36 protein-coding genes, 17 tRNA genes, 3 rRNA genes and 3 riboswitches (1 of these 59 cut by a window edge) are annotated in these 57,671 nt (G+C 39.0%); of the genes, 49 read left to right on the top strand and 7 right to left on the bottom strand.

Going from position 1 to position 57,671, the window contains the following annotated elements:
• Positions 1 to 376, top strand: partial view of a hypothetical protein gene (locus ABC382_RS14315; RefSeq protein ID WP_312507211.1) — the final stretch only. 1,100 nt of this gene lie to the left of the window's left edge; 376 of the gene's 1,476 nt are visible here — the last part of the coding sequence; its start codon lies off the left edge, out of view; its stop codon occupies positions 374 to 376.
• A gap of 94 nt (positions 377 to 470) precedes the next feature.
• Here ABC382_RS14315 and ABC382_RS14310 read toward each other — a convergent pair whose 3' ends face one another.
• A complete protein-coding gene (locus tag ABC382_RS14310) occupies positions 471 to 1,655 on the bottom strand; it encodes a CaiB/BaiF CoA transferase family protein (protein ID WP_412926950.1) in 1,185 nt (394 codons plus the stop codon).
• A gap of 457 nt (positions 1,656 to 2,112) precedes the next feature.
• Here ABC382_RS14310 and ABC382_RS14305 point away from each other — a divergent pair, with 457 nt between their 5' ends.
• The 3 genes from ABC382_RS14305 (at position 2,113) to ABC382_RS14295 (ending at position 8,816) form a co-directional block, all read left to right on the top strand.
• Positions 2,113 to 3,675: a sensor domain-containing diguanylate cyclase gene (locus ABC382_RS14305; RefSeq protein ID WP_412926949.1), complete on the top strand. Its 1,563-nt coding sequence runs from the start codon at positions 2,113 to 2,115 to the stop codon at positions 3,673 to 3,675.
• 344 nt (positions 3,676 to 4,019) lie between these two features.
• On the top strand, positions 4,020 to 4,301 hold the full coding sequence (locus tag ABC382_RS14300) for a hypothetical protein (protein WP_412926948.1): 282 nt from the start codon (positions 4,020 to 4,022) through the stop codon (positions 4,299 to 4,301).
• A 339-nt stretch (positions 4,302 to 4,640) separates the two neighbouring features.
• Entirely contained in the window at positions 4,641 to 8,816 is a 4,176-nt protein-coding gene (locus ABC382_RS14295; protein ID WP_412926947.1) for an S-layer homology domain-containing protein, read from the top strand.
• 289 nt (positions 8,817 to 9,105) lie between these two features.
• Here ABC382_RS14295 and ABC382_RS14290 read toward each other — a convergent pair whose 3' ends face one another.
• The gene (locus ABC382_RS14290; protein ID WP_312507214.1) at positions 9,106 to 10,389 is read right to left on the bottom strand and encodes a hypothetical protein; all 1,284 of its coding nucleotides are present in this window, start codon (positions 10,387 to 10,389) and stop codon (positions 9,106 to 9,108) included.
• A gap of 731 nt (positions 10,390 to 11,120) precedes the next feature.
• On the opposite strand from ABC382_RS14290, the gene ABC382_RS14285 reads away from it, so the two are divergent.
• Positions 11,121 to 11,876, top strand: a complete 756-nt coding sequence (locus tag ABC382_RS14285) for an N-acetylmuramoyl-L-alanine amidase (RefSeq protein ID WP_322612094.1) — start codon at positions 11,121 to 11,123, stop codon at positions 11,874 to 11,876.
• A gap of 509 nt (positions 11,877 to 12,385) precedes the next feature.
• Here ABC382_RS14285 and ABC382_RS14280 read toward each other — a convergent pair.
• Entirely contained in the window at positions 12,386 to 14,011 is a 1,626-nt protein-coding gene (locus ABC382_RS14280; protein WP_322612095.1) for an S-layer protein, read from the bottom strand.
• A 253-nt stretch (positions 14,012 to 14,264) separates the two neighbouring features.
• On the opposite strand from ABC382_RS14280, the gene ABC382_RS14275 reads away from it, so the two are divergent.
• From ABC382_RS14275 to thiC, 3 genes are all read left to right on the top strand, one after another.
• A complete protein-coding gene (locus ABC382_RS14275) occupies positions 14,265 to 16,367 on the top strand; it encodes a methyl-accepting chemotaxis protein (RefSeq protein WP_274795260.1) in 2,103 nt (700 codons plus the stop codon).
• Between the two features lie 105 nt (positions 16,368 to 16,472).
• On the top strand, positions 16,473 to 17,402 hold the full coding sequence (locus ABC382_RS14270; RefSeq protein ID WP_274795261.1) for an AEC family transporter: 930 nt from the start codon (positions 16,473 to 16,475) through the stop codon (positions 17,400 to 17,402).
• Between the two features lie 78 nt (positions 17,403 to 17,480).
• A riboswitch (TPP riboswitch) is annotated at positions 17,481 to 17,595 on the top strand.
• Positions 17,596 to 17,735: 140 nt separating this feature from the next.
• Positions 17,736 to 19,514, top strand: a complete 1,779-nt coding sequence (gene thiC / locus ABC382_RS14265) for a phosphomethylpyrimidine synthase ThiC (RefSeq protein WP_274795262.1) — start codon at positions 17,736 to 17,738, stop codon at positions 19,512 to 19,514.
• 118 nt (positions 19,515 to 19,632) lie between these two features.
• Here the strand turns inward: thiC and ABC382_RS14260 are convergent, their stop codons facing one another.
• Both ABC382_RS14260 and ABC382_RS14255 read right to left on the bottom strand, forming a co-directional pair.
• Positions 19,633 to 21,138 (bottom strand): catalase, encoded by a 1,506-nt coding sequence (locus ABC382_RS14260; protein WP_274795263.1) that lies wholly within the window; start codon positions 21,136 to 21,138, stop codon positions 19,633 to 19,635.
• A gap of 284 nt (positions 21,139 to 21,422) precedes the next feature.
• Positions 21,423 to 22,877: a helix-turn-helix domain-containing protein gene (locus tag ABC382_RS14255; protein WP_274795264.1), complete on the bottom strand. Its 1,455-nt coding sequence runs from the start codon at positions 22,875 to 22,877 to the stop codon at positions 21,423 to 21,425.
• Between the two features lie 398 nt (positions 22,878 to 23,275).
• Here ABC382_RS14255 and hutH point away from each other — a divergent pair, with 398 nt between their 5' ends.
• From hutH to ABC382_RS14100, 31 genes are all read left to right on the top strand, one after another.
• Positions 23,276 to 24,790 (top strand): histidine ammonia-lyase, encoded by a 1,515-nt coding sequence (gene hutH / locus ABC382_RS14250; protein WP_274795265.1) that lies wholly within the window; start codon positions 23,276 to 23,278, stop codon positions 24,788 to 24,790.
• A 70-nt stretch (positions 24,791 to 24,860) separates the two neighbouring features.
• Positions 24,861 to 26,189, top strand: coding sequence for a YjiH family protein (locus tag ABC382_RS14245; protein ID WP_274795266.1), 1,329 nt, complete (start codon positions 24,861 to 24,863; stop codon positions 26,187 to 26,189).
• A gap of 15 nt (positions 26,190 to 26,204) precedes the next feature.
• The gene (gene hutU, locus ABC382_RS14240) at positions 26,205 to 27,875 is read left to right on the top strand and encodes a urocanate hydratase (protein WP_274795267.1); all 1,671 of its coding nucleotides are present in this window, start codon (positions 26,205 to 26,207) and stop codon (positions 27,873 to 27,875) included.
• Positions 27,872 to 29,149: an imidazolonepropionase gene (gene hutI / locus ABC382_RS14235; RefSeq protein ID WP_274795268.1), complete on the top strand. Its 1,278-nt coding sequence runs from the start codon at positions 27,872 to 27,874 to the stop codon at positions 29,147 to 29,149. The genes hutU and hutI overlap by 4 nt, the downstream gene beginning before the upstream one ends.
• Positions 29,150 to 29,301: 152 nt before the next feature.
• A complete protein-coding gene (locus tag ABC382_RS14230; protein ID WP_322612096.1) occupies positions 29,302 to 30,102 on the top strand; it encodes an NUDIX domain-containing protein in 801 nt (266 codons plus the stop codon).
• An 84-nt stretch (positions 30,103 to 30,186) separates the two neighbouring features.
• On the top strand, positions 30,187 to 30,741 hold the full coding sequence (locus tag ABC382_RS14225) for a cysteine hydrolase family protein (protein WP_412926946.1): 555 nt from the start codon (positions 30,187 to 30,189) through the stop codon (positions 30,739 to 30,741).
• 23 nt (positions 30,742 to 30,764) lie between these two features.
• Positions 30,765 to 32,231, top strand: a complete 1,467-nt coding sequence (locus ABC382_RS14220) for a nicotinate phosphoribosyltransferase (protein WP_412926945.1) — start codon at positions 30,765 to 30,767, stop codon at positions 32,229 to 32,231.
• Positions 32,232 to 32,236: 5 nt separating this feature from the next.
• A complete protein-coding gene (nadD, locus tag ABC382_RS14215; protein WP_274795272.1) occupies positions 32,237 to 32,851 on the top strand; it encodes a nicotinate-nucleotide adenylyltransferase in 615 nt (204 codons plus the stop codon).
• Positions 32,852 to 33,013: 162 nt separating this feature from the next.
• The gene (locus ABC382_RS14210; protein WP_412926944.1) at positions 33,014 to 34,867 is read left to right on the top strand and encodes an SLC13 family permease; all 1,854 of its coding nucleotides are present in this window, start codon (positions 33,014 to 33,016) and stop codon (positions 34,865 to 34,867) included.
• A 549-nt stretch (positions 34,868 to 35,416) separates the two neighbouring features.
• A 16S ribosomal RNA gene (locus ABC382_RS14205) occupies positions 35,417 to 36,968 on the top strand.
• A 305-nt stretch (positions 36,969 to 37,273) separates the two neighbouring features.
• Positions 37,274 to 40,201: ribosomal RNA gene (locus ABC382_RS14200) — 23S ribosomal RNA — on the top strand.
• 64 nt (positions 40,202 to 40,265) lie between these two features.
• Positions 40,266 to 40,381: ribosomal RNA gene (gene rrf / locus ABC382_RS14195) — 5S ribosomal RNA — on the top strand.
• The 16S, 23S and 5S rRNA genes sit together here with 17 tRNA genes alongside, the layout of an rRNA operon.
• 11 nt (positions 40,382 to 40,392) lie before the next feature.
• Positions 40,393 to 40,468 (top strand) — tRNA-Val (locus tag ABC382_RS14190).
• 3 nt (positions 40,469 to 40,471) lie between these two features.
• Positions 40,472 to 40,547 (top strand) — tRNA-Asp (locus tag ABC382_RS14185).
• 8 nt (positions 40,548 to 40,555) lie between these two features.
• Positions 40,556 to 40,631 (top strand) — tRNA-Thr (locus ABC382_RS14180).
• A gap of 7 nt (positions 40,632 to 40,638) precedes the next feature.
• Positions 40,639 to 40,722: transfer RNA gene (locus ABC382_RS14175), tRNA-Tyr, on the top strand.
• A gap of 4 nt (positions 40,723 to 40,726) precedes the next feature.
• Positions 40,727 to 40,800, top strand: a tRNA-Trp gene (locus tag ABC382_RS14170).
• 47 nt (positions 40,801 to 40,847) lie between these two features.
• Positions 40,848 to 40,923 (top strand) — tRNA-His (locus ABC382_RS14165).
• A 9-nt stretch (positions 40,924 to 40,932) separates the two neighbouring features.
• Positions 40,933 to 41,007 (top strand) — tRNA-Gln (locus tag ABC382_RS14160).
• Between the two features lie 14 nt (positions 41,008 to 41,021).
• Positions 41,022 to 41,094 (top strand) — tRNA-Lys (locus ABC382_RS14155).
• Positions 41,095 to 41,111: 17 nt separating this feature from the next.
• Positions 41,112 to 41,188 (top strand) — tRNA-Arg (locus tag ABC382_RS14150).
• Positions 41,189 to 41,202: 14 nt separating this feature from the next.
• Positions 41,203 to 41,279: transfer RNA gene (locus ABC382_RS14145), tRNA-Pro, on the top strand.
• A 14-nt stretch (positions 41,280 to 41,293) separates the two neighbouring features.
• A tRNA-Ala gene (locus ABC382_RS14140) sits at positions 41,294 to 41,369 on the top strand.
• A 13-nt stretch (positions 41,370 to 41,382) separates the two neighbouring features.
• A tRNA-Ser gene (locus tag ABC382_RS14135) sits at positions 41,383 to 41,475 on the top strand.
• A gap of 4 nt (positions 41,476 to 41,479) precedes the next feature.
• Positions 41,480 to 41,555: transfer RNA gene (locus ABC382_RS14130), tRNA-Phe, on the top strand.
• A 6-nt stretch (positions 41,556 to 41,561) separates the two neighbouring features.
• Positions 41,562 to 41,635, top strand: a tRNA-Gly gene (locus tag ABC382_RS14125).
• A gap of 4 nt (positions 41,636 to 41,639) precedes the next feature.
• A tRNA-Ile gene (locus ABC382_RS14120) sits at positions 41,640 to 41,713 on the top strand.
• Positions 41,714 to 41,720: 7 nt separating this feature from the next.
• Positions 41,721 to 41,797, top strand: a tRNA-Asn gene (locus ABC382_RS14115).
• A 1-nt stretch (position 41,798) separates the two neighbouring features.
• A tRNA-Glu gene (locus tag ABC382_RS14110) sits at positions 41,799 to 41,870 on the top strand.
• A 289-nt stretch (positions 41,871 to 42,159) separates the two neighbouring features.
• Positions 42,160 to 43,206 (top strand): nitric oxide synthase oxygenase, encoded by a 1,047-nt coding sequence (locus tag ABC382_RS14105; protein ID WP_341385399.1) that lies wholly within the window; start codon positions 42,160 to 42,162, stop codon positions 43,204 to 43,206.
• Between the two features lie 73 nt (positions 43,207 to 43,279).
• Entirely contained in the window at positions 43,280 to 43,810 is a 531-nt protein-coding gene (locus tag ABC382_RS14100; protein WP_312507499.1) for a TraB/GumN family protein, read from the top strand.
• Between the two features lie 51 nt (positions 43,811 to 43,861).
• Here the strand turns inward: ABC382_RS14100 and ABC382_RS14095 are convergent, their stop codons facing one another.
• Positions 43,862 to 45,070 (bottom strand): CynX/NimT family MFS transporter, encoded by a 1,209-nt coding sequence (locus ABC382_RS14095; RefSeq protein WP_274795276.1) that lies wholly within the window; start codon positions 45,068 to 45,070, stop codon positions 43,862 to 43,864.
• Between the two features lie 177 nt (positions 45,071 to 45,247).
• Positions 45,248 to 45,424: riboswitch (Lysine riboswitch) on the top strand.
• An 82-nt stretch (positions 45,425 to 45,506) separates the two neighbouring features.
• Here ABC382_RS14095 and ABC382_RS14090 point away from each other — a divergent pair.
• From ABC382_RS14090 to ABC382_RS14070, 5 genes are all read left to right on the top strand, one after another.
• Entirely contained in the window at positions 45,507 to 46,970 is a 1,464-nt protein-coding gene (locus ABC382_RS14090) for an amino acid permease (RefSeq protein WP_274795277.1), read from the top strand.
• Between the two features lie 163 nt (positions 46,971 to 47,133).
• The gene (locus tag ABC382_RS14085) at positions 47,134 to 47,826 is read left to right on the top strand and encodes a response regulator transcription factor (RefSeq protein ID WP_274795278.1); all 693 of its coding nucleotides are present in this window, start codon (positions 47,134 to 47,136) and stop codon (positions 47,824 to 47,826) included.
• Between the two features lie 3 nt (positions 47,827 to 47,829).
• Positions 47,830 to 48,765, top strand: a complete 936-nt coding sequence (locus tag ABC382_RS14080; RefSeq protein ID WP_312507497.1) for a sensor histidine kinase — start codon at positions 47,830 to 47,832, stop codon at positions 48,763 to 48,765.
• A 136-nt stretch (positions 48,766 to 48,901) separates the two neighbouring features.
• Positions 48,902 to 49,825 carry an ABC transporter ATP-binding protein gene (locus ABC382_RS14075; protein WP_274795280.1) on the top strand — a complete coding sequence of 308 codons (924 nt, stop codon included), beginning with the start codon at positions 48,902 to 48,904 and terminating at the stop codon, positions 49,823 to 49,825.
• The gene (locus ABC382_RS14070) at positions 49,818 to 50,507 is read left to right on the top strand and encodes an ABC transporter permease (protein WP_412926943.1); all 690 of its coding nucleotides are present in this window, start codon (positions 49,818 to 49,820) and stop codon (positions 50,505 to 50,507) included. The genes ABC382_RS14075 and ABC382_RS14070 overlap by 8 nt, the downstream gene beginning before the upstream one ends.
• A 50-nt stretch (positions 50,508 to 50,557) precedes the next feature.
• Here ABC382_RS14070 and ABC382_RS14065 read toward each other — a convergent pair whose 3' ends face one another.
• Positions 50,558 to 51,823 (bottom strand): Nramp family divalent metal transporter, encoded by a 1,266-nt coding sequence (locus tag ABC382_RS14065; protein ID WP_274795282.1) that lies wholly within the window; start codon positions 51,821 to 51,823, stop codon positions 50,558 to 50,560.
• 212 nt (positions 51,824 to 52,035) lie between these two features.
• Here ABC382_RS14065 and ABC382_RS14060 point away from each other — a divergent pair, with 212 nt between their 5' ends.
• From ABC382_RS14060 to ABC382_RS14040, 5 genes are all read left to right on the top strand, one after another.
• On the top strand, positions 52,036 to 52,731 hold the full coding sequence (locus ABC382_RS14060; RefSeq protein WP_341385400.1) for a response regulator transcription factor: 696 nt from the start codon (positions 52,036 to 52,038) through the stop codon (positions 52,729 to 52,731).
• The gene (locus ABC382_RS14055) at positions 52,721 to 54,016 is read left to right on the top strand and encodes a sensor histidine kinase (RefSeq protein ID WP_341385401.1); all 1,296 of its coding nucleotides are present in this window, start codon (positions 52,721 to 52,723) and stop codon (positions 54,014 to 54,016) included. Before ABC382_RS14060 ends, ABC382_RS14055 begins: the two co-directional genes overlap by 11 nt.
• Positions 54,013 to 54,684, top strand: coding sequence for a PepSY domain-containing protein (locus ABC382_RS14050; protein WP_341385402.1), 672 nt, complete (start codon positions 54,013 to 54,015; stop codon positions 54,682 to 54,684). Before ABC382_RS14055 ends, ABC382_RS14050 begins: the two co-directional genes overlap by 4 nt.
• A gap of 90 nt (positions 54,685 to 54,774) precedes the next feature.
• Positions 54,775 to 55,296, top strand: coding sequence for a PepSY domain-containing protein (locus ABC382_RS14045; RefSeq protein ID WP_341385403.1), 522 nt, complete (start codon positions 54,775 to 54,777; stop codon positions 55,294 to 55,296).
• A gap of 198 nt (positions 55,297 to 55,494) precedes the next feature.
• Positions 55,495 to 55,643, top strand: a riboswitch (cyclic di-AMP (ydaO/yuaA leader).
• Positions 55,644 to 55,762: 119 nt separating this feature from the next.
• Positions 55,763 to 57,586: an APC family permease gene (locus ABC382_RS14040; RefSeq protein ID WP_274795288.1), complete on the top strand. Its 1,824-nt coding sequence runs from the start codon at positions 55,763 to 55,765 to the stop codon at positions 57,584 to 57,586.
• The last annotated feature ends 85 nt before the right edge of the window (positions 57,587 to 57,671 follow it).

Raw genomic sequence — 57,671 nt, 5'->3', positions numbered from 1 at the left:
ATTACTTTTATTAAAGGAGCACGTACTAGCGTCTAATAAAAAAATTAATGCTTCATTAGTACAAAAAAACTTTAGTAGTGAACAACTGATCGCTATTGAGGCATACGTTCAACAGGACATTGCACTACATGTGAATAACTCATTACAGCATATTGGCTTATCCGTGGAAGAATGGCGACGTAATTATCGACAACCTGAAGTGCCATACCATGTTGTAGCGCAAAGTGCCTCCTTGCATATGTTAAATATTTTAAGAGTATTATTTGTAACCGAGCAATTTGAGCTTTTTGAAAAGTTGATGGAAATTTATAAAAAATATTTGCTAATTGATGATCATTTTGAAAACATGCGCATGTTTATTAGTGCATATGTATAAATAATTGATAAAAAACCCGAGCTATAGTAGGAAACACTCATTTAGTTTTTCCTACTAGTTCGGGTTTGCTGTAGCTAATCTGCAAAGCAATTTTTTAGTCTAAAACGCCTTTTTCCTTTAAGGCTTTGATTTGTTCAGCACTATAACCTAAAGAAAGTAAGACCTCTTCATTATGTTCGCCTAGTTTGGCACCAACATGCTTATATTCTGGCTGTGCACCGTCAAATTTAAAGGGTGATGCTATTTGATTTTGCATCGTCCCATCACTTTTTGGAATAGCTACAATCATTTCTCTTGCCCTTAGCTGTGGATGCTCACATGCTTCTGGAAAGGTTAGAACGGGTTCTACACAGCCTTCAAAATCCTCGTTAAATACCTCAAGCCATTCCTCATATGTCTTTGATAGAAATGCATCATGAACTGCCTCTTTAAAACGAATCTGCGTATAGTAGGAATCATTGAAGGTATTATCAATCAACTCTGGAATATCAAGTGCCTCACAGAGCAATTTACGGAATTGAGGTTCTAAACTACCAACAGAGAAAAAGCGTCCATCCTTTGTTTTGTAAAAATCATAGTAACTTCCGCCATTTAATATTTCTTGCTCTGGCTGCGGCACACGACCACCTCCAATAAAGGCAGAGCCGTACATAGCATTAAGTGAAAATACAGCATCTGTCATACTAATATCAATGAATTGTCCTTCTCCTGTTTTTTCACGATGCAAGGCTGCAGCTAGTACACCAATAGCGGCATGCATAGTCCCACCGGCTATATCCGCGAGTTGAACACCCATTGAAACAGGTTTTTTATCCTTATGGCGTGAATAGTCAAGTAATCCTGTTAATGATAGATAGTTATTATCGTGTCCAGGCCGGTTGCTATAAGGTCCTGTTTGACCATAGCCTGTAATTGCACAATAAATAACTTGAGGATTTATTTCTTTAAGTGCCTCATAGCCAATGCCAAGCCTTTGCATGACACCAGGTCGAAACCCCTCGATAATAACGTCGTATTCTTGAACAAGTGTTCTAACAATGTCTATAGCCTCTGGTGATTTTAGGTTTAATGTAAGTGACTTTTTAGATCGATTTAAATGTTGGTGAATATATGCCTCGTGATCATCATCATAGGGTGGCATAATCCTAGTTAAATCAACGCGCTTTGAAGATTCAACATGGATCACATCTGCCCCTAAATCAGCGAATATCATTGTTGCCATTGGTCCTGGTAGTAATGCAGAAAAATCGAGAATTTTTAACCCCTTTAAAATGCCCAAATCTTCCAACCCCTTTTTGTGTAGGCTACACGACCATCCCTATGATGGCAGCGCAGCGCTTTTCTCATAATCTCCATTGTGTGAAAAGCGACATAACATTCTGTATTAATACAGTTTATTTTATTTTAATGAGTATTATAACAGAATATATATTAAATTGCCTATGCTATTTTTAATTATAAAATAAACCTTACGAATTTTATGTGTCAGAATAACAATAAAAATAGGAAAATTTAGAATTTAGATCCTTTAGCAATTTTCAGTTATTGAATGTTGAATTTCAGATAATTCAGTTAACTTTAGTTTGAATAAAATGAAAGTTTTCTAGATGTCCATATGATTCGGACCTCTTTATTGATACAATCTATGTTCTAGTGTACAAAGGACAGAATTAAACCGATATAATAGGCTCAAATATTGTTATAAATAAAAAACTAATATACATAGGTGGAAGGTAATGAAAACATATCAGTTAAAATTAAAGCATTTAATTATGGGTGTAGCGATGGCAGCATTCTTCTTTACAAGCATTGGCAGTGTTTGGAGCGGATACAGAATGAATGTTGATTCGATAAAGGAAAATACACTTGAGACAAATCGAGTGTATGCGCAAAAACTGGCATCAACGGCAGATGGCTATCTTGATGAAGCCTTTCAACTTTTGGGTTATAGTGCAAATCAAGTAAGTACAAATATGAATGATGAGCATGCGCTAAACCAGGAAACAGAGCGTCTAAGATTGCAAAATCAAATGTTCAATTCTGTAGTCATAACAAATGCAAAAGGTCTTGTCTTATCTGTATCTCCGCCATCAGTTGAAATTAAAGGGGAGGTTTTAACATCTATTGGGGCAAAAGAGGCGTTATCCAAAAAGAAACCATTCATCTCTAAACCATATGAGGCGATGACAGGACGTCTTATTATTTTTATATCTCATCCTATTTTCTCAGAGTCCAACGAGTATTTAGGGATGGTGGCGGGGACTATTTACTTAAAGGAACCTAATGTCTTTCAAACGTTACTTGGAGAACATTATAGTAAGGATGGCTCCTACGTCTATGTAGTAGATTCTGATGGACGCGTAATCTATCATCAGGACCCAAGCCGTATTAATGATGTCGTAACAAAAAACAAAGTGGTTCAAGCTGTGATGTCAGGCAAAAGTGGGGTTCAATTAGTCGAGAATACAAAAGGAGTAAAAATGCTAGCTGGCTATAGTGCAGTCCCTTCAACAGGTTGGGGAGTTGTTGCTCAAAAACCTTTAGAAGTAGCATTAGCCCCTTCATTTGATCGTGTACAGGAGGTCATTATAAAATCTGTACCGCTTATGGCTGTTTCAATTATTATCGTCCTTTGGGCTGCAGCACGGATAGCCAATCCGTTACAGCAATTAGCTATTTTAACAGAGGAAAGTCTCGATAAGAAGGATGTAGAGGGGTTAAAGTCGGTTAGTGGCTGGTATTTTGAAGCTTATTCTTTGAAGAATGTGTTGATTCGGAGTTTATCATTTTTACATGGACAAGTCACATTTTTCAAGGACCAATCAACCGTCGATCCACTAACGGGTGTTACGAATCGACGTACAATGGACTCCGTACTTGCAGAATGGTCTGCAAGTAATGTACCTCATGCGTTTATTCTGTTAGATTTAGATCACTTTAAAAGTGTCAATGATACATATGGTCATGCCGTTGGGGATAAAGTATTACAATTTTTAGCGAGGCACATGGAGTCTGTAGCACGTGAAGGCGATATTTGTTGTCGCTATGGTGGCGAGGAATTTGTTATGCTACTGCCGAAAACTACGGCAGATGAAGCGGCACAGGTAGCAGAGCAATTACGTGAAATTTTATCCACTACAGAAAGCCCCTGTGGTAAACCAGTAACGTTATCAGCAGGAATTGCTGTGTATCCAGAGATGGCCGATTCTACAGAGGCATTAATTGAAGCGGCAGATAGTGCATTATATCGAGCAAAACAAGCAGGGCGCAATCAAGTAAAAATTGCTGTTAAAATTTGAATAAAAAACTTATAACAAATGGGCTTACATCTCTAATTTTTGGGGTAATTGATTAATGCAAACATCATTTGGGCAAGCTACTCTTAAGTCATCCGCCAAATGACTTCTCAACCATGTTCAAATGATATGTAACTCGGGTCACATCTCTCGATCGACTTGACAAGACGTAAGGTTATCCCCCTTTCCCTTATGACACCCAAGTACGACTAGATGTATGCCTATATATCGTGAAAGCCAAGAGAGCACCGATGCTCCTTGGCTTTTTTATGTTTTCGTGAATGTTGCTTGCCGGAATGGGTGCATTGATCACAAATGGTGTTAATCTGCTCTGAGAGTGTGTGGAGGTGATCCAAACGAGTCAGGAACCACTCAAAGGAAACAAGGAAGTGATCCAAATAAAGCAGCTCCCGCTCATAAGTCGTTTGAAGGTGATCATAAAATGGATGTCTCCGCTCCAAAAAGGTGAGAAAGTGATCATAAAAGGTATGTCCCCGCTCCAAAGCGGAGAGAAAGTGATCATAAAAGTGATGCCTCCGCTCCAAAAGGACGTGAAGGTGATCATAAAAGGGAAGCCCCCGCTCCAAAGCGGAGAGAAGGTGATCATAAAAGGTATGCCCCCGCTCTAAAGCGGAGAGAAAGTGATCATAAAAGGGATGTCTCCGCTCCAAAGTAGAGAGAAGGTGATCCTATAAAGGGAGAATCCGCTCAAAGGAAACGAGAAAATGATCCAAACAAACCTCCCCTCCTTTGAAAAGGTGAGAAGCTTAACAGAAGCGTAAGACTCCCCCGAAAAGTAACATGAAATCGAAAAGAGAACCCCTTCAAAAACTCATATGATTATGAAGAAATTTACCTAACTATTTTCGATTTATCTATGAAGGTTCACTAGCTTTTGGTCGATATAAAGAGTATGAGGAAAATGATAGTTGTACGTATCAAAATACATAAGTGAAAGGAAGAGTGGAATGGATAAATCTAAAATCCAAAAAGTAAATAAAGCCTTGATTGCAACAGTATTTGCTTCAAGTGGGATTGCTGTTGTAGTGCCTTCACCACAAAAAGCGGCAGCGGCTACTTCTCCCTTTACGGATATTAACCAATACTCGGATAATTATAATGAAATATTAAAAGCTTATTCTCAAGGTATAATGAGCGGTTTTTCGGATAACACTTTCCGCCCAAATGTAAGTGTAACTCGTGGAGAGGCAGCGAAAATGCTGGCTACAGCGTTAAAATTGGATACGAAAAATATCCAAGATCCTTACTATAAGGATGTACCGAAGGGCAATCAGTATTATAAATATGTAGCGGCATTACAAAATGCTGGCATTATGTCTGGTTATTCAAATGGCACATTTATGCCAAATGAAGTGCTTACTAGAGGCGAATTAGCCAAAATGGTTGTAGTTGGATTCCATCTAGAGGTTTCTCCTACATACAATAATATTTTCAAAGATGTGAATAGCCAAACAAGCAATGCTATCTATATTCAAACTTTAATCGATTTGAATATTACGAAAGGCACAACGCCTGTTACATTTTCTCCATTTGATCCTGTAACGCGCGGACAGTTTGCTTCATTTGTTGTAGGTTCACAAGAGAAGAAGAATAATGAAACATCGTACAAAATTACAAATGTTGATGATGACGCTGTTTACATAAATGGGAAATCTTATTCGATTCCGGAAAGTTTATCCCATATCTTTAATGACTATAATGCACCTGTATTAAAAGGTGCCTTTATTGAGGGGGATCTTTCGGGGAAAAGTATTCGCTCCATCTCAAAATTAACGATTAATGCAAGTGGTACAAGTTCAAGCTTCCTTGATTTCGATGGTGATTATGGATCATTAGGCGCGACGATTGTTGTAAATGGTAATTATATTGAGTTCTCAAATATGACGATGACAGGAACAATGTTTGTCAACGAAACCGTTCGTCCACCGTTGCATTTAGGGGCTACACACAATCAGCCATTAGCTCTTGGACGCGTGGCAAGCAACAATATCTCATTTATTAATTGGTCAAATCCAGATAATAACAAAGGTGAAGATTCGCCAAATAACAATTCAAATGATCTTCAAAATTGGACAAACCCAAAACCTGATAAAGATAAGCCATTCGTCAACTGGTCTAAAGAAAAGCAGGAAATGAAAAACGTTGAAAAGCATCTTGAATTCTATAACAGTAGCGTTTCTCGATTAGTTGTATCGCAAACAGGTACAAAGATTGAAACGAATACAAAACTCCCTCGTGTAGACATCATTGGAAATGTACGAGAGTTTGAAATTCAAGGTGATATCGGCACGTTAAATCTGAATACAGAAACGAAGCTTACAATCTACGGTTCAGGAAATATAGATTGGATTAATTACAATAGCTACACAGATCTTGAGCTATATATTGATGGTCGTATCGGCACATTATTTGTAGATAACTCATATGGAAAAATTGATATTGGCGACTATACGTATATCGATAAAGTCATCTTACCTAAAGATGGATCACCAAATAATATCTTCGATGATTTCCTGGATGATAAAGATAATATCGGCAATATTACTGATCCAGATGGTAAACCAATTGATAAAGACGAAAACGAGAATCAGGTTCCAGGTGATAAAACAAAACCGATTGTTAGTATAACGAATGTCAAAGTACTAAGTGGTAGCGAGATTCAAGCAGACTTCACATCAGATGAGGTTGGTACGTACTACTATATTGTGCGTGAAAAAGGTGAAGAGGCACCAAATAAAAGTGAAATGGTCAACCGACTCTCCAATAAGAACGTGGCACATGGTACGGGGGCAGCTATCAAAGGAACAAACTCAATTAAGGTTTCTAATTTAGGTGAGAAAAAAGAATATGTCATTTATATTATGGTAGTGGATGGCTCGAAAAATGCTTCGGATACTGTGTCACAATCGTTCCAAATGAAAGATGGAACTCCGCCAGTAGTCAAATCTCTACAAGTTACTCCTTTACATGGAGGCACACGTGCTGAATTTACTTTTACAGCTAGTGAGCCTGGAGACTATTATTACTATGTACGTAAGAAAACAACAGCAGCAGATCCAACTACAGCAGATATCGTTGCTAACCCAACTGGAAAAGGAGTAGCAAAAGCTGGTGAACTTGGCATAAAAGAAATGTTAACAGACTTAGAGGCTGAGACTGAGTATCAGCTTTACGTTGTTATGAAGGATAATTCAGGTAACTACTCCGTAGATCCTGCTGTAGCTAAGGAATTTAAGACAGGTGAGCTTGATAATATTCCACCATATGTTGTTGGTGGAGAATTAGTCTTACTTGATGAAATCAAAAATGAATTTTATATAACAGTAAGTGAAGAACTGGATCCTATTTCTGCAGAAAAAGTAGAGAATTATGATCTTTCTGGCACAGGTATAGTAAACCAAGGAGCACAACAACCGATACATCCCACAAAGGTTGTCTATAATAAAGCTCAGAAAAGACTTATTTTCACTATTCCATCACTTACAGGCTTTGTTAATGGGGATAACCTAGTTGTTACTATTTCACCGAATGTCAAAGATTTAGCTGATATTGAATTTGAAAATATAAAAAATATCCCAAATAATACCGTTCCACGAAATACAGCGGAGTACATTCATAATGATATGGAATTACCGGTTCTCACAATTATAGGGGAGCCAGTAATAAATAATACAAAGGATCAAACACTTCTAGAGTTTAATGCTTCAAAAGCGGGGACGTATCATTATTTAATTATGGAGTCAGATTTAACTCTAACGCGTGATGATCGTTTACGTTTAATTGAGGCAGTTCAATTAAATGAGACAACATTTAAAGTTGGAACACAGGATGTGGCAATCATAGGTAGTGGTGGAAATAAACCAGCACAATTAGGGAAGCAGAAAGTAACAATCCCTTTACCAAATACAATACCACCATTAGATCCATTTAAGAGCTACTCCATCTATATGGTATTGCGTGATCGTTCAGGAAATGTTTCTGATATACAAACAAAACATGTTATTGATGATAGAACGGCACCTAAGATTGAAAATACCTCTATTAAAATAGCTGAGGGTGATACAAAAGCATCCTTTAAATTTATGTCTGATGAAGCTGGAACGTATCACTATATTCTTAGAAGAGCTGATGATTCAACAGTTTCCGTACCAACTAGCGCTGAGGAAGTTATTGCAAGAGGAAGAGCAAGTACTATGCGAAAAGATACAAATGAAATTAACCTTTCTCCTCTAGAACCACATCAGAATTACGAGCTATATGTTGCAGTTCAGGATAGATATAAGAATGCAACAATGGTCCAAGTTGGTACAGAGTCAACAATCTATACACATGATGAAAAACAAAATAAACCAATTAGTCTAACGCCTGGCGAAAGTGGAACAGGTGTAATGGCATATAAATTCTTCTCTGACGGTACACCACCAAAAGTAGAAGATCCAATCGTTAAACAGCTTGATGGTAAAACGTTAGAAGTGACTTTCTCGGAGGCTGTTGATTTAAAAGACTCGGACTTCCAATTAGTGGATCCTGAAACAGGTAACGCGATTACTCCTACTTATGCTTCATGGAAGTGGCAGGATAAAGTAGAGGATATTAATGAATGGAAGCCACGTAAAATGATACTTACATTTGCTAATGAAGTAACACAAAGTTTTGATATGACAATTAATGCAACTGCAAAGGATAAAGGCGGATGGACGTTTAGTAAGCTATCTTCATCATTTATCTATAGAACGCTTACTACAAACATTGAGAGTGCTAAATTACAGCCTCCAATTGCAACAGATAGAAGCAAAACTATTATTACTACATTTGACTTTACATTCGCAGATCCATCTGTGGTACCTGGAGAAGAGGCTAAATTCTACTATAAAGCCTACAGTAATACTTATACCCAAGCCCAAATTGATGCCGTTAAACCAGTAGAGGTAATCATACCAGAGACGCCTGGAGCCCTAGTAAGTTTAAGTAGTGGAAATGGTAAAACAAAGCTTTCTGATGGACGTACTGAACAATCTATTACTCATCCATCTGTTTCGTTTATTGAAGGGGATTATATTGTCATTGTTATTGTGGATAAATACGGGAATATGTATAAAGTACAAGGTAAAATAACAAAATAAATAAGGCTAAGGTAAGTAAGATTTAAGTATATTTTTAATGTAAAAATAAAAAGGAAATTTAAAAATATAAACGCAAGAAATCTCTCCTAGGGTTGATTTCTTGCGTTTTTTTAAGTTTGGGGAAAGTATGCAGAGGGAGAAGCCTGTACTAAACTAATTGCCCGTTATGAAACATATGAGTAAAGAGTTGTAAAGGAAAATCTCAAACTAAATGCAAATGAGAGTTACGTTATATGATTCGAATTGTTCTTTGTCCCGGCTCTCGGATTGTTATAAATGATAATAAGATTTAATTTCTTACAATCTGAAACGTTCCAGAAGTAGTTGTTTGGATAATATGGCGATTACCACTGACAGTAAAGTCGGCTGGGACTTGCTTACCAAAATCATTGGAGCGATAGAAGGATGAATTAGCTGGTAATCCCTCCATAATGATTTCCATATTGGCATCGAATGTCACAGGCTCCTTATTTAATTCAGCTTTGAGTGTAATACGATTGCCCTTTTTCGTTACTTCTATATTCATCACGCCTTCATCCTCATTCACTAGCGTATAGAGTGGAGGAATGATGATCGTCATTTTATCTTTTGTCGTGAGAATAAAGCGTTCTGTATCAATCTCTGTCTCAGCAACATTAATTTTGGCTTTATAGGTATTTTTGTTTTTTGTCATAGCTGTAGTTTTACCTGGAGCAGCTGCGACATCAGAGAGAACGGGTTTTTTAGGTACGTTGTCTTTTGTAGGGAGTGTATATTTACCTTGTACAAAATCAACTAAAGTCCAGACATTCGGCACTAGTTCCTGTTGTACAGGTGTTAACGCTTCAAAGGCTGTTTTAACTTCCTGAACATCATGAACCGTGGATGTTTTCGGCGATAGGGAAGCAATGGCATTTTCAACTTCCTTTGCAGCTATTTTATCCTTCGCCACAAGCAGTTCAGCATCAAGTAACTTCTGCTCGATCCCTACAGGTAAAGAAACATTGGTAAATCTCCGCAATGCATTAAGCTCCGCCCTGGCATCGGCCACCTCTTTATGGAACGTCAGGCGAGATGAATTAAGTAGTTGAATTTTATTGACCACTTTATCAACAGATGTATTTGGTGTGATATAGGACGTTAATATTTTTTGCGCAGAGGCACTTACATAAGACTTTTGCGCAGCGTTTAATGTATTATACCAATCGCGTGTTTCAAGGACATTTTGATAATAATGAACAGATGATGATTCTACAGAATTTAGCTTTTCTTCAATTTGAGCAGCTAGTTTACGGTAAGCCACTCTCGTTTGTTGATGTGCTGATAAGGTTGAATAGTTCGTCACATATTGTTTTTCAACTTCCGTCAACGCATTATATGCTTTAAGAGCTGCCTCTAAATTTGGTTGGAAGGTAGCAGTTGTATTGTTTATATTGTTAATTAGTTGTATAACATTCGAGACGTTAGCATTGTAGTTGTATACATAGGCAGTTCTTGCATGGTCAGTCAAATTAGCTGCCGATGCTGGCGCACTGTAAAGTAGTGAAGGAACGGCCACTAAAGTCAGCAAGGCCAATCTTTTTTTGTTTTTCATCTTGGAGAATCCTCCTATTTTAATTGTTATTGTATATGGAACTATAACTCAACTAATATTTGGTATTATACTAATTTTATCATAGCCTAGGATTTTTTTATGCATTTTTTGGATGAATAGGTATATTGGTTATAAATTTAATTTAAGAATGGCATAACTTCAGTACCTATAAAGGGAATCAGACTGATTAAAATAATAGAAATATAGTGAGAAAACAGGTGATGTAAGGTTAATACACTGCCTGTTTTTTTTTGTAGTAGAAACCTGTTTATCCAAAGGCACAATGAATAAATTGAAGCAACCCTTGCTACAGACATCAACAATGTTTGGGAAGCTGCAAATTGAATAGTGAAGGGAGACAATTGCGTAACCTTAGTCTTCTTTTCTACGAATCGACGGATAAAACAAACAAAGTAGCGGATAGAATGATCGAATTAATGGATAAATCCAAAAAACTGATGGATAACCCTAAAATGCACTCAAGTGAACATCTAATGTCCAGAAAATGTTGAGAATGGTGTTATAAATTTATAGTGTTATTTTTGTGAGGATCACACGTGCAATTATCAAAAGTGACTAGGCATCTTATTGCCTGGTCGTTTTTTATTTTTAGCACAATTTGTTCAGAAACTGTTCAGTTTATTAACGTAAGCTAGAAGCAATAAAAGAAGAGTGACTATAGGAATCACAATAGTTTGGCAGGTAATGAACAAAAAGGATGGTACATCATAATGGTAGTATGGCGTCAGTATTTAGTTCCAGAAACACAGGCAGCTAAAGTGACTTATGGAAAACAAAATACAAAAAAATATATTATTATTCATGAAACGGATAATGAGAAATCCGGGGCCGATGCGGATGCCTACGCCCGTTTACAATATAATGGTCATTATAGGGAAGCTAGCTGGCACTTAACAGTGGACGATAAAGAAGCGGTTCAGTCGTTTGCGTTTGAATATGCATGTGTTGGAGCAGGATCAGCTAAAGGCAATTTACAAAGTATCCAAGTAAACATTTGTGTCAATTCAGACGGAGATTATTTACAGGCTGTGAATAATACAGCTGTTATAGTTGCAAGGATCATGAAAGAAGAAAACATTACAATTAACAACGTAGTACAGCATCATTATTTCAACAACAAAAATTGCCCAAGAAAAATGCGGGAAGAGCGAGTAAAATGGATGCAGTTTATTTCTATGGTTAGAAATGCTTCGGTCGGTACTGTAAGGAAGAGAAATGCCGCAAATGCTACTACGAAGTATTTTGTCGTAACAGGCCTATATGAAACTCAACAAGCTGCTGAAAATGCACATGATGTGTTAAAGTACCGGTTTGGCTGGAATGCCTATATTGAACAATTAAACGACAAATGGAGAATTAAGGCCGGAAAATTTATAAGCAAAACGGAAGCAAAAGTAGCGGAGAAGAAAATAAAAGTCGCACAACTATCAAAGATAACAGAGGTAGTGGCTGACTTAACTGAGTGAAATCGGTTGTTCAGGAATTGTTCAGAACAATGTAGTAAGCTAATTTATGTAATCTTGTCAAATGTCTTAATCCTTAAACAAACCAAGAAAGACTAGGCCCTTTTGGGAACCTAGTCTTTTTTGATTATTTTAGCAGATAGAAAGAGGAGAGAGCAAATGACTGTTAGAATAGACTAATACTGATTTAGAAATCAAGTCATGAGCTAGATGGAGTGCAAATTTTAAGTCGAATTACAGAATTCGGGCTATAAACTGCTGAAAGAAAATGTTGTTGTAGATCTTGAACAGTGGCTATCTAACTTCAAGTCAATGCCTCCAATCCAACAGCGGATAAGTATAAAAAGTATTCCAAGTAAGTTTTACATGAAAAATTATCTTGATATGCAAGAAAAAGTTCATGAGGAAATTGAGGACTGGTTTCAAAGGTGGAAACCAATGGAGTTTAACAACATTGAAAAGGACTCTACTAAGCGCAGAGTCCAATTTTTAGCTCTAATATGTTCTAATGATTAATTTGCAGATTTATACTGCCCTCTATAAATAGAGATAGCGTTGTTTAAATATTCAGTTGCACTTGAAACGTCATACTGTGACGAATTGCTATTAGATGTAATTCTTTCAGCATATGAAATTGCGGAGTTGAAATCATCCCATTCTCTTTGAGTTGTATAAAGAGTACCCGATGTCAAGCCAGCTCCATTTTCAGAGACAGTAACCCGTACACTATAAGCATAATTCACAAGTGATTGTAAATTAGTTTTATCCACATACCCATTATTCCCATACTTATAAGCACTCTTATAAGTCCAAATAGCATTGTTTAAATTATTGATAGCATTAGCAATATCCGTTTGAGTTGCATAATAATTATTAACAACTGATTGAGCCGATGATACAGCAGACTCTATTGCGTTTCTTTCTGTTTGTGTAGTCCATGGGGTATTATATGGCACATTCGAGCCATCCCAAGAAACCGTAACGTATTGAACAGAATTGATTAAAGATTGTAGTGAAGCTTTATCGCCATAGCCATATTTTGTTCCGCTTTTTTGAGCAGCTTGATAAACAGCTAGGGCATTTTTGTATTGACTGATGGCATTTTTCACTTGTTCTTGGGAGGCACTGTTGTTGTTTGCTACAGCTCTTGCGCTTGCTACTGCTGAATCAAATGCGTTTCGCTCAGCCTGTGTTGTCCATTTGTCTGTTGTTAAAATATCATAGCCGTTTACAGATACATGTACATACGGCGGTGATGCTAGTAGTGTATTAAGCTCTTTTTTATCAATAATAGGAAGAGTAACCGAAACATTTTTATTGTCTACTTGTACGTTCCCTACTTGATGTCCTGAATCTAACGCTACTTTAGTACCGCCTTTTACAACGATTTGATCAATTTTTCCTTCACCGTACAGGTTGAAATCTTTGTCCACATTAATTGTAAGTTTTTCTACATTAGACATTACCTCAAAAGAAGTAACTTTCCCTACTACATCCACTTTTGAAAGTGTTTGATCAGAAGATACATTAACTTTAGTACGTGCTAAATTAATATCAGCTGATTTCATATCTCTTAACGTTACATATAACCAATTTACCTTTTTTGTGACAATTGGTTTTAGCGTAATTGTATCACCCACTTCGACTTCATCGAGCGTTATGGCCTTCTTTACTCTGTTTGTAATGATCAACTGACCATCAACACTAACGTCTTGAATCTTTACATAGTCTGCATTTACAGTGAGGTCTCCAGAAATCTCTGCGTCACCACCGTCGAAATAGACAGATTTTTTGCTTGTCCCTGCTTTGTTTAATGTTAAAGCTGTAACGTCCGTAATTTGGCCGTTTTTTACGACAATAGTAGCTCGGGCGTTTGTTAAAGCTGTTTTGTTAGAAGTTTGAAAAAGAGATTTTAAATCTTTATGGACTCTAAATGTACCGTTCGATGTGATGACCGTATCTTTTGTTAGATTTCGGATAGTCACAGATTCACCAATGACTTTTTTTGTTGCTGCTACTTGAGTTTCATAGGAATTTACTTGATTTAAAGGTGTAGCGGCACTTGCGGAAGACACTGGTATTACTAGCGTCGCTGTAATAGCCGTGGCCATTAATGTTGATAGCGCTTTATTTTTCATGTAAGTCACTCCAATCAGGTTATTTATTAGTTAATATATCATATTTTTCTATAATTTAGAATTGGGGGAGGATGTTATACTATGAAGCTCTATTCAAATAAGTCATAAGTCCTTTCCTTTGTAAAATGAGTTATTGGCGAAATATCGGTATTTCTCTCTATTATTATGTAAAATTTCTACTTTATTCGATAAATATTTTATTGTGATACTATCTTCCATCCTTTATCATTATTATAAAAAAGGGGTGTTAGTGGTGAAAAAATCGAGGGGTATTGCATTAAAACTATCTTCCTTAATTATAGGATTATTTTTAGTATTATTTTTATCCTATACAGTGACCACGGGCATTATTATAAAAAAACAAAGTGTTGAAGACGCAGAGCATGGAACATTGCAAACGGCTGAATCTTCAGCAGCTATTATGAGTGAGCGTTTTAAGAAAGCCAATACAACATTACATACGACAAAGCGCATTATTGAAAGCATGGAGAAAAATAATACATTATCAGCTCAGGGCATCCTAGACATGATGAAAAGTAATTTAGCTAATAACGATGATTTACTTGGGGTTGGAGCTGTCTTTGAGCAAAATTCTATTATGCTGAAGCCGAATGATGAAGCTACTTTAGTGGATTCCAAAAATCGATTTGGCCCTTATTTAAGTAAAAATGGTAATGACATTACGACAGCTCTTATTGAAGGTGTCGATGATAAAAGTGTTTCTGAATGGTATTGGATACCAAAAGAAGAGGGACGCGCAGTTTTGACTGAACCGTATGATTATAATGTAAACGGACAAACTGTTTTAATGACAACCATTTCGGTGCCATTAGTCAATGCTTCTGGTTCATTTTTTGGTGTACTGACAGCAGATGTTTCTATAGATTTTTTAAATGAACTAACAGAATCGGTTGCACCAGAAGGTGGTTACGCAGCCATTATTACGAATAAAGGTATACTGACAGCCAATAGCTTTGGTAAAGAGCTAGATGGTCGCAATATGCAAGAGGATCCGACTTGGAAAAGTATAAGTAAGACAATGGAAAATGGCGAGCTAACAAATATGTACATTGATTCTAATCAGCTAAAGGAAAGGGCTTATAATGTCTTTGCTCCAATGATATTAGAGGATATTGATGAAACATGGACAGTTCAAGTCGTGTTACCCGAATCAAAAATACTAGAGACATATAATCACGTATTCGTATTTACGATTATTGCCTCCATTATTATGGTAATTTTAATGACAGCTGCAAGTGTGTTATTCATCTATAAACAGCTAAAGCCACTCAAGTTTTTACGTACATCTATCGAAACGGCAGCAGAGGGAGATTTAACCCAAAAGGTGGATGAGAAGTATATTAAGGCTGATGAAATTGGGGCAGTTGCATTAGCTTACAATAATATGCTAGATAAAACCAATGGTGCGATTCAAACCGTATTGAACTCTACTACATTATTAAACCAATCGTCCAATCAAGTACATGAGGCCTTTAATGAAATTGTAGCGTCTAGTCAAGAGGTGTCTGTTGCCATCAATGAAATTGCACAAGGCGCATCGAAGCAATCTGAGGATACGGAAGAAACGAATTATCGAATCATGGATTTATCTGAACAGATTGATGCCATTACAGCTCTTTCTAATGAAATGGATGAACTCTCTCATAAAACGAACGAAACAACAGAAAAGGGATTGTACGAGGTTGAAAGCTTACGTGAACGTAATATAGAGACAAATGAGATGAACGGTCGTATTCAACAACAAATCGAATCATTAGCCTCTCACATTGCGAATATTAATCATATCATTGCTTCGATCCAAAGCATTACTGAGCAAACTAATCTATTAGCTTTAAATGCAAGTATTGAGGCAGCACGTGCTGGTGAACATGGTAAAGGATTTGCTGTCGTTGCAGAGGAAGTAAGAAAGTTAGCCGAGCAATCTAAAAGTGAAACAGAAATTATTAAGAATACAGTAGAAAGCATCCTTGAAAATTCACAGCAAACAGTTGCTGTCATTGCATCTAATGCGGATTTAATGCAATCTCAAAATGAATCCGTACAAAGTACACAACTGGCATTTAAAGATAACAGTGATTTGTCACGTTCAATTGCAGCCTCTATTAGTGAATTAATGAGTAAGCTATCAAGTATGTTAGAGCATAAAAATCAAGCGATTATGGCCATCCAAAGCATATCAGCAATTTCAGAGGAAACGGCTGCCTCAGCTGAACAAGTAAGTGCATCTGCAATGGATCAACAAGCAGAGTTACAAAAAGTAGCCGAGTCTATACAAAATATGAACGATATTTCCAATGAACTGCAAGAAGTCGTGAATCGTTTTAAATTAGCGTAAAATGAAGGGCTGCCTAAACAAATAGGCAGTCTTTTTTTATTGGAAGAGACATTGACCTAGTAGAAATTCGGCACTACTATAAAAGAAGGGAAGGGGGTCATCGAAATGATGTATCTCGGAATGATTTTCTTTCAAATTGTTGCACCTATTTTAGTGTTACTTATAGTAGGTGCTATCTTACAAAAGAGATTTCGCTTTAATTTAAAAGCGTTGTCTCAGCTTATTACATATTGCTTTATGCCAGCAGCTGTTTTTGTAAATTTATATGAGACGAGTGTAGAGCTGTCTGTACTGGCAGAGGTCGGATTGTTTATTGTGCTTTTTATTGGGAGCCAAATGCTACTCAGTCACCTTTTTGCGAAGTGGCTTGGTTTAGTTAAAACAGAGGCAGCAGTTTTTAAAAATAGTGTTGTGCTCATTAACTCTGGGAACTATGGCATTCCGGTAGCTCAAATGATTTTTGTAACACAACCTATTGGTGTAGCGATTCAGGTCATCCTTGTAATCTTTCAAAATATGACAACTTATACATATGGTTTGTATAATTTAATTTCCTCTACCAAATCAGGAATGACGATTATTAAAGATTTTTTTAAAATGCCCATCATTCATGCGTTGATTATTGGTGTAGCCATGAACTATTTTAATATCGGTATTCCACAGTTTATTAAAATACCAATAGACCATGTAGCAGATGGCTTTATTGCTGTGGCACTAATCACGTTAGGTGCGCAATTATCGCAGCTTGAAATCAAATCTATGTTTAATAAAACGGTTTTCGTCAGCTGCTTCACACGTTTAATTGTCGGACCAGCCGTAGCTTTAGCCATTATTTTTTTATTGGGGTTAGATGGAGTTGTCGCTCAATCACTATTTATAGCCAGTGCTTTCCCGACATCCCGCAATAGCTCTAGTCTAGCATTGGAATACGATGTGGAATCGGCAACAGCTGCCCAAACTGTTTTATTTTCAACTATTGTCAGCTGTATAACGGTAACAATAGTGATTTATCTTGCGGACGTATTATTTGCTTAATCAATAGAATATTAAAAAATAATGAATGGAAAACTTCCATCTCATAGTAATATCTGCTACACTAGCATCAAACTAAATAGTATTAACTAGGGGAGTCTGATGAGTCAGGCTGAGAGGGAAACGCTTAGAGGTTTCTTGACCCTTTGGACCTGATCTGGCTCATACCAGCGTGGGAAAGTTAAGAAACTATTGCATAGTATGTGTATGCAATTTCAACCTTTACATTCGTGGCCGGATCCAAATAATTATTTTGGATTCGGCCTTTATTTATTTGTTAGGGTGAGCTAGATCCGGTCCTTGTAACAAAAAACATTTAAGGGAGAGAAGTAGCTCATGTCAGCAATTAGTGAAAAGAACATTACGATTATGTCTAGCTTTGAAGGAAGCAAAAAGGTGTATGTTGAAGGTTCCCGTCCGGATATTTTAGTACCAATGCGAGAAATTGCATTAAGTCCGACAACAGGAAGCTTTGGAAATGAAGAAAACGCCCCTATTCGAGTATATGATACGAGTGGTCCCTATACAGATCCATCTTATCAAGTAGATATTACAAAAGGTTTACCTGCCTTACGAAGTGGATGGATTCAAGAGCGAGGAGATGTAGAAGCATATGAGGGCCGCTCTATAAAACCGGAGGATAATGGTTTTCGTCGTGCAGATGATCCGCGTAATCATGAAAATGTCTTTCCTGAATTGGCAAGAAAGCCTTTACGAGCAAAAAAAGGGAGAAATGTAACGCAGCTGCATTATGCAAGACAGGGGATTATTACACCTGAAATGGAGTTTGTAGCGATACGTGAAAATATGGATCCAGAATTTGTCCGATCTGAAATTGCAGCTGGGCGCGCTATTATGCCTTCTAATATTAATCATCCAGAGGCGGAGCCAATGATCATCGGTCGTAACTTCCATGTGAAAATCAATGCCAATATTGGGAATTCCGCGGTATCGTCTTCTATAGCAGAAGAGGTTGAAAAAATGACATGGGCAACACGCTGGGGTGCTGATAATATTATGGATCTTTCAACAGGTAAGCATATTCATACAACGAGAGAATGGATTATTCGAAATGCAGCGGTACCAGTGGGGACAGTGCCAATTTATCAAGCATTGGAAAAGGTAAATGGCGTAGCAGAGGATTTAACGTGGGAAGTTTACCGTGATACGCTTATTGAGCAAGCCGAGCAGGGTGTAGATTATTTCACGATTCATGCAGGTGTACTATTACGCTATGTTCCCCTTACAGCTAATCGTGTAACGGGAATTGTATCTCGTGGTGGTTCTATTATGGCACAGTGGTGTTTATATCATCATCAAGAGAATTTCCTTTATACTCATTTTGAGGAAATCTGTGAAATTATGAAGACTTATGATGTTGCTTTTTCTTTAGGTGATGGCCTACGTCCAGGTTCAATTGCAGACGCCAATGATGAAGCCCAATTTGCAGAGCTTGAAACACTAGGTGAACTAACACAGATTGCGTGGAAACATGATGTTCAAGTGATGGTGGAGGGGCCAGGTCATGTACCGATGCATCTGATTAAAGAAAACATGGACAAGCAATTAGAAGTTTGTAAGGAGGCGCCTTTTTATACGTTAGGTCCACTTACAACGGATATTGCTCCAGGCTATGACCACATTACATCGGCTATTGGGGCAGCGATGATTGGCTGGTTTGGGACAGCAATGCTCTGCTATGTGACACCAAAGGAGCACCTTGGCTTACCTAATCGCGAGGATGTTCGAGTGGGAGTAATTACGTATAAAATAGCGGCACATGCGGCAGATTTAGCGAAGGGGCATCCTGGTGCACAACGCCGAGATGATGCACTATCAAAAGCACGTTTTGAATTCCGCTGGCGTGATCAATTCAATCTATCTCTCGATCCAGAAAGAGCGGTGGAGTATCATGATGAGACTTTGCCAGCAGAAGGAGCAAAAACAGCACACTTTTGCTCTATGTGTGGTCCTAAGTTCTGTAGTATGCGAATTTCACAAGATATTCGAAATTATGCTAAAGAAAAAGACTTGAATACGACAGAAGCGATCCATCGAGGTATGAAGGAAAAGGCAGAGGAATTTAAAAAAGCGGGTAGTCAGATTTATCAATAATGTAAAAAGGCTTGTGTTGTAGTATCGACACAAGCCTTTTGTGATTAAAAAACTCCATGTGAGTGAAAAATTCACATGGAGTAAAAATTGGATTTGGATATCAATAATAAGTGGAATATTAAACGTTTGTTGGTTGTTTTACATATGGGTTTGTAAGATCCATACCTTCTAATGAAAGACCCATTGCTTTTGCTACACCTTCACCATATGCTGGATCTGCTAAATAGCAGTGAAGGATGTGACGGCGCTTGATGAATTCTTCAACAGAAGCCATATCATTTGCCGTATTTTCAAATAGACGTTGTTGCTCTTCTGCCGTCATAAGTCGGAATAGTTTACCTGGTTGTTCAAAGTAATTGTTGTCGTCTTCACGGAAGTCGTGAATACCTGCATGACCATCGATACGTAATTCAGGCTCTTTATAGTCTAAGTTATGCTCCCATTCACCATAGCTATTTGGTTCATAACCTAGTGTTGAACCAAGGTTGCCATCAAAACGCATTGCACCATCACGGTGGAAAGTGCGGAATGGACATTTCGGTGCGTTAACAGGAAGCATATAGTGGTTAACACCGAGACGATAACGCTGTGCATCTGCATATGCAAAGATACGACCTTGTAACATTTTATCTGGTGAGAAGCTAATACCAGGAACAATATTAGACGGTGCAAATGCAGCTTGTTCAACTTCTGCAAAATAGTTGTCCGGGTTTTTGTTTAACTCAAACTCACCCACTGGAATTAATGGGAAGTCTTTTTTATACCATACCTTTGTTAAATCAAATGGGTTGTATGGTAGCTCGCGAGCTTGCTCTTCAGTCATTACCTGAATGTACATTTTCCATTTAGGGAAATCGCCTTTTTCGATTGCTTCATATAAATCACGTTGTGAAGATTCGCGGTCTTGACCAATGATGTCATTAGCTTCAGCGCCAGTTAAGTTTTTAATGCCTTGCTCTGTACGGAAGTGGAATTTAACCCAAACACGTTCATTATCAGCATTGATAAAGCTATACGTATGAGAACCAAAACCATGCATATTGCGGTAACCAGCTGGAATACCACGGTCAGACATTACGATTGTCACTTGGTGAAGTGCTTCTGGTAATGAAGTCCAGAAATCCCAGTTAGAATTAGCGTTTTTCATATTTGTACGTGGGTCACGTTTTACCACGTGGTTTAAATCTGTGAAGTGTAATGGGTCGCGGAAGAAGAATACAGGTGTATTATTACCTACTAAATCCCAGTTACCTTCTTCTGTATAGAATTTAAGAGCAAAGCCACGGATATCGCGCTCAGCATCTGCCGCACCACGTTCACCTGCAACTGTAGAGAAACGTGCGAACATTTCTGTTTTTTTGCCAATCTCTGAGAAGATTTTAGCTTTTGTATATTGAGTAATATCATGCGTTACAGTAAAAGTACCAAATGCACCTGAACCTTTTGCGTGCATACGACGCTCAGGAATTACTTCACGGTTGAAATTTGCTAATTTTTCTACTAACCATACATCTTGAAGTAAAAGAGGGCCACGTGGACCTGCTGACATAGAGTCATGGTTACTTACTACTGGAGCGCCACCTGCTGTTGTAAAACGACGGCTACGATCATTTGCGTTTGTCATATTAGTTTACCTCCTGAAAAAAATGTGAGTCAAACTCTTCATCTATAACTATAACAAATATAAAATAGAATTGCTAGTACATTATAATAATTATCGTTAAAGAATTTATATATTTAAGTATAAACTATAAATATATGCGCTATACAGAAGTAATATACATAGTTTTTCACTTGAATTTTGCTTAGCTAATCTCAATTTGTAAAGTAATAAAGAGAAATGACTGCGTTAAAAATATCTTTATTGAAAATAAAGTGAGCTAATTGAAAACTATTTTAAACAAACTTTTATTTTTTTCTATATCGGTTTGGCGTAATACCAGTTTGTTGTTTAAAGATTTTAATGAAATAATTTGGATCATCAAATCCATTTAAATGAGCAATCTCACTAATTGCAAAATCTGTTTCTAGTAGCATTTTTGTAGCATGATGAATTCTAACTTGCTGTAAATAGCGCTTAAATGGCAGGCCTTGCTTCTTAGAGAAAATCGTACTTAAATAATTAGGACTAATTCCGAGCTTATGAGCAACAAAGGGTAGAGATAATGCACTATCTTTAAAGTGTTGATCAATTATTTCTAAAGCTAGTTCAACATAATCGGCTCTTTTCTCCATCCGGGCTTCTCTTGCTAACTCGATTAAAGTTTGTGTAAAAGAAATAATGCTGTTGAGAATAGTATAAAAAATAGGATGCTCGATAATGATGTGAAATAGCTGACGATAGTTTTGTTCAATAACAGCTTTTTCATGTAATTTATATTTCAACATAAAGCGCCGGATTTGTGCTAAGACACTTGTCAGATGAATACGTAAATCATCTTGTTCATAATAGATTCCCTCATTAGAAAGTCGATATAAAAAAGTTTTAACAGCCTCTAAGTTTCCATCTTCCAAACTACTTATTAATAATTGTTGCTCCTCTGGTGTTAGTAATGGATCAAAGGGCTGTGTTTCAAATTGTTTGCTGGCATAAAAAATATGACCAAAGCCTTCGTAAAAACTTTGATGTAGTGCACGCTTTGTTAATGCATACATATTTTTAATGGTTGTAGGTGTTCCATCATATATCCCGATATTTAAAGAACTATTACTAATCAAACGCCATTCCTTCATTAACGTTCGAACATCCTTCTCCACCATTTTTATATCGTCTGTGTCAAAAAGACATACGATTTTATTGGATAGAGGATATGTTTTCATATGGAAATGAATTGGAGTTTGTTGGAGCCAAGTGTAGAGCTTATTAAATGTCTCGTGATGCTCGGGTTCAATCATTGTAAAATGCAAAGTAGGTTCAATAGAGCTAGATTTGTTATCTAAAAATAATTGATAATAAAAGGAATCATTTGTCGCCTCTTGTGCATAATCTGTAATTTTTGGTGTGCGAAGAGAAATGGCAGCGAGTTTTTGCTTTAATAGTTCTAAGTCAATTGGTTTCACAAAAAGATGGGCAACCTGTAAATCAATTGCTTTTAATGCATTTTTAAATAGGGGTTCTGTCGTCATTGCTAGAATGGCACCGGATAGTTTTTGTAAATCTCGATAAAGAGCGTTTAAGCGATTATTAGGAAATAAATCGATATTTAAAAGAATCGCATCTGGTTCAAATTGTCGAATACTTTGAGTCACTTCTGAAATACTTGTACACATTTCAATAAAAACATCTCCAGGAAAATATGTATGTAAAAACCATTTTATGCCTGCTAATTCGGTTGGGTCACGATCAATTAATAACAGCTTCATACCATCAATCCTCCTTAAAATATTCTAGTTTCATATAAGATTACGATTATATTAATAAAAATAACATAAGAATCTGAAAAAAGTCTTGTTTTCTCTTTTAAAATTCTCTATATTCTGAAAAAGGTAGTTAGTACAATGTAAATAGAGTAATTGAACAACTATCAGCAACATCGATTTTTGCAATGAAAACGCTTAAAAGTGTTTTAATGCTGATGTTTTAACTATTACGATGAAATAAATCCCCCAGTGGATTTCGCAGATTTTGAAGAGGAGCTTTTTGAGCAATTTCGAGAAAATCTGGACGCATTGTTTTTCTACGTAAAAGCTAAGCGTCAACGGCTATGATGCCGAGGCGTAATTGATTTACATAGTTACATAAGGGAATAGGAGGATGTCATGTGAATTCGATCATCGAGCTTGATGGCAATACATTAACAAGACAACAAATTGAGGAAATCGTAAAGGGGCAAGCAACTGTAGCACTTTCTGCAGATAGTTTAGAACGAATTCGTTTAAGTAGAGAGCGTATCGAAAAACGTTTAGCAGAAGGGCAAACGATTTATGGTGTAAATACAGGGTTTGGAAAACTCAGCAATATAAAAATTGAAGAAGAAGATATTGAATTATTACAGTTGAATTTACTACGTTCAGATGCAACGGGTGTTGGCGAACCATTCCCAACTGATGTTGTACGCGCAATGATGGTGTTACGTGCTAATGCATTGGCTAGAGGATTTTCTGGTATTCGTGAAGAAACCGTCCAGCTGTTATTAGATCTTATTAATAAAGGCGTGCATCCAATTGTTCCATCACAAGGTTCGGTAGGAGCAAGTGGTGATTTAGCGCCATTATCCCATTTGGCATTAGTACTAGTGGGTGAAGGTAAGGCAGAGTTCAACGGAGAAAAAATGAGTGGTAGCGAGGCGTTAAAGCAAGCTGGATTAACACCAGTTCGACTACAAGCGAAAGAGGGTCTGGCACTTGTTAACGGTACGCAAGCAATGACAGGTATTGGAGTTTTAACGGTCAATGAAGCTGAACGAATTGGACTTGCAGCAGATATGGCGGCTAGTTTGACGCTAGAAGCATTGAAGGGCATTACGTCAGCATTTGATCCAGCGCTATTAGCTGTAAGACCACATCCAGAATTAGAGCTGGTTGGTGGACGTATTCGTAAGTGGCTTGATGGTAGTAAACGTGTAACAAAGCAAGGGGAAATTCGCATGCAAGATGCGTATTCGCTACGCTGTATTCCGCAAGTACACGGTGCATCTTGGCAGTCATTTTTCTATGCAGAGAACCGCGTTCAAACGGAAATGAATGCTACGACAGATAATCCGATTGTATTAGAGAGTGGTGAAGTATTGTCGGGAGGTCATTTCCATGGTCAACCGATTGCTTTAGCAATGGACTTTTTGAAAATTGGTGTAAGTGAATGGGCTAATATTTCAGAACGTCGTACAGAACGTATGGTAAATCCACAGCTTAACGAAGGCTTACCGCCATTTTTAGCGACAAATCCTGGAATTGAATGTGGACTGATGATTGCACAATATACAGCGGCTTCCATTGTCTCAGAAAATAAAGTCTTGGCACATCCCTCTAGTGTGGATTCTATTCCGACATCAGGCAACCAAGAGGATCATGTGAGTATGGGCACAACTTCGGCTCGTCAAGTACGTCAAATTGTTCACAATGCGGCTCGTGTTATAGCAATAGAGTTGATTTGTGCATCACAGGCAATTCATTTAGATAAAGCGGAAGAGCAATTATCTCCAACAACTCGAAAGTATTTAGAAAAAGTGCGTGAATTCTGTCCACCATTATTAGCAGATCAACCAATCGGTGATGAAATTGAAGCATTGGCTAAGTATTTATTAGCAAGTGATGATCTAGTTAATGAGTATGTGTAAATTAATTGAATAAACTTGTTAGAAATTAAAGTTAAAAGCTCTTTCTAAATAATATCTGAGGGGGACTTGGATGGAATTTCAACAACAAGAGCTGAGGCAAGACTCGGTTTTCCGAGCTTCCTCCGCTTTGAAAATGATTATATGCAGTTTAGTCGGAATATTCAGTTTTTTTGTTTCGTTTGAATGGCAAGGCAAAGATACAATCTTAATCGATCATATTGTGAACTTTATCCGTGCAGAGGTACCACTATTGGTGACTGCATATGTTCTGATCATGCTCGTAGGGGGAGCATTACTTCCATTTTTAACTAAAAAATGGAATAACTCAATTGTTAGTATTGTGTTATCTATTTTTAAAGTGTGTGGAATGGTAGCAGGAATTTTATTAATTTTTAATTTAGCACCGGGATGGCTAGCGAACGAAAGTATTGGACCGTATTTGATGGAGAAGCTTATTAAGCCTGTAGGAGTACTGATTCCAATTGGTTCATTATTTCTAGCACTTCTTGTAAGCTATGGGCTACTTGAATACATTGGTGTGTTAACGCAACCGTTTATGAAGCCAATCTTTAAAACACCTGGACGGTCAGCAGTTGATGCTGTTGCCTCATTCGTGGGTAGTTATTCGGTTGGTTTACTTCTAACAAACCGTGTCTATATGGAAGGGCGTTATACAGCGAAAGAAGCTGCTATTATTGCGACCGGCTTCTCTACTGTATCGGCAACGTTTATGGTAGTCATTGCGAGTACGCTTGATATTATGCAGCATTGGAATGCATTCTTCTGGGTATCGCTCGTAGTAACATTTGTGGTCACGGCCATAACAGCTCGTATATATCCACTTCGTTCAATGAAGGATGAATATTACCAGGGTTCGACACCTATGCCCGAAAAGATCGTTAAGAAGGATCGTTTTAAGGAAGCTTGGCGACAAGCGATGGAGGCTGTAGAGCAAAACCCACCTTTATCCAAAATTTTATGGATGAATTTGAAGGATGGTTTCATTATGGCAATGGGTGTTATTCCTTCTATTCTATCAATAGGTTTACTTGGATTGGTTCTTGCGACGTACACGCCTATTTTTGATTGGTTAGCTTATATTTTTGTACCTTTCACTTACGTACTACAAATTCCAGAGCCATTTTTAGCAGCCAAGGCCCTATCTTTATCGCTTGCAGAGGTATTTTTACCAGCACTTGTCGTGACACAAGCACCACTCGTAACAAAATTTATTGTAGCAGTAGTATCCATTTCGGCTATATTGTTCTTCTCAGCCGTTATTCCACTAATTTTATCATCTGAAATTCCATTGACGTTGCGTCAAATTTTACTGATTTGGTTTGAGCGTGTCGTATTAACTTTAATTATCGTAACACCTATAGCATTTTTACTATTTTAAAGGAGAGTGTTTTGTATGGTATTTAAAACAGAAATTCGTGCACCACGTGGAAATGAACTAACATGTAAGGGTTGGACACAAGAAGCAGCTATGCGTATGCTAATGAACAATTTGGACCCAGAGGTTGCAGAAAACCCGGATGAACTGATTGTTTATGGAGGTATTGGTAAGGCTGCCCGTAACTGGGAGAGCTATGAACAAATAATTGCTTCTTTAAAAGAATTAGAAAATGATGAAACATTGCTCATTCAATCTGGGAAGCCAGTAGCTGTTTTCCGTACACACGAGCATTCCCCACGTGTATTAATTGCCAATTCAAACCTTGTTCCTGCATGGGCAAATTGGGATCATTTCTATGAATTAGAAGATAGAGATTTAATGATGTATGGTCAAATGACTGCAGGAAGCTGGATTTATATTGGTGCTCAAGGTATTTTACAAGGTACTTATTTATCGTTTGTTGAAGCAGGGAAAAAAGTATTTGGCACTGCGGATTTACGTGGTAAATTCATCCTTACAGGTGGTATGGGTGGCATGAGTGGTGCACAGCCATTAGCTGGAAAAATGGCAGGAGCTGTAATTCTAGTTGTTGAAGTAGAACGTGCACGCATTGAACGTAAAATTAAAGAAGGTTACTGTGATTACATTGTGGAAACGGTGGACGAAGCAATTGCCTTAGTGAATAAATTACGTGACCAAAAAGAGCCTGCATCAATTGGTCTTGTTGGTAACTGTGCAGACGTCAATCGTGAACTGCTAAATCGAGGGATTATTCCAGACTTTGTAACAGATCAGACATCTGCACATGACCCTATTAATGGCTATGTACCAAACGGCATGACATTTGAAGAAGCACTAGAACTGCGTAAATCAGATGTTAAAACATATGAACGAAAAGCGAAGGAAACAATGGCAGAACATGTGCGGACAATGCTAGAGTTCCAAGAAGCGGGCGCTGAAGTATTTGATTATGGTAATAACATTCGTGCATACGCTAAAGAGATGGGTGTAACAAATGCCTTTGATTTCCCAGGCTTTGTACCAGCATATATTCGTCCATTGTTCTGTGAAGGCAAGGGCCCATTCCGTTGGGCGGCTCTTTCAGGAGACCCAGAGGATATTTATAAAACAGATGCACTTGCGAAAGAGATGTTCGCTGAAGATGAAGGCCTTGTTAACTGGATTGATATGGCGCAAAAAATGGTTAAATGGCAAGGCTTACCTGCACGTATTTGCTGGTTAGGCTATGGTGATCGCCACCGTTTTGCATTAAAAGTAAATGAAATGGTTGCCAATGGTGAATTATCAGCGCCAATTGTCTTTGGCCGTGATCATTTAGATTCAGGTTCAGTGGCATCGCCAAACCGTGAAACAGAAGGAATGTTGGATGGTTCGGATGCAGTATCCGATTGGCCAATTTTAAATGCTCTTGTCAATACAGCGAGTGGTGCAAGCTGGGTAAGTGTACACCATGGTGGTGGTGTTGGAATGGGTTATTCCCAACATGCAGGCCAAGTGCTAGTAGCAGATGGATCTGAGCTTGCTGCAGAAAAAATTGCACGTGTATTAGTTTCAGATCCAGGGATGGGCGTTGTTCGTCATGCAGATGCAGGCTATGACATTGCTATTAATACAGCGAAAAACAAAGGTGTGCATATACCAATGTTAAAGGGTGATGTGAAGTGACCATTTTAATCAAGAATGCCAATGAAGTGATTACATTAAAAAGTAACATACAAGGTCCGCGTACGAAGGAACAAATGCGTGAAATTGCAGTGGTAGAAAACGGCTCTGTTCTTATTGAGGCAGATCATATTGTTGCTGTTGGAGCTTTGGATCAACTAGAGGTAGACTTTCCTGATTTAGTAAAGAAAGCGGAGACTATTGATGCTTCAGGTAAGATAGTTATGCCAGGGTTAGTTGATTGTCATACACATTTAGTACATGGTGGGACTCGTGAACAAGAGTTTAATATGCGACTTAATGGTTCTACCTACATGGAAATTATGAATGCTGGTGGTGGCATTCACGCTACAACTAAACGTACACGGGAAACTAGCTTTGAAGATTTATATGAAAAAACGATGCAACACTTAGATGTATTTTTAAAGCATGGTGTGACAACAGTTGAAGCGAAATCAGGCTATGGCTTGGATTGGGAAACAGAAAAGAAGCAGCTGGAGGTAGCAAAACAATTACAAGCTACACATGACATTGATGTCGTGAGTACATTTATGGGAGCGCATGCAGTACCGCGAGACTATAAAGGTCGTGAGGATGAATTTGTTGATGTCGTCATCAAGGATATGTTACCTAAAGTGGCCGAGCTAGAACTAGCTGAATTTAATGATGTATTTTGTGAAAAAGGTGTATTCACACCAGAGCAATCTCAACGAATTTTAGAAGCGGGGAAAGCACTTGGTTTAACCCCGAAAATACATGCTGATGAAATCGAGCCATATAAAGGTGCAGAGCTTGCTGCGGAAGTAGGGGCAATTTCGGCAGAGCATTTGTTAGTGGCATCGGATGAAGGTATTAAAAAAATGGCTGAAGCAGGTACAATTGCTGTCTTGCTACCGGGAACAGCATTCTTCTTACGGGCACCATTTGCAAGAGGACGCCTAATGATTGATGAAGGGGTGCCCGTAGCAATCTCAACGGACTTTAATCCTGGATCATCTCCGACAATGAGTCTACCATTTATTATGAATTTAGCTTGTATGCATATGGGTATGACATTGGAGGAAGTATTAACAGCTACAACGATTAATGCGGCTTATGCACTGAATCGGGGCGAACAAATAGGGTCCCTTGAAGCGGACAAAAAAGCGGACGTTGTGATTCTAGATGTTGCTAATTACAAGCAATTACAATACTTCTACGGTATGAACCATACACATACGGTCATCAAAAATGGTCAAGTTGTTGTGCAAAATGGAATTCTGCTGAAAGATCAATAATATTATGGGCATAAATAAGGCTAGAAAGCTTTATTTATGCTTTTTTTATATATAGGTTGCAATTACTTTGGTAATAGATTATAATTTATCTAAATAGTAATTCATAAATTACAAATTACTAAAACCTTGTTATTGATTGAAGGGGTTACTCAATGAAAAAATTTCATACTGAAGAAGAAGTGCTTGCGAATTATGATTCTTCAAAATATCAAACACCTGATGGGTATACAGCGGATATTGCTATTTTTACAATTACGTCAGAGAAAATAGAAGAAAAAGCACCTCCTCAAATGACACTGAAGATTATGTTAATTAAGCGTGCGGCAAAAGATGCTGAAGGAAACCCGAATATTGAAGGGGGAAAATGGGCACTTCCAGGAGGATTTGTAGATGCTGTTCAAAAGGAAACAGCATATATCGCTGCTAGAAGAGAATTAAAAGAAGAAACAAATGTAGAAGGTTTACATGTACAACATTTTGGTGTTTATGATGAAATCGATCGAGATCCACGTGGTTGGATGATATCGAATGCGTTTTATGCAATTGTTCCTGAGACATATATAGAGCAACGCCAAGCTAATGATGATGCTGATGATGTACAGTTATTTGATATAGAAAATGTATTTTCGCTACAGTTAGCTTTCGATCATCGAAGAATTATTACAGATGCGTTGGAATTTATTAAAAGGGATATGATACAAACGACAGTTGCCAAAAACTTTTTACCACAAGAGTTTACTTTATCTGAATTACAGCGGGTGCTCCTGACAGTTGGAGAAGATCCTCGAATTTCAAATGATTCAGTATTTTTTACAAAAGCACCTAAATTACCTTTTATCCAAAAAGTGTTAGATGAGGAAGGTAAACCGAAGAAAACGAAACGCAATTCATTTAGGCCTTCACAACTTTATACATTCACTGATTTTGAAATAGTGGAGTCCATCTATCATTAGGAAAGAGCCATCTTTCCTGATTGTTTTAAATGAAGTAATTTGTAATTTTAATATTACTAATTAATAAAGTGGAGTGATGAGACGATGATGAAAAAACGTGCATTAATTAATATTGATTATACAGTGGATTTTGTAGCGACAGATGGAGCTCTTACTTGTGGAGAGCCTGGGCAGTTACTCGAACATACAAATGTTGAATTAACAAAGGAATTTATTAAGAACGGTGATTTTACAGTTTTTGCGATAGATGTTCATGAACAGGGGGATGTCTACCATCCAGAAACAAAGCTATTCCCACCACATAATATTCGAAATACAGAAGGTAGAAATTTATATGGAGCATTAAAGCAACTATATGAGGCAAATAAAGAGCAGGATTGCGTCTATTACATGGATAAAACACGCTACTCTGCTTTTGCAGGAACAGATTTAGAATTGAAATTACGTGAAAGAGGAATTACTGAGCTTCACTTAATCGGCGTTTGTACAGATATCTGTGTTCTTCATACAGCAGTAGATGCTTATAATAAAGGGTTCGATATTGTCATTCATAAAAATGCTGTTGCCTCCTTTAACCAAGCAGGACATGAGTGGGCGTTAGGGCATTTCGAGCACACGCTCGGTGCCACTATTATTTGACAATAAGGGATGGAGGAGAAAACATGAAATATGCAGACGATAGCTTCATGTTACACACAGATTTATATCAAATTAATATGGTTCAAGCTTATTGGCAAGATGGTGTTCAACAACGAAAAGCTGTTTTTGAGCTATATTTTAGAAAACTTCCATTTGGCAATGGCTATGCGGTATTTGCTGGTTTGAAAAAAGTGATCGATTTTATTAATAACTTTAGATTTTCCCAAAGTGATATTCAATATTTACGAGAAGAGGGGAAATATCCAGAGGATTTTCTTCAATATCTGCAGGAGCTTAAGTTTACAGGAAGCATAAAGGGAATGAAAGAGGGTGAACTTGTCTTCGCCAATGAACCTATCCTGCGAATTGAAGCACCATTGGCAGAGGCCCAATTAATCGAAACCCCTTTGTTAAATATTGTGAACTACCAAACGCTCATCGCCACAAAGGCTTCACGTATCAAGCAAGTGACAGGTGAGGATATTGTTATGGAGTTCGGCACTCGACGTGCACATGAATTTGATGCTGCAATTTGGGGTACTCGGGCTGCTTATATAGGTGGATTTTCTGCAACAAGTAATGTGAGAGCGGGGAAATTGTTCGGTATTCCTGTGTCAGGAACTCATGCCCATGCAATGATTCAAACCTATCGAGATGAGTATACTGCTTTTAAAAAATATGCAGCAGCTCATAAAGACTGCGTTTTCTTAGTAGATACTTATGACACGCTACGTTCAGGCGTTCCTAATGCTATTCGTGTGGCAAAGGAGCTTGGAGATCAGATTAATTTTGTTGGTATTCGTTTAGACAGTGGCGATTTAGCCTACCTTTCAAAAGAGGCAAGAAAAATGCTAGATGAAGCAGGGTTTACAGAAGCTAAAATTATGGCTTCGAATGATTTGGACGAATATACAATCATGCATTTAAAATCGCAAGGTGCGCGAATCGATGCATGGGGCATCGGAACAAAGCTAATTACAGCCTACGATCAAGCTGCTCTTGGTGGAGTATACAAATTGGTTTCTATTGAAGATGAGAGGGGAGAAATGGTTGACACCATTAAAATTTCAGCAAATCCTGAGAAAGTAACTACACCAGGGCGTAAATGTGTTTACCGTATTATTAATAATGAGAATGGTCATGCTGAAGGGGACTATATTGCATTAGATGAAGAAAACATAGAACAAGAAGAAAGATTAAAAATGTTCCACCCTATTCATACGTATATTAGTAAATTTGTTACGAATTTTTCAGCAAAAGAGTTACATGAAAGTATTGTCGAAAAGGGAAAAGTGATTTATGAGGAACCGACTCTTCAAGAAATTCAAGCATATGCGAAGGAAAATTTACGTTTGCTCTGGTGTGAGTACAAACGAACAATGAATCCAGAAGAGTATCCAGTCGATTTAAGTCAAGCTTGCTGGGACAATAAAATGGCAAGCATACAGACAATTAAAGAAAAAATCTCACAAGGAAACAGCAGGAGGTAGATAAAATGGCGAGGATAGGTATTTATGGTTCATCTTTTGACCCTATTACCAATGTTCATCTTTGGACAGCAAGTACGGTCGCACACCGCTGTAAATTAGATAAAGTTATCTTTTTGCCATGCTCAAATAAACGCAAAGATAAAACGATAAAAACCGCTGATATTCATCGTTGGAATATGCTACAGCTCGCTATTGCTAAGGACGATCGTTTTATTGCAGATTCCTATGAGATGGACCAAGAAGGCTGGAACATCTACACATATGACACGATGAAATACTTTAGAGAAAAACATCCAGATGATGAAGTCCATTTTATCATGGGGGCTGATTTATTAGTGGATATTGGTGCAGGGCTGTGGAAAAAAGGCGACGCATTAGTAGCAGAAAATAAATTTATTGTAATGGCAAGACATGGCATTGATATGCTGTCCACGATTAGTCGTTCTCCTATATTAAGGAATCATGATGATGGTAGATTCCATCTAATCGATAAAGGGCTAGCGATGGAAATTAGTTCTACCTATATTCGAGAAGAATTTGCTATGCGGGGAGAACCAAGATACCTCTTGCCTAATGCATGTTACGACTATATTAAAGAACATCATCTTTATCAAAAATAGTAAAGTACGGTTAAAAGTGTGGATAGGTGCCACACTTTTTTAATTTTGAAAAGATGGTGAATTTTATCATATGCTCCTCTAGGTAAGCTATAATAAAAAGAGCAATAACATACAATCTTTTTGCTGGTAATAATTATAATGATTAATGTTAGAAAGGAATTCATGGATGTGCAACTTACATTAACATTTCTTATTTTAGGAGTAACGATTTTCGCATTTGTGACCAATAAAGTACGGGCAGATCTTGTAGCAATTGTGTCACTTCTAGCATTTGTCATTACGAATATTTTAACGCCAGCCGAGGCATTAGCTGGTTTTTCTAACTCTGTTGTTTTAATGATTGCAGGGTTATTTGTCGTGGGTGCAGGAATTTTACGGACAGGACTTGCAGGAATGGCAGGGCAACTTTTACTTAAGTGGTCTGGTAATAGTGAGCTAAAACTATTTGTGTTACTGCTTATTATTGTAGGATCAGTCGGTGCCTTTATGAGTAATACCGGTACTGTAGCACTAATGATGCCGATAGTCGTGAGTATAGCAATTAGTATGAAAGTCAGCCCTTCTAAATTTCTTCTACCACTTTCATATGTAGCAAGTCTTTCTGGGCTGATGACTTTGATTGCATCACCAACAAATTTAATCGTTAGTCAGTTATTGGTCGACCGAGGCTATCATAAACTTGGCTTTTTTGAAGTGACCCCTATTGGTATTATCGGGATGATTGCGGGGATAACTTACTTAGTACTTGTGCGTAATATTTTGTTACCAAAGGATCGTAATCGAACTCAGACAAATGAGGGGTATAAACTTTCACCTAAGAAAATTATTAAGCAATATGATTTAAATAATCGCCTATTTAAAATCTCTGTTCCTGATGAATCACCTATTATTGAAACATCTTTAGCAGAATTAAAACTGCCAGCTACGTATATGCTTTGTATGATGAAAATTCATCGTAAATCTCAGGAGGGCATTAACTTATTACCGATGACTTATCAAGAAATGGCTGGTCCAACAAGTGTTATACATGCAAAAGACGAGCTATATGTTCAAGGTGAAGAAGAGGATATTCGTCGGTTTGTTGAGGATTATCAGCTTGAGATGCAAGGATTAGTAGAAGGAGAAGCCGACGAACTAGTATCGAAACATCTTGGTATTGCAGAAGTATTGCTCACACCTAATTCAAGCTTTATCAATGAAACGGTCAGCTCTCTTGGATTCCGAGAAAAATATAACTTAAATATCATTGGTATTAATCGTAGAGGTGGCTATAAGCTCCAAGATATGGTTTCACATAAATTGAAATTTGGAGATGCGATATTAGTGCAAGGAGCATGGGATGAAATTCTTTTGTTAGCAAGAGAGACCCAGGATGTTGTGGTTGTCGGTCAGCCTAAGGAACATGCAAGTGTAGCAGCGGCTACAGGCAAAGCTGGTATTGCAGGTATTATTATGTTGTTCATGATTTTTTTGATGGCATTCGAAATTTTTCCTGCTGTCATCTCGGTCATGATTGGTGCTGTCCTAATGATATTGACGGGTTGTTTAAGAAACATGGAAGATGCCTATAGCAATATGAATTTTGAAAGTATTGTGCTTGTAGCTGCTATGCTGCCAATGGCGACAGCATTAGAAAAAACAGGAGGCATGTCTATTTTATCTGATGGGATCATCAATGCTCTAGGCGATTTCGGACCTTATGGTGTACTAATAGGTGTTTATATTTTAACTGCTGTATTTGGTCAATTTATTAGTAATACAGCAACTGCAGTATTGTTTGCGCCGATTGCCATGAGTGCCGCCATTGCAATGGATGTAAGTCCCACAACATTTATGATTGCAGTTGCGGTAGCCGCAAGTATGGCATTTGCTACACCAATTGCTTCCCCAACAAATGCACTAGTAATGACAGCAGGGGGCTATAAATTTATGGACTTTGTCAGAATAGGGGTTCCATTACAAATTGTTATGTTCATTGTCATGATGGTAGCCATCCCATTCTTTTTCCCATTTTAAAATCTCAGGCTATCCATCTAAAGGAATCGAGAAGTACTTCTCGATTCTTTTCTAATTGATCACGTGGAGTAGATTTGATGTTTCGTCCGTCATAAATGTAAATGAAAAAGAACATAGAGAAAGTCTCAACTTTTTTTAGTCTATCTTTAGGTTGAAAACTCAATTTTAATATTCAATTATTTTGATTATAGTTCTAAAAAAAACTACTAAATTATTATCGAGGGATATGCTAAAATAAAATACAACAGCTAGTGAAAACATCTTTATTAGCCAAAATATTTTATGTTATTAATATAGGAAGTTTTCCTGCTTTGAGAAAAAACTTAATTTTTTTTTAGAAAAAGTGTTGACCTTTTAAAAATAAGGGTGTAGTATTATACAAGTCGCCACGGTGACACGCTAAAATAAAGCAAAACATGAACCTTGAAAACTGAACAAGCAAAACGTAATCAATAAAGTTTTAAGTAACTAGTTTTGGCTAGTGAACGAAACAAAATTTTGGACATCAAAATTGATGCCAGCAAAACAATTTGAGCTAATCAAATTTCTTTTATGGAGAGTTTGATCCTGGCTCAGGACGAACGCTGGCGGCGTGCCTAATACATGCAAGTCGAGCGAACAGAGAAGGAGCTTGCTCCTTTGACGTTAGCGGCGGACGGGTGAGTAACACGTGGGCAACCTACCTTATAGTTTGGGATAACTCCGGGAAACCGGGGCTAATACCGAATAATCTGTTCCACCTCATGGTGAAACACTGAAAGACGGTTTCGGCTGTCGCTATAAGATGGGCCCGCGGCGCATTAGCTAGTTGGTGAGGTAACGGCTCACCAAGGCGACGATGCGTAGCCGACCTGAGAGGGTGATCGGCCACACTGGGACTGAGACACGGCCCAGACTCCTACGGGAGGCAGCAGTAGGGAATCTTCCACAATGGGCGAAAGCCTGATGGAGCAACGCCGCGTGAGTGAAGAAGGTTTTCGGATCGTAAAACTCTGTTGTAAGGGAAGAACAAGTACAGTAGTAACTGGCTGTACCTTGACGGTACCTTATTAGAAAGCCACGGCTAACTACGTGCCAGCAGCCGCGGTAATACGTAGGTGGCAAGCGTTGTCCGGAATTATTGGGCGTAAAGCGCGCGCAGGCGGTCCTTTAAGTCTGATGTGAAAGCCCACGGCTCAACCGTGGAGGGTCATTGGAAACTGGGGGACTTGAGTGCAGAAGAGGAAAGTGGAATTCCAAGTGTAGCGGTGAAATGCGTAGAGATTTGGAGGAACACCAGTGGCGAAGGCGACTTTCTGGTCTGTAACTGACGCTGAGGCGCGAAAGCGTGGGGAGCAAACAGGATTAGATACCCTGGTAGTCCACGCCGTAAACGATGAGTGCTAAGTGTTAGGGGGTTTCCGCCCCTTAGTGCTGCAGCTAACGCATTAAGCACTCCGCCTGGGGAGTACGGTCGCAAGACTGAAACTCAAAGGAATTGACGGGGGCCCGCACAAGCGGTGGAGCATGTGGTTTAATTCGAAGCAACGCGAAGAACCTTACCAGGTCTTGACATCCCGTTGACCACTGTAGAGATATAGTTTCCCCTTCGGGGGCAACGGTGACAGGTGGTGCATGGTTGTCGTCAGCTCGTGTCGTGAGATGTTGGGTTAAGTCCCGCAACGAGCGCAACCCTTGATCTTAGTTGCCATCATTTAGTTGGGCACTCTAAGGTGACTGCCGGTGACAAACCGGAGGAAGGTGGGGATGACGTCAAATCATCATGCCCCTTATGACCTGGGCTACACACGTGCTACAATGGACGATACAAACGGTTGCCAACTCGCGAGAGGGAGCTAATCCGATAAAGTCGTTCTCAGTTCGGATTGTAGGCTGCAACTCGCCTACATGAAGCCGGAATCGCTAGTAATCGCGGATCAGCATGCCGCGGTGAATACGTTCCCGGGCCTTGTACACACCGCCCGTCACACCACGAGAGTTTGTAACACCCGAAGTCGGTGAGGTAACCTTTTGGAGCCAGCCGCCGAAGGTGGGATAGATGATTGGGGTGAAGTCGTAACAAGGTAGCCGTATCGGAAGGTGCGGCTGGATCACCTCCTTTCTAAGGATTATTTCGGAATACAAACCTAGGGTTTGTAAGATTACGTTTTGCGTTCAGTTTTGAAGGTTCATTCTTCCGAATGAAATACTTCAAAACTTGTTCTTTGAAAACTGGATAAAACGACATTGAAATTGTAACAAACACATTTATTTTTTAAGTTTTTTATAGGCTTAATAACATTAGTAAGGTTTCAAGACACAAGCAGTTCTAGGAAGCAATCGAGTGAATGAAGGAGCGTACTTCAGTACGTGACTGATTGAACGAGTGAAGCTGACAACGAAATGCGATGTGTATTGAAAGCTGTAGGTTAAGTTATTAAGGGCGCACGGCGAATGCCTTGGCACTAGGAGCCGAAGAAGGACGGCACTAACACCGATATGCTTCGGGGAGCTGTAAGTGAGCTTTGATCCGGAGATTTCCGAATGGGGGAACCCACTACGTTTAATCGCGTAGTATCTTGACGTGAATACATAGCGTCTTGAAGGCAGACCCAGGGAACTGAAACATCTAAGTACCTGGAGGAAGAGAAAGAAAAATCGATTCCCTGAGTAGCGGCGAGCGAAACGGGAAGAGCCCAAACCAAGAGGCTTGCCTCTTGGGGTTGTAGGACACTCTATACGGAGTTACAAAAGAGCGAGTTAGATGAAGCGACTTGGAAAGGTCCGCCAGAGCAGGTAAAAGCCCTGTAGTCGAAAGTTCGTTCTCTCCTGAGTGGATCCTGAGTACGGCGGAACACGTGAAATTCCGTCGGAATCCGGGAGGACCATCTCCCAAGGCTAAATACTACCTAGTGACCGATAGTGAACCAGTACCGTGAGGGAAAGGTGAAAAGCACCCCGGAAGGGGAGTGAAAGAGATCCTGAAACCGTGTGCCTACAAGTAGTTAGAGCCCGTTAATGGGTGATAGCGTGCCTTTTGTAGAATGAACCGGCGAGTTACGATTACGTGCGAGGTTAAGCTTTAGAAGGCGGAGCCGCAGCGAAAGCGAGTCTGAATAGGGCGAAATAGTACGTGGTCGTAGACCCGAAACCAGGTGATCTACCCATGTCCAGGGTGAAGGTAAGGTAACACTTACTGGAGGCCCGAACCCACGCACGTTGAAAAGTGCGGGGATGAGGTGTGGGTAGCGGAGAAATTCCAATCGAACTTGGAGATAGCTGGTTCTCTCCGAAATAGCTTTAGGGCTAGCCTCGTGATGAGAATACTGGAGGTAGAGCACTGTTTGGACTAGGGGGCCATCCCGGTTTACCGAATTCAGACAAACTCCGAATGCCAGATATTTATACACGGGAGTCAGACTGCGAGTGATAAGATCCGTAGTCAAAAGGGAAACAGCCCAGACCACCAGCTAAGGTCCCAAAGTAATCGTTAAGTGGAAAAGGATGTGGCGTTGCACAGACAACCAGGATGTTGGCTTAGAAGCAGCCATCATTTAAAGAGTGCGTAATAGCTCACTGGTCGAGTGACGCTGCGCCGAAAATGTATCGGGGCTAAACGATTCACCGAAGCTGTGGATTGACATCTACGATGTCAGTGGTAGGAGAGCGTTCTAAGTGCGTTGAAGTCAGACCGGAAGGACTGGTGGAGCGCTTAGAAGTGAGAATGCCGGTATGAGTAGCGAAAGACGGGTGAGAATCCCGTCCACCGTATGACTAAGGTTTCCTGAGGAAGGCTCGTCCGCTCAGGGTTAGTCGGGACCTAAGCCGAGGCCGACAGGCGTAGGCGATGGACAACAGGTTGATATTCCTGTACCACCTCCTCACCGTTTGAGAAATGGGGGGACGCAGTAGGATAGGGTAAGCGCGCTGTTGGTTATGCGCGTCCAAGCAGTAAGGCGTGTGTGTAGGCAAATCCGCACACTGTAACGTTGAGCTGTGATGGCGAGTCCGTATGGACGAAGTTCCTGATTTCACACTGCCAAGAAAAGCCTCTATCGAGGTGAGAGGTGCCCGTACCGCAAACCGACACAGGTAGTCGAGGAGAGAATCCTAAGGTGTGCGAGAGAACTCTCGTTAAGGAACTCGGCAAAATGACCCCGTAACTTCGGGAGAAGGGGTGCTCTTGAGCGTGCAAGCGCATGAGAGCCGCAGTGAATAGGCCCAGGCGACTGTTTAGCAAAAACACAGGTCTCTGCAAAACCGTAAGGTGACGTATAGGGGCTGACGCCTGCCCGGTGCTGGAAGGTTAAGAGGAGTGGTTAGCGCAAGCGAAGCTGCGAATTGAAGCCCCAGTAAACGGCGGCCGTAACTATAACGGTCCTAAGGTAGCGAAATTCCTTGTCGGGTAAGTTCCGACCCGCACGAAAGGCGTAACGATCTGGGCACTGTCTCAACGAGAGACTCGGTGAAATTATAGTACCTGTGAAGATGCAGGTTACCCGCGACAGGACGGAAAGACCCCGTGGAGCTTTACTGTAGCCTGATATTGAATTTTGGTACAACTTGTACAGGATAGGTAGGAGCCAGAGATCTCGGAGCGCCAGCTTCGAAGGAGGCGTCGGTGGGATACTACCCTGGTTGTATTGAAATTCTAACCCATGCCCCTTAGCGGGGCAGGAGACAGTGTCAGGCGGACAGTTTGACTGGGGCGGTCGCCTCCTAAAAGGTAACGGAGGCGCCCAAAGGTTCCCTCAGAATGGTTGGAAATCATTCGTAGAGTGTAAAGGCACAAGGGAGCTTGACTGCGAGACCTACAAGTCGAGCAGGGTCGAAAGACGGGCTTAGTGATCCGGTGGTTCCGCATGGAAGGGCCATCGCTCAACGGATAAAAGCTACCCCGGGGATAACAGGCTTATCTCCCCCAAGAGTCCACATCGACGGGGAGGTTTGGCACCTCGATGTCGGCTCATCGCATCCTGGGGCTGTAGTCGGTCCCAAGGGTTGGGCTGTTCGCCCATTAAAGCGGTACGCGAGCTGGGTTCAGAACGTCGTGAGACAGTTCGGTCCCTATCCGTCGTGGGCGTAGGAAATTTGAGAGGAGCTGTCCTTAGTACGAGAGGACCGGGATGGACACACCGCTGGTGTACCAGTTGTCTTGCCAAAGGCATCGCTGGGTAGCTATGTGTGGACGGGATAAGTGCTGAAAGCATCTAAGCATGAAGCCCCCCTCAAGATGAGATTTCCCATTACGCAAGTAAGTAAGATCCCTCAAAGACGATGAGGTAGATAGGTTCGAGGTGGAAGTGTGGTGACACATGGAGCTGACGAATACTAATCGATCGAGGACTTAACCAAATTGTTTGAAGCATTCAATGTACGTTTATCTAGTTTTGAAAGAATAACCTTTCAACTGAATAAGTGAAGTGATGATGGCAAAGAGGCCACACCCGTTCCCATACCGAACACGGAAGTTAAGCTCTTTAGCGCCGATGGTAGTTGGGGGCTTCCCCCTGTGAGAGTAGGACGTCGCTTCGCTTATTTTTTGTGGAGGATTAGCTCAGCTGGGAGAGCACCTGCCTTACAAGCAGGGGGTCGGCGGTTCGAGCCCGTCATCCTCCACCATATGGTCCCGTGGTGTAGCGGTTAACATGCCTGCCTGTCACGCAGGAGATCGCCGGTTCGATCCCGGTCGGGACCGCCATTATTTTTGCCGGTGTAGCTCAGTTGGTAGAGCAACTGACTTGTAATCAGTAGGTCGTGGGTTCGACTCCTATCGCCGGCACCATTCCCTTGGAGGGGTAGCGAAGTGGCTAAACGCGGCGGACTGTAAATCCGCTCCTTAGGGTTCGGCGGTTCGAATCCGTCCCCCTCCACCATTTTAGGGGCATAGTTCAACGGTAGAATAGAGGTCTCCAAAACCTTTGGTGTGGGTTCGATTCCTACTGCCCCTGCCAGGTATTGAGGTACTCGTTCATATACAGCTGTTATGATTTATATAGTGGCGATTGTGGCGAAGTGGTTAACGCATCGGATTGTGGTTCCGACATTCGTGGGTTCGATTCCCATCAGTCGCCCCATTTCAACATTGGGGTATAGCCAAGCGGTAAGGCAACGGATTTTGATTCCGTCATGCCTAGGTTCGAATCCTAGTACCCCAGCCATTTTTTTCTTTAACGAGCCATTAGCTCAGTTGGTAGAGCATCTGACTTTTAATCAGAGGGTCGAAGGTTCGAGTCCTTCATGGCTCATCATTTTTATTTACTAAGCGCCCGTAGCTCAATTGGATAGAGCGTCTGACTACGGATCAGAAGGTTATGGGTTCGACTCCTGTCGGGCGCGCCAATAAATGTATTTTACGGAATGTAGCTCAGCTTGGTAGAGCACTTGGTTTGGGACCAAGGGGTCGTAGGTTCGAATCCTGTCATTCCGACCATCTTTTATTTAAATGGGGCCTTAGCTCAGCTGGGAGAGCGCCTGCCTTGCACGCAGGAGGTCAGCGGTTCGATCCCGCTAGGCTCCACCATTTCAATATTTTTGGAGGTATACCCAAGTCTGGCTGAAGGGATCGGTCTTGAAAACCGACAGGCGGGTAACACCGCGCGGGGGTTCGAATCCCTCTACCTCCTCCATTTCGGGTCAGTAGCTCAGTTGGTAGAGCATTAGATTGAAGCTCTAAGTGTCGGCGGTTCGATTCCGTCCTGACCCACCATTATTTGCGGGTGTAGTTTAATGGTAAAACCTCAGCCTTCCAAGCTGATGTCGTGAGTTCGATTCTCATCACCCGCTCCAAAATGGGCCTATAGCTCAGCTGGTTAGAGCGCACGCCTGATAAGCGTGAGGTCGATGGTTCGAGTCCATTTAGGCCCATCATTATTCCGAAGTAGCTCAGTTGGTAGTAGCACCTGACTGTTAATCAGGTTGTCGCAGGTTCGAGTCCTGCCTTCGGAGCCACGGCCCGTTGGTCAAGTGGTTAAGACACCGCCCTTTCACGGCGGTAACACGGGTTCGAATCCCGTACGGGTCATCAAGCATGTAGCACAGATGTGTGTTACATGCTTTTTTCTATATGTAGATGTTCAACCAAGACTATAAAACCATTAAAAGGTTCTGTAGCTTTTTTATGGTGAACATAGGACAGTATAAATGCTTTAGCTCATTTCAAGGTCCTGTTCCATTTATCAATCACATGTTTCACCCACTAATAAATTTGAACAAACTATTTCATATATGCAATATGTATGTTTTTTCAACAGCTATTTTCATGGTGCTTGCCGTATCGTTGCTCTAATATGAGGATAAGTGGAGGAATCGATATGAGTATACAGGAGATAGAGCAATTCTTAAGTCAATATCAGAAAGAACAAAATAAATCAGATCTTTGGTTAGAGAATAGATTGCAAGAGATTAAGAGTGAAGGTGAATATTACCCCACAACAGAGGAACTAGTTTTTGGAGCACGTGTCGCATGGCGTAATAGTAACAAATGTATTGGACGCTTGTTTTGGCAGTCATTGCATGTAGTAGACGCACGAGATCTTTTAGACGAAGAGGATATTTTTCGAAAATTACTAGAGCATATCGAGTATGCAACAAATAGTGGGAAAATCCGCCCTACAATAACCGTGTTTGCCTCAGATCGAGTACGGATTTGGAATCACCAACTTATCCGTTATGCGGGCTATGAAACGGAATTAGGTGTTATAGGTGATTCTCATTCTGTTGCGTTTACACAAGTATGTGAAACGCTAGGCTGGAAAAGTGAGAGAACAGCTTTTGATGTGTTACCACTTGTTATACAAGTAGATGGGCGAGCTCCAAGGCTGTTTACAATTCCAGCAGAATATATTTTAGAGGTGCCAATCCGCCATCCAGAGGAAGCTGAAATAGAAAAATTAGAGATGAAATGGTATGCTGTACCCATTATCTCGAGTATGCGTTTTCGAATGGCAGGCATTGATTACCAAGCTGCTCCTTTTAATGGTTGGTATATGGGGACAGAAATTGGAGCACGTAATTTAGCTGATCATGACCGCTATAATATGCTACCAGCTATTGCTGAGATTTTTAATCTTGATACAACCAAACAAGCTTCTCTTTGGCGTGATCGTGCATTAGTGGAGCTTAATATAGCAGTTCTCCATTCCTTTAAAGAAGATGGGGTAAGCATTGTCGATCATCATACAGCGGCTCAGCAGTTTAAATTATTTGAGGAAGCAGAGCTATCGGCTGAACGGGAAGTTACAGGCAACTGGACATGGTTAATTCCACCGCTTTCACCTGCAACAACGCATATTTTCCATAAGCCCTATGTAAATGTCTATCATACACCAAATTATTTTTATCAAAAACCATGCTATTAACAATAGAAGACTCTTCAATTTCCTATCAGTAAATTTATCAATTAATTGTATTTTAAGAAGAGGGTGATCCACTATGTTGGAGCAGCAAATTCCAGATATCCCGTGGCAACAATTGACCACACCTTATGGAAGAGGTGCAGCCATTCCGCAGCTGATTGAAGAGGAAAATTACCGACAACTAGCTGAGTTAATTGAACATCAAGGTACACTTTGGCAGGTGACACCATGGGTTTTGTTAATCCTTTTAAAAAAGCTGGGTAGCCAAGATAGGGAGGATGTCTCCTTACAAGAAATTGAACTTTATTTAGCCGTTGCTCAGGCGATTACTGTGGATTATTTAGAGCCAACACAAACTGTTCAACCCATGCAGAAGCTGCTAGATAGAAACTACTTATGGACAGAAAATGAAGAGGATGACGATCAAGAGTGGGAAAGAGAAACGCCGACGGGCTATGAGCAGACAGCATTTTTAAGCTATTATTATTTCAGCTATCTACTCTTACAAGAGGCTATCCCTAGTTTAACGGCTATTACAGTGCACAATAACGAAGCAGCAGACCGTCTTGCGGAACTGCTAAGGTTATTAGAGCAGCTGAATAAATAGGTTGATAAAAAAGCAGATGAGAAACATATGCCATTTCCCATCTGCTCCAATTTAATGGACATATTCATCTTTAGAAGCTCTCATTGAGCAGAAGAAAAGTACCATTGCCACAACTACAAAAAGCCAGCCAGCAATATCCCAGCCACCGAATAAATCATGCAAGTAGCCAAAAAGAATAGGACCAATTGCGGCAAATAAATACCCTAAAGATTGTGCAAAGCCTGATAAATCTGCTGCTTCAAAGGCAGTACGGGTGCGAAGGGTGAAAAACATCATGGCTAATGCGAATGAAGAACCACCTGCTAATCCTAGAAGGACCATCCAAAGTACTCCAAGGCTTGTCCATTCCATTACAACACCAACAAAGCCTACTAAATAGAACGACGTAAACATCAGTACAAGAGGTCGCTGTGAAGTCATTTTACTAGCAATAATAGGCACAGCTAATGCCATTGGAACTTGAGAGAATTGCATAATAGAAAACATCCAGCCAGCCTTATCAGGAGCTAATCCTTGGGCAATATAGATTTCTGGAATCCAAGCTGCAGTCGTGTAGAATAATAAAGACTGTAAACCCATTGCGCCTGTGACGGCCCACGTAACAGGTGATTTCCATAGTGGTGGACCTGACTTTTTAGATGAGGTAGTTGGTTCAGGTTTATTTGATTTTAATTGAGGTATCCAAATTAAAATCGTAACGACAACAAGTACAAGAGCAATGGCCAAAGCCCCTTGCCAGCCTAATGATGAATTAGCTATTGGATAGCTAATACCTGCGCCAAGGCCAGCAGTTAAATTCATGGACATGGTGAAGAAGGCCATCAGTAAGCCTACATGGTATGGAAATTTCAATTTTAGTAATCCTGGAATGAGTACATTTCCAAAAGATATTGCTACGCCAATTAGCATAGTACCAAATATAAGTAATCCTGTTGTTCCAAGTGAGCGTAGAACTATCCCTAAGGCCAATAGAATAGTGGATAAAAATAAAGTAAGCTCAAGCCCTAGTTTACGTGCTACGATAGGTGCAAAAGGCGATATGATGGCAAAAGCAAGCAATGGAATAGTTGTTAGAAAGCCTGCTAATACATTAGAGATACCAAGATCATCACGGATAAAGGATATGATTGGACCAACAACAGTTAATGGCATTCGTAATGTAGAGGCAATAAAAATAACCCCAAAGACTAAAAGTAATGTTGTTCCTTTCCAGCTAATTTTTTTACTTGGATAACTAGCGGAATGATCATTTGTAGTCAAAATAACTCCCCCCTGTTATTAACCATTCTAATTGAACTACTATAACACTTTATCACACTATTAAAAATAGTAGAAGATTCATAAAATACAGAACATTTTCCGTGTTGTTGAAATGTCTATGGTCTTATGTTAGTATAATAATCATCATAAATTTAATAATTATATGCCTCATGTTTGTATTGAGGTAGAGGTCGCGATATTTATAAGTATGCTAATTGAAATGACAAGCATTGATGAGATTAGCTGAAAGGAAATATTGCCGAAGTGTGAGGGGACTTGAAAACCTCATGCTGGGGCTGTCTCCGAAAGGAACAGAACTGTCACGTTTGTACAACGTGTTGAGCTATCATTTAGGAAAAACTGAGGATTAACTTAGCCATCACATTGTTCATGTGATGGCATTTTTTTGCCTCATAAATAGGAAGGAAGCTATATCGTGAGTGAAATAAAAGTAAATCAGCTCGGTCATAACGAACCAAAGCTGAAAAAAGAATTAAAAAGCCGTCATATTACAATGATTTCTTTAGGCGGTACAATTGGTACGGGGCTATTTTTAGCTAGTGGTGGTGCCATTGCACAAGCAGGGCCAGGAGGCGCATTGCTTGCCTATGCCTTAATTGGTGTTATGGTGTACTTCCTAATGACGAGCTTAGGAGAGATGGCTGCTTATATGCCATCATCAGGTTCATTTAGTACGTATGCAACAAAATTCGTAGATCCAGCACTAGGCTTCGCTTTAGGTTGGAACTATTGGTATAACTGGGCAATTACGATTGCAGCAGAAATTGCAGCAGTGTCTTTAATAATGAAATATTGGTTCCCAGATAGCTCATCAGCACTTTGGACAGTATTATTTATTGCTGTTGTGCTAACGTTTAATTTACTTTCTGTAAAGAGCTATGGTGAAAGTGAATATTGGTTTGCTATGATTAAAGTAGCAACGGTCATTGTTTTTATTATTATTAGTTTATTAATGATTTTTGGTATTTTAGGTGGTCAGGCACCTGTAGGCTTCACAAATTTCTTTATTAGTGATGGGCCATTCCATGGGGGCTTCCTTGCTACCTTTGGTATTTTCCTGGCTGCAGGGTTTTCATTCCAAGGAACAGAGCTTCTAGGTATAACAGCTGGTGAAACTGATGATCCAGGTAAAAATATTCCGAAAGCTGTAAAATCCGTATTCTGGCGTATTCTTTTATTCTATATTTTAGCAATTGGTGCAATAGGAATGCTGATTCCTTTCACAGATGAGCGCTTATTATCAGAAGATATTGCAGTATCACCATTTACATTAGTGTTTGATCGCTTAGGTATCGCCTTTGCTGCGTCGTTAATGAACGCTATTATTTTAACGGCTATGCTATCAGCAGGTAACTCAGGGCTCTATGCATCATCTCGTATGTTATGGCAATTAGCGGTGGATGGTCATGCGCCTAAAATCTTTACAAAGCTTAGTCGCCGTGGTATTCCAATTTACGCGCTACTAGCAACATTAGCTGTAGGCTGTTTAGCATTTTTAGCGTCATTTTTCGGTGACGGTGTGGTGTATATCTGGCTATTAAATGCCTCTGGAATGTCTGGCTTTATTGCATGGCTTGGCATTGCATTTAGTCATTATCGTTTCCGTCGTGCATTCGACGCACAGGGCTTAGATCCAAAGCTATTACCTTATAAAGCAAAATTGTATCCATTCGGACCACTATTCGCCTTTACAGTTTGTATGATTGTGGTCATTGGACAAAATTACACAGCCTTTACAGGAGACAAAATCGATTGGTACGGTATTCTAGTTTCTTATATTGGAATTCCATTTTTCTTACTATTATGGTTAGGCTATAAAATTAAACATAAAACAAAAATGCTTCCACTTAATGAGTGTGATTTAAAAGTGGAGGATTAAATAGAAAAGCTGTTCTGTATACCGTTGTATGACGGTTGATAGGACGGCTTTTTTATATTTGGGCGTTAAATTTATTTCTTAATCTATATCATATATATGGTAATATACTATAGATGTGGAAAGTCATACTAATGGCTTTTTAGTTAGGAAGAGGTGCATGAAAATGCAAAAACATATTTTACTAGTTGAAGATGATGAGGCTATTCGTGAAATGGTAGAAAACTTTTTACTATTGGAAGGCTTCGGTGTTACAACTGCAAAGAATGGAGAAGAGGCATTACAGTATTGTTTAAACCATTCATTTGATTTAGTTATCTTAGATATTATGATTCCTAAACTTAATGGATTAGAAGTACTAAAAATAATTCGAGAACAAGCAGCGCTTCCTATCATCATTATGTCAGCAAAGGATAGTGATGTAGATAAAGCTTTAGGGTTAGGCTTAGGTGCAGATGATTATATTGCTAAACCATTTTCTATGCTAGAGTTTTCTGCTCGCGTAAAAGCCGTTATTAGACGAGCAACCAAATATTCTAGTCAAGTGGATAACAAACAAGATGTAGTAGTGATCGATAATTTAACGATAAATATGATTAACTTTTCTGTAGATAAAGATGGGCAAGAAGTGAAACTAACATCTAAGGAATTTGCCATTTTAAAATTGCTTGTAACAAATCGCCAGCGAGTTTTTACTAAGGAGCAAATTTATCAGACAATATGGAAAGATACTTACTACGGTGATGAAAATATTATTAATGTACATATAAGAAGACTTCGCGAAAAAATTGAAGATGATCCGTCTAATCCTCATTATATAAAAACGCTGTGGGGAATTGGCTATAAGTTTGAGGGATAAAATATGACGTTATGTCTATTACTAATTATTTTGTTGCTGGCGGGTATTATTCTTTATCAAAGAAAAGTAAAAAAAGAACAAGATGATACAATCCAATACATGCATGAAAAAATACAAGCAATTGTTAATAAACCAACTAATGAAAAGGTTTTAGTTGCTACGACAAATCCAGAAATTCAGCAATTACTGATTACAATAAATGCCTTATTGGATGACAAGCAAAAGGTTCTTGCTACACATCGAAAAATGGAAGATTCAATGAAAAAGATGTTGGCAAATATTTCACATGATCTTAAAACACCTTTAACAGTTGTATTAGGCTATATTGAAATACTTCAGCTTCAAAGTTCAATTAGTGAGGAAGAGCGACAGCGATTACTCACTGGTGTTCATGCTAAAACGTTAGAAGTATTAAAAATCATTCATACATTTTTTGATCTGGCAAAATTAGAGGCAGGAGATGCAAATTATCCAATCACGAAAATCAATGTTTGTGAAATATGCCGAAAAAATATTTTATCCTTTTACGATATGGTCACATCGGTGGGATTAAATATCAATATTTCAATCCCCGAACTTCCTATGTATGCCCTTGGTAATGAAGAAGCGTTAGATAGAGTTCTAAACAATCTATTATCAAATGCTATAGCTTATGGAGCGGATGGCAATGTGATTGGCTTAACCGTAAGAAATGATGAGACAAACATTTATATTGATGTGTGGGATCAAGGCAAGGGCATTGATGAATATCATATCGATACTGTTTTTGAAAGAATGTATACACTAGAAGACTCTCGAAATAAATCCTTCCAGGGAAGCGGCCTAGGTCTAACCATTACAAAGCGTCTTGTGGAAATAATGGATGGTTCCATCCAGCTATCAAGTATTCCTTATAAAAAGACCATTTTTACAATTGCTTTAAAACGAATGATGTATTGAATTCACACTGCCTGTAGAGCTTTCAATGCTTTACAGGCTTTTATTTTGCTCTTAAGAAATTTGTAAGAATCAAGTAATTAATTAGAGAGGTTCATTTTTTATAATGAAACTAGCCACAATTGGGGGAGAGATTTACATGACATACATTGTAAAAACAAATCAGCTTACGAAAGTGTACGATGGTAAAGAAGTGGTATCCACTGTCAATATGAACGTCAAAAAGGGAGAGATTTATGGATTTTTAGGTCCAAATGGTGCAGGTAAAACCACTGTCATGAAGATGCTAACAAATCTGACGAAGCCAACAAGCGGGGATGTAGAAATATTTGGCGAAAAGCTGACGGATCGATCCTATGAAGTACTAAAAAGAATGGGAACGATTATTGAGTATCCTATTTTCTATGAAAAATTGACGGCTAAGGAGACCTTAGAACTGCATTGCGAATATATGGGGTATTACGATAAAAAAGAAATTGCTCATGTTCTAAATTTAGTAAAATTATCAAATACAGAAGAGAAGCGTGTAAAAGACTTTTCTCTAGGGATGAAACAGAGACTAGGCATTGCACGTGCCATTATAACAAAGCCAGAACTTCTTATTTTAGATGAACCAATTAATGGATTAGATCCTGTAGGGATTAAAGAGTTGAGAGAGCTCTTCAAAATGCTCTGTAAGGAGTATGGTATTACGATTATCATCTCCAGCCATATATTAGGGGAAATTGAACAATTGGCTGATACAATAGGTGTCATTAAGGATGGTAGGCTACTCACGGAAGTTACAATGGAAACAATTAATCGTAATCAAGCAGATTATATTGAAGTCATTGTCAATGATGGCAAGAAGGCAGCTTTTATTTTAGAAAGTGTATTGAAGATTGCTAATTTTAAGCTGATGGATGACAACTCTATTAGAGTTTATGATTCGACAGTATCCCAAAAGAGCCTAACAAAAACATTAATTGAACATGACATCGAAATTGAAGAGATAAGCAAAAAAACAAGCTCACTTGAGGATTATTTCCTAAAATTAATCAATGGAGGAGTTGTCCATGCTTAATTTAATGCGTTTAGAAATGAAAAAGTATCATTTAGGCTCATACGTTAAGGGGGCTATTATTGCTAATTTTATTATTCTTGGATTTCTATTTTTGGTAGTAGGTATTTCCAAAGTGGAGGGGGACCAAGACCTTGAAAATTACCAGGTTGCTTTAAGTGTCATTGAATCAATGATTAGAGTCGTCTTTAGTATTTTTGCTTCTACGTTAATAGCTAAGTTGATTATCGGAGAATATAAATTTAAGACCATCACCTTAGCTTTTATGTATCCTATAAGTAGAAAGAAATTAATCGTCGCGAAGCTTGCCATTGTAATGCTTTTTACGTTTAGTACGATCATCATTTCAAATGCTTTTATTACAACGGCTTTCTGTGTTATTAGTGATAAATTTGATTTGATTCCAAATGTACTATCAAGCTCATTAATCTTACAACACATTCCTTCCGTATTGATGAATACGATTGCTGCCTCGGGTATAGCATTAATCCCATTGTATTTCGGAATGAGAAAATACTCCATACCAGCAACTATTATTTCATCAATTATAATAGTATCTCTGACTTCGTCTAATACAGGTAACTTTACGTTAAACGATATTATTTTTATTCCTATTACTTTAGCAATTGTAGGTCTAGGCATTGCCTATTTAGCCATTAGAAATATTGAAAAGGTGGATGTTTAATCAAAAAAATACCAGGTACTCATTCTATCTACAGAGTACCTGGCTTTTTATTATCCAAATATTGTTTCCCACAGTAAGTAAATATTCAGCGTAACAACAATGACTACGACAAACCAACCCAAAATTGTTGTAATACGGTGATTAACTAGGCTACCCATGATGTCTCGTTTACTTGTAAACATAACAAGAGGGATAAGTGCAAAGGCAATACCAAATGATAAAACAACCTGACTAAGAACTAGAGCATAGGTTGCATTCACACCAGATGCAATGATTGCAAGTGGAGGTACCATGGTAATTGCTCTACGTAAATAAAGAGGTATTTTTCTTTGAATAAAGCCTTGCATGACTACATCACCGGCTAAAGTCCCTACAGAGGAGCTAGCAAGCCCTGCAATAAGTAAACCAAGACCAAAAGAAATGGCAGCCAATGGGCCAAGAGCCTCTTTTAAGCCGTTATAGGCAACATCTAAATCTTCAACTACAACGCCTTGTGTATGGAATACTGCTGCGGCGATAATAAGCATGCTCATATTAATAGCTCCAGCAATAATCATAGCGATGATAATATCAATAAATTCAAAACGGAAAATGCGTCTTTTTTCTTCTTCATTACGACCAATAATACGGCTTTGAGTTAATGAAGAATGTAAGTAAATAGCATGAGGCATGACGGTTGCACCTAAAATACCTGTTGCTAATAATAGTGAATCTACACCTTCAAAGTGTGGTGTGAACATGCCAATCGCCACATCGCCCCATGCTGGCTGCGCTAAAAATGTTTGGAAGGCAAATGCTAATACGACAATTAAAACCATACCAGAAATCCCCGCTTCAAAGGCTCTGAATCCTCGTCTTTGGAGTTCTAAAATAGCAAATGAGCCAACCGCTGTAATCAATGCTGCTGGTAGCATTGGAATATTAAATAACAAATAAAGCCCTAAGGCTGCACCGATAAATTCAGCAAGGTCTGTGGCAATGATAACTAACTCTGCCTGAATCCAAAGGAATATAGAGGTTTTTTTAGAAAAATGCTCGCGTGCCACTTCAGGTAGGTTTTTTCCTGTCGCGATTCCAAGCTTTGCAGATAAGGATTGAATTAAAACAGCCATTAAATTGGAAAAGGCAATTACCCAAAGTAGCAAGTAGCCATATTGTGAGCCTGCTGTTATATTTGTGGCAAAATTTCCAGGGTCGATATAAGCTACGGCTGCAATGAAAGCGGGCCCTAAAAACGGTAAAAAGCGTCGCCAACCTTTTATATCTCCGTCTAAAACAGCCTCGGCTGGCGATTTTGTGACTCGTTTATAAACCATATTGTTCCCTCGTTTCAAAAAGTATCATCAACGAAATAAAGTTTCCTATAGGAAAATAAGATATTAGTATTCTAACGCTAGGAATAAAAAAAGTGAAGTAGTTTGCATTATCTTTTGTTTAATAAGTATGGACAATTCTCATCATTTTCTAATTAGACTTTCACCGCTTGCATCGTTTACGATGAAAAGAAAAGGTGAAGGATGGATTCGACATGACCAATCGAATTTTAATTATAGAAGATGAAGAAAAAATTGCGCGAGTGCTACAGTTAGAGCTTCAATTTGAAGGCTATGAAGCAGTAATGGCTCATACAGGAACAGACGGTTTACTTCAATATCGTGAGCAGCAATGGGATTTAATCCTACTGGATGTCATGCTACCTGAGATGAGTGGTATTGACGTGCTAAAGCGAATTCGTGCAACAGAAACCCAAACACCTATTATTATGCTGACTGCCAAAAGTGAGGTGGAGGATAAAGTAAAGGGGCTAGATTTAGGCGCCAATGATTATGTGACAAAACCGTTTGAAATTGAGGAGCTGCTTGCGCGTATTCGCAATGCTTTACGTTTTTCACAAAAGGCTAGTCCAAAGCAAGCTGCTCTCACATTTGGACATTTATCTATAAACGAGCAAACAAGAGAAGTTGTATATTTTGATAAGGAGATTCAACTGACACCCCGAGAATATGATTTGTTGTTCTATTTACTAAAGCATCCAAAACAGGTACTGACTAGAGAGCAAATTCTAGAGGCTGTATGGGGCTATGATTATTATGGAGATACAAATGTTGTAGATGTTTATATTCGTTATGTCCGACAAAAGCTTGAAGCTGCTAATGCAAAGCCCATTATTCAAACGGTTCGTGGAGTTGGGTATGTGCTAAAGGAACATAGCTATGAGACTTAAAACAAAAATTCATTTACTAACAACGATGCTCATGCTTGTCATTTTAGTGGCAACTACTAATGGCATTTATTTTTTGTATGAGAAATTTGCCTATGATACGGAATACAATCAGCTCCAGTCACGGGCAAATGATTTAAGCTCTTCACTGAGTCAGTTAAATGCACAAACCAACCTCCAGCAAGTATTAAGGGCATATATGCCAACGGACGGTGCTGTCTATATTTATGATGGAGAGCGTTTGAAAACAAAGGTTCAGGCTACACTTGAAATGCCAGAGGTCCCTTCCATTACCTACACGATGCCTACCATTTGGATAGACGGAACAGTTGTAGACATAACATTACAGCAATCCATGGAAGAGGTAGAGCAGACATTAGACTTACTAAAGGTGATCTTAGTCGTTGTATCTATTATGGCAACGCTCCCCATTTTCTTAGCAAGCTTAGTACTTGGGCGCTTAATTTTATTACCACTAGAGCGTTTAAACATTACTATGCGTAAAAGTGCAGCGACAGGGAAATATGAAAAAATAGATATTCCTGAAAAGGGTGGAGACGAGTTAACAAACATTAATCGTACCTTTAATATGATGATGGAGAAGCTTGAACAGCATTATCAAAAGCAACAAGAGTTTGTTTCAAATGCTTCCCATGAGCTAAAAACGCCGATTACCGTTATTGAAAGCTATGCAAAATTACTCCTTCGAAGAGGCTTTGATAATCGTGAAGTTGCGCAAGAATCATTACAAGCGATCGCTAATGAATCGACTCGCATGCATGAAATGGTACTACAATTGCTAGAACTAGCTAAAAATAATGAGCATCTGGCTATTCATTTGGAACAGCTAGAGCTTGAACCGTTCTTGCAGAAAGTTGCCTCACAAATGCAGCAGGCTTATCATCGAACATTTATAGTCGATGCGAAGCTTCCAAGATTTATTTATAGTGATGAAAAAATCTTGAAGCAACTACTTTTTATTTTGCTCGATAATGCTAGAAAGTATAGTGAGGGTGAGGTGCGTATTCTTACAGCAGAAACAACCAATCATGCCTGCATTACCATCCAAGATTTTGGTATAGGTATTCCAGAGGAGCACTTACCTCATTTGTTTGAGCGTTTTTATCGGGTAACAGAGGATCGAAATCGTAAGACAGGTGGCTCTGGATTAGGGCTTGCGATAGCCCATGAGCTTGCAGAACAACTGGGCATAACCATTGATGTGAAAAGTACACTTGGAGAAGGAACAAGCTTTACCCTATGTATACCAAAGGAGGAGGAGCAATGAAAAAATGGGTTCTGATAATAATTGTTATTCTCCTTCTTTGTAGTGGAACGCTGTGGTTTATTCAGTATCGCTATTTTCATGTTGAACCACTTAGCAAGTCAGAGGCTATAAACCATATTGAAGCCATCTATAAAGCCCATGTTACGCAGGTGAAGAAACAAGGAGACACCTATGAAATGTTTTTTACACGTGACAATGTCAAGTATATAGCTATGCTAGATGCTAAAACACAACAGGTAACTGATTTAACAATAAAAGAAGGACAAACGAAGTTATTGTTAACTGAAAAGCAAATAAGACAAATGGTAAAACAGAAATATGGTGATGTTGAAAGTATAAAGTTAACAGATACCACTTATACGGTACGTGTTGAGAAAGAAAACCAACAAAAAGATTTAACTGTCAATGCCTACTCGGGTGAAATAGTATCGGTGGAAAATGTTGAGCCGCATAAACCACCTGTAGAAGAACCTATAATTACTGAACAACAGGCTATTCAAATAGCGCTAGGACAATTGACGGGGGAAGTGGACTCAGTTGATTTTGAAGAAACGGCAGAAGGTGGTTATTATTTAGTTGAAATTGAAACACAGGATGACGAAGCCACTTTTCAAATCCATGCTGTTTCAGGGGAAGTTCTGTCCATTACATGGGATGATGATCAATAATTCATTCTCATGAAATTCTAATGTTTCTCTTATAGTTCTATCATCTTTGCTTGGTAAGCTAAGAATAGATAAAACAAAGGAGAGATAGATATGAAAAAAATGATTATGATTCCAGCATTAGTAGTTACACTTGGGGTTGGTGCAGCGATTGGCTCGACAACATTATTATCTGGAGATGCTCAAGAAAAAAAGGTGTTAACAATGCAAGAGATTGAGAAGAAGGCCCTTACAGTAGTTGATGGTACAGTAGCGGATATCGAGTTAGACAAAAATCAGTATCGTTCTATTTATGAAGTAGAGGTCTATACTGATACAGAAGAATATGATTTGAAATTTGATGCTTATACTGGGAAATTACTCAAGCAGAAAAAAGAACGTCGAGATAACGATGATATGGACGACAATAAACTAGCAACTACAGTAACTACTAACATTACTAAAGAGCAGGCTATCGAAACAGCCTTAAAGAAAGCAAAAGGTACTGTAACAAAAATTAAGCTCGATGATGGCATCTATGAAATTGAATTGAAAGATGGTCAATATGAATATGAAGTAGATGTGGATTCTATGACGGGGAATATTGTTGATTTTGAACAGGATTATAATGACTAATATAGAGAGCTACTGTAAAAGTAGAGCATACTTTTACAGTAGCCTTTTGCTGTTCTGAGAGAATTTGCTTGGCATTTGTAGGTGAATTCCAAACGATTTCGAAAAAAAGTCTATGTTTTTCTCTCATAAAAGTGAAAAATTTTCTTCTTTACTTTTTTAATTGACAGGCGTAATATGACATCATTATAAAAGTTTCAAATTTCTAAATCGCTGAAGCAACTAAACGCGGGGGACCCATTTTTGACGGATGGCATCAGCCATCCTTGGGGTGAATCTCTTCATTTGAAGAGTAGGGCTACTCAGGCCCGAATCCGACAGCTAACCTCGTAAGCGTTAAGAGCAGAAAAGTTGGAGCTTGGCAGACGGATGAGCGTCTACAAGTCTTATTTAGTGATGACTTGTAGGCGTTTTTTGATCTTATTTAGAAAGGCGAAACACACTCTATAAAACTAGAAGGTGTTTAACAATGAAATCCTCATTCAAACGTTATGTAATCGGTAAACCATTAAGATCCGATGCGTTAGGGGAACAAAAGCTTAGTAAAACAAAGGCATTAGCCATATTATCATCAGATGCCTTGTCTTCAGTAGCCTATGGACCAGAACAAATTTTAATTGTCCTGATGACAGTGGGTACACTTGCCCTTTGGTACTCTCTACCAATTGCTGCTGGAGTCGTTATCTTGCTTGTGGCACTAATTCTCTCCTATCGTCAAGTTATTTTCGCCTATCCACATGGGGGAGGGGCCTATGTAGTATCACGGGAGAATTTAGGGGTAAATGCAGGTCTTGTGGCTGGAGGGTCCTTACTTGTTGATTATATTTTAACAGTAGCGGTAAGTGTATCAGCAGGTACAGATGCCATTACTTCGGCATTTCCAAGCCTCCACCCCTACAATGTACCCATTGCTATATTCTTTGTGGTTTTTTTAACAATCTTAAACTTACGTGGTGTAACAGAATCTGCTTCTATTTTGGCATACCCAGTCTATCTGTTTGTAGGTGTTATGCTCTTGTTAATTGGAATGGGGCTCTATCATGTCGCAACTGGTCAGGTGCCAGCAGAGCTACATCCAAAGGTCGGTACACCGGTTGCAGGAATTAGTTTATTTATTTTATTAAAGGCATTTGCATCAGGGAGCTCAGCTTTAACAGGGGTAGAGGCTATTTCAAATGCCATCCCTAATTTTAAAAATCCTGCTCCTAATAACGCAGCTAAAACGCTTTTAGCAATGGGTGCTATTTTAGCCGTTTTATTTATAGGCATTGTTAGTTTGGCTTATTTTTATGGGATTGCGCCAACAGCGGAAGCTACAGTTGTTTCTCAACTTGCAGAAGCGAGCGTAGGTAGAAATCTATTTTATTACATTGTCCAGGGTACAACGGCAATGATTTTAGTTCTTGCTGCAAATACAGGTTACTCAGCATTTCCTTTGTTAGCAGTAAATTTATCAAAGGATGGCTTTATCCCAAGAATATTCCAAATTCGGGGAGACCGTCTTGGTTATTCAAATGGCATCCTGATGCTAGGTGCAGCGGCTATTGTCTTAATCATTTTATTTGATGGAGCAACTGAGCATTTAATTCCACTATATGCTGTAGGGGTATTTATTCCGTTTACATTAGCGCAAACAGGAATGATGCGAAAATGGTGGCGTGATAAACCTAAAGGATGGATTGCAAAATTTACGATCAACACAATTGGTGCTGCTATTTCTTTCATCGTAGCGATGATGTTTTTTGTAACAAAAATGCCTCAAGTATGGCCAGTGTTTATCTTTTTACCAATTATTATTTTTCTATTCCATCGGATTAAGCTCCATTATCAGGCCGTTGGAGAACAATTAAGATTAAATCATGAGGAACTAGCTGCTATTGAGGGGAATGTTTTTATTGTACCAGTAGCTGGTATAACGAAAGTTGTTGAAAATTCCCTTCATTATGCGAAATCATTACATGTTGAGAAGGTAATTGCATTTTACGTAGCCTTCGACCAAGCGGATGCAAAGGCTTTTGAAGAGAAATGGAAGGCCTGGCAACCAGATGTACGACTAGTAACTTATTATTCACCATATCGCAGTATCACACAGCCATTGATTAAATTTATTGATAAGGTGGAACATCAATGTACGAAGACAGGTCATAAAGTAACAGTTGTCATCCCACAATTTTTACCGAAAAAAGGGTGGCACCATATGCTACACAATCAATCTAGCTTATTAATTCGTACGACACTGTTATTTCACAGAAATGTCGTCATTATGACAGTACCTTTCCATTTATCAAAATAATGCTAGCAAGCTAGAAAATAGTCTGTTATAATCAGTACGTTGATTGAAAACACGAACGTTTACAATTGAAAAGTTGCAGAATACC

Origin of the sequence: Lysinibacillus phoenicis (assembly GCF_047238325.1) — a bacterium.
GTDB lineage: Bacteria > Bacillota > Bacilli > Bacillales_A > Planococcaceae > Lysinibacillus > Lysinibacillus irui.
The sequence above is the reverse complement of the archived record's forward strand: the minus strand, read 5'-3'. Positions and strand labels throughout refer to the sequence as shown.

Excerpts from the sequence above, each read along its gene's own strand:
- ABC382_RS14305 (WP_412926949.1), top strand. The coding sequence starts at position 2,113 with ATGAAAACATATCAGTTAAAATTAAAGCATTTAATTATGGGTGTAGCG.
- ABC382_RS14295 (WP_412926947.1), top strand. The coding sequence starts at position 4,641 with ATGGATAAATCTAAAATCCAAAAAGTAAATAAAGCCTTGATTGCAACA.
- ABC382_RS14290 (WP_312507214.1), bottom strand. The coding sequence starts at position 10,389 with ATGAAAAACAAAAAAAGATTGGCCTTGCTGACTTTAGTGGCCGTTCCT.
- ABC382_RS14285 (WP_322612094.1), top strand. The coding sequence starts at position 11,121 with ATGGTAGTATGGCGTCAGTATTTAGTTCCAGAAACACAGGCAGCTAAA.
- ABC382_RS14280 (WP_322612095.1), bottom strand. The coding sequence starts at position 14,011 with ATGAAAAATAAAGCGCTATCAACATTAATGGCCACGGCTATTACAGCG.
- ABC382_RS14270 (WP_274795261.1), top strand. The coding sequence starts at position 16,473 with ATGATGTATCTCGGAATGATTTTCTTTCAAATTGTTGCACCTATTTTA.
- thiC (WP_274795262.1), top strand. The coding sequence starts at position 17,736 with ATGTCAGCAATTAGTGAAAAGAACATTACGATTATGTCTAGCTTTGAA.
- ABC382_RS14260 (WP_274795263.1), bottom strand. The coding sequence starts at position 21,138 with ATGACAAACGCAAATGATCGTAGCCGTCGTTTTACAACAGCAGGTGGC.
- ABC382_RS14255 (WP_274795264.1), bottom strand. The coding sequence starts at position 22,877 with ATGAAGCTGTTATTAATTGATCGTGACCCAACCGAATTAGCAGGCATA.
- ABC382_RS14245 (WP_274795266.1), top strand. The coding sequence starts at position 24,861 with ATGGAATTTCAACAACAAGAGCTGAGGCAAGACTCGGTTTTCCGAGCT.
- hutU (WP_274795267.1), top strand. The coding sequence starts at position 26,205 with ATGGTATTTAAAACAGAAATTCGTGCACCACGTGGAAATGAACTAACA.
- ABC382_RS14230 (WP_322612096.1), top strand. The coding sequence starts at position 29,302 with ATGAAAAAATTTCATACTGAAGAAGAAGTGCTTGCGAATTATGATTCT.
- ABC382_RS14225 (WP_412926946.1), top strand. The coding sequence starts at position 30,187 with ATGATGAAAAAACGTGCATTAATTAATATTGATTATACAGTGGATTTT.
- ABC382_RS14220 (WP_412926945.1), top strand. The coding sequence starts at position 30,765 with ATGAAATATGCAGACGATAGCTTCATGTTACACACAGATTTATATCAA.
- nadD (WP_274795272.1), top strand. The coding sequence starts at position 32,237 with ATGGCGAGGATAGGTATTTATGGTTCATCTTTTGACCCTATTACCAAT.
- ABC382_RS14210 (WP_412926944.1), top strand. The coding sequence starts at position 33,014 with ATGGATGTGCAACTTACATTAACATTTCTTATTTTAGGAGTAACGATT.
- ABC382_RS14105 (WP_341385399.1), top strand. The coding sequence starts at position 42,160 with ATGAGTATACAGGAGATAGAGCAATTCTTAAGTCAATATCAGAAAGAA.
- ABC382_RS14100 (WP_312507499.1), top strand. The coding sequence starts at position 43,280 with ATGTTGGAGCAGCAAATTCCAGATATCCCGTGGCAACAATTGACCACA.
- ABC382_RS14085 (WP_274795278.1), top strand. The coding sequence starts at position 47,134 with ATGCAAAAACATATTTTACTAGTTGAAGATGATGAGGCTATTCGTGAA.
- ABC382_RS14080 (WP_312507497.1), top strand. The coding sequence starts at position 47,830 with ATGACGTTATGTCTATTACTAATTATTTTGTTGCTGGCGGGTATTATT.
- ABC382_RS14075 (WP_274795280.1), top strand. The coding sequence starts at position 48,902 with ATGACATACATTGTAAAAACAAATCAGCTTACGAAAGTGTACGATGGT.
- ABC382_RS14070 (WP_412926943.1), top strand. The coding sequence starts at position 49,818 with ATGCTTAATTTAATGCGTTTAGAAATGAAAAAGTATCATTTAGGCTCA.
- ABC382_RS14065 (WP_274795282.1), bottom strand. The coding sequence starts at position 51,823 with ATGGTTTATAAACGAGTCACAAAATCGCCAGCCGAGGCTGTTTTAGAC.
- ABC382_RS14060 (WP_341385400.1), top strand. The coding sequence starts at position 52,036 with ATGACCAATCGAATTTTAATTATAGAAGATGAAGAAAAAATTGCGCGA.
- ABC382_RS14055 (WP_341385401.1), top strand. The coding sequence starts at position 52,721 with ATGAGACTTAAAACAAAAATTCATTTACTAACAACGATGCTCATGCTT.
- ABC382_RS14050 (WP_341385402.1), top strand. The coding sequence starts at position 54,013 with ATGAAAAAATGGGTTCTGATAATAATTGTTATTCTCCTTCTTTGTAGT.
- ABC382_RS14045 (WP_341385403.1), top strand. The coding sequence starts at position 54,775 with ATGAAAAAAATGATTATGATTCCAGCATTAGTAGTTACACTTGGGGTT.
- ABC382_RS14040 (WP_274795288.1), top strand. The coding sequence starts at position 55,763 with ATGAAATCCTCATTCAAACGTTATGTAATCGGTAAACCATTAAGATCC.